The organism is Streptomyces sp. BRA346, assembly GCF_052851135.1.
This window is the reverse complement of record NZ_JAIWIH010000003.1, coordinates 114,174-170,452: the sequence shown is the minus strand read 5'-3', so window position 1 is coordinate 170,452 and position 56,279 is coordinate 114,174. Positions and strand designations below refer to the sequence as shown.

49 protein-coding genes (2 of these 49 cut by a window edge) are annotated in these 56,279 nt (G+C 73.0%); 31 read left to right on the top strand and 18 right to left on the bottom strand.

The genetic code is table 11. The annotated features are described in order from the left end of the window. Together LCH29_RS04710 and LCH29_RS04705 are read right to left on the bottom strand one after the other, a co-directional pair. Positions 1–838 carry the 5' portion of a cation:dicarboxylate symporter family transporter gene (locus LCH29_RS04710; protein WP_446460407.1) on the bottom strand. Its footprint begins 545 nt before the window's first position, so the window shows 838 of its 1,383 coding nt (coding positions 1–838); the start codon lies at positions 836–838; its stop codon lies off the left edge, out of view. A gap of 164 nt (positions 839–1,002) precedes the next feature. Next, the gene (locus LCH29_RS04705; RefSeq protein WP_446460406.1) at positions 1,003–1,740 is read right to left on the bottom strand and encodes a hypothetical protein; all 738 of its coding nucleotides are present in this window, start codon (positions 1,738–1,740) and stop codon (positions 1,003–1,005) included. Positions 1,741–1,895: 155 nt separating this feature from the next. Here LCH29_RS04705 and LCH29_RS04700 point away from each other — a divergent pair, with 155 nt between their 5' ends. Both LCH29_RS04700 and LCH29_RS04695 read left to right on the top strand, forming a co-directional pair. Next, positions 1,896–3,785 (top strand): ABC transporter transmembrane domain-containing protein, encoded by a 1,890-nt coding sequence (locus tag LCH29_RS04700; protein WP_446460405.1) that lies wholly within the window; start codon positions 1,896–1,898, stop codon positions 3,783–3,785. Then, the gene (locus tag LCH29_RS04695) at positions 3,782–5,563 is read left to right on the top strand and encodes an ABC transporter ATP-binding protein (RefSeq protein WP_446460404.1); all 1,782 of its coding nucleotides are present in this window, start codon (positions 3,782–3,784) and stop codon (positions 5,561–5,563) included. The genes LCH29_RS04700 and LCH29_RS04695 overlap by 4 nt, the downstream gene beginning before the upstream one ends. 74 nt (positions 5,564–5,637) lie before the next feature. On the opposite strand, the gene LCH29_RS04690 is transcribed toward LCH29_RS04695, so the two are convergent. After that, entirely contained in the window at positions 5,638–6,429 is a 792-nt protein-coding gene (locus tag LCH29_RS04690) for a metal-dependent hydrolase (protein ID WP_446460403.1), read from the bottom strand. A gap of 136 nt (positions 6,430–6,565) precedes the next feature. Between LCH29_RS04690 and LCH29_RS04685 the strand changes: the two genes are divergently transcribed. Together LCH29_RS04685 and LCH29_RS04680 are read left to right on the top strand one after the other, a co-directional pair. Further along, the gene (locus LCH29_RS04685) at positions 6,566–9,079 is read left to right on the top strand and encodes a DEAD/DEAH box helicase (protein ID WP_123106480.1); all 2,514 of its coding nucleotides are present in this window, start codon (positions 6,566–6,568) and stop codon (positions 9,077–9,079) included. Between the two features lie 52 nt (positions 9,080–9,131). Beyond that, positions 9,132–10,022: an acyl-CoA thioesterase gene (locus LCH29_RS04680; protein WP_446460402.1), complete on the top strand. Its 891-nt coding sequence runs from the start codon at positions 9,132–9,134 to the stop codon at positions 10,020–10,022. 34 nt (positions 10,023–10,056) lie between these two features. Here LCH29_RS04680 and LCH29_RS04675 read toward each other — a convergent pair whose 3' ends face one another. Together LCH29_RS04675 and LCH29_RS04670 are read right to left on the bottom strand one after the other, a co-directional pair. Continuing rightward, positions 10,057–11,013, bottom strand: coding sequence for a DUF6397 family protein (locus tag LCH29_RS04675; protein ID WP_446460401.1), 957 nt, complete (start codon positions 11,011–11,013; stop codon positions 10,057–10,059). A gap of 149 nt (positions 11,014–11,162) precedes the next feature. Beyond that, a complete protein-coding gene (locus tag LCH29_RS04670) occupies positions 11,163–11,567 on the bottom strand; it encodes a roadblock/LC7 domain-containing protein (protein WP_123105835.1) in 405 nt (134 codons plus the stop codon). Between the two features lie 118 nt (positions 11,568–11,685). Between LCH29_RS04670 and LCH29_RS04665 the strand changes: the two genes are divergently transcribed. After that, a complete protein-coding gene (locus LCH29_RS04665; protein WP_009720759.1) occupies positions 11,686–12,114 on the top strand; it encodes a PPOX class F420-dependent oxidoreductase in 429 nt (142 codons plus the stop codon). A 35-nt stretch (positions 12,115–12,149) separates the two neighbouring features. Here the strand turns inward: LCH29_RS04665 and LCH29_RS04660 are convergent, their stop codons facing one another. Both LCH29_RS04660 and LCH29_RS04655 read right to left on the bottom strand, forming a co-directional pair. Beyond that, a complete protein-coding gene (locus LCH29_RS04660) occupies positions 12,150–13,340 on the bottom strand; it encodes an alcohol dehydrogenase catalytic domain-containing protein (RefSeq protein ID WP_446460400.1) in 1,191 nt (396 codons plus the stop codon). Positions 13,341–13,435: 95 nt separating this feature from the next. Beyond that, entirely contained in the window at positions 13,436–13,876 is a 441-nt protein-coding gene (locus tag LCH29_RS04655; RefSeq protein WP_446460399.1) for a roadblock/LC7 domain-containing protein, read from the bottom strand. A gap of 206 nt (positions 13,877–14,082) precedes the next feature. Between LCH29_RS04655 and LCH29_RS04650 the strand changes: the two genes are divergently transcribed. Further along, positions 14,083–14,709 (top strand): class I SAM-dependent methyltransferase, encoded by a 627-nt coding sequence (locus tag LCH29_RS04650; protein ID WP_446460398.1) that lies wholly within the window; start codon positions 14,083–14,085, stop codon positions 14,707–14,709. Here the strand turns inward: LCH29_RS04650 and LCH29_RS04645 are convergent. After that, positions 14,700–15,506, bottom strand: coding sequence for an alpha/beta fold hydrolase (locus tag LCH29_RS04645; RefSeq protein ID WP_446460397.1), 807 nt, complete (start codon positions 15,504–15,506; stop codon positions 14,700–14,702). The genes LCH29_RS04650 and LCH29_RS04645 overlap by 10 nt on opposite strands. Positions 15,507–15,619: 113 nt before the next feature. Here LCH29_RS04645 and LCH29_RS04640 point away from each other — a divergent pair, with 113 nt between their 5' ends. Next, positions 15,620–16,156, top strand: coding sequence for a PadR family transcriptional regulator (locus LCH29_RS04640; protein WP_446460396.1), 537 nt, complete (start codon positions 15,620–15,622; stop codon positions 16,154–16,156). An 83-nt stretch (positions 16,157–16,239) separates the two neighbouring features. Continuing rightward, complete coding sequence (locus tag LCH29_RS04635) at positions 16,240–17,034, top strand: hypothetical protein (RefSeq protein ID WP_446460395.1); 795 nt, start codon at positions 16,240–16,242, stop codon at positions 17,032–17,034. Positions 17,035–17,270: 236 nt separating this feature from the next. On the opposite strand, the gene LCH29_RS04630 is transcribed toward LCH29_RS04635, so the two are convergent. Beyond that, the gene (locus LCH29_RS04630) at positions 17,271–17,453 is read right to left on the bottom strand and encodes a hypothetical protein (protein ID WP_446460394.1); all 183 of its coding nucleotides are present in this window, start codon (positions 17,451–17,453) and stop codon (positions 17,271–17,273) included. Positions 17,454–17,595: 142 nt separating this feature from the next. Here LCH29_RS04630 and LCH29_RS04625 point away from each other — a divergent pair, with 142 nt between their 5' ends. The 3 genes from LCH29_RS04625 to LCH29_RS04615 all read left to right on the top strand — a co-directional run bounded on the left by LCH29_RS04625 (position 17,596) and on the right by LCH29_RS04615 (position 23,012). Continuing rightward, positions 17,596–20,490, top strand: a complete 2,895-nt coding sequence (locus LCH29_RS04625) for an SNF2-related protein (protein ID WP_446460393.1) — start codon at positions 17,596–17,598, stop codon at positions 20,488–20,490. After that, the gene (locus tag LCH29_RS04620; protein ID WP_446460392.1) at positions 20,487–21,806 is read left to right on the top strand and encodes an SWIM zinc finger family protein; all 1,320 of its coding nucleotides are present in this window, start codon (positions 20,487–20,489) and stop codon (positions 21,804–21,806) included. Before LCH29_RS04625 ends, LCH29_RS04620 begins: the two co-directional genes overlap by 4 nt. Before the next feature lie 108 nt (positions 21,807–21,914). Beyond that, entirely contained in the window at positions 21,915–23,012 is a 1,098-nt protein-coding gene (locus LCH29_RS04615) for a pectinesterase family protein (RefSeq protein WP_446460391.1), read from the top strand. A gap of 96 nt (positions 23,013–23,108) precedes the next feature. On the opposite strand, the gene xylA is transcribed toward LCH29_RS04615, so the two are convergent. Next, entirely contained in the window at positions 23,109–24,281 is a 1,173-nt protein-coding gene (gene xylA / locus LCH29_RS04610) for a xylose isomerase (protein WP_446460390.1), read from the bottom strand. A gap of 155 nt (positions 24,282–24,436) precedes the next feature. On the opposite strand from xylA, the gene xylB reads away from it, so the two are divergent. Together xylB and LCH29_RS04600 are read left to right on the top strand one after the other, a co-directional pair. Beyond that, complete coding sequence (gene xylB / locus LCH29_RS04605; RefSeq protein WP_446460572.1) at positions 24,437–25,879, top strand: xylulokinase; 1,443 nt, start codon at positions 24,437–24,439, stop codon at positions 25,877–25,879. Between the two features lie 42 nt (positions 25,880–25,921). Then, positions 25,922–27,169, top strand: coding sequence for an ROK family protein (locus LCH29_RS04600; protein WP_446460389.1), 1,248 nt, complete (start codon positions 25,922–25,924; stop codon positions 27,167–27,169). On the opposite strand, the gene LCH29_RS04595 is transcribed toward LCH29_RS04600, so the two are convergent. After that, positions 27,150–27,638 (bottom strand): N-acetyltransferase family protein, encoded by a 489-nt coding sequence (locus LCH29_RS04595; protein ID WP_446460388.1) that lies wholly within the window; start codon positions 27,636–27,638, stop codon positions 27,150–27,152. The two genes, LCH29_RS04600 and LCH29_RS04595, sit on opposite strands and share 20 nt — an antisense overlap. 139 nt (positions 27,639–27,777) lie before the next feature. Then, positions 27,778–28,638 (bottom strand): phosphatidylinositol-specific phospholipase C/glycerophosphodiester phosphodiesterase family protein, encoded by an 861-nt coding sequence (locus tag LCH29_RS04590; protein WP_446460387.1) that lies wholly within the window; start codon positions 28,636–28,638, stop codon positions 27,778–27,780. A 210-nt stretch (positions 28,639–28,848) separates the two neighbouring features. Between LCH29_RS04590 and LCH29_RS04585 the strand changes: the two genes are divergently transcribed. The 3 genes from LCH29_RS04585 (at position 28,849) to LCH29_RS04575 (ending at position 33,102) form a co-directional block, all read left to right on the top strand. Further along, a complete protein-coding gene (locus LCH29_RS04585) occupies positions 28,849–30,096 on the top strand; it encodes a phosphodiester glycosidase family protein (RefSeq protein ID WP_446460386.1) in 1,248 nt (415 codons plus the stop codon). Between the two features lie 124 nt (positions 30,097–30,220). Continuing rightward, on the top strand, positions 30,221–31,633 hold the full coding sequence (locus tag LCH29_RS04580) for a family 2B encapsulin nanocompartment shell protein (RefSeq protein WP_446460385.1): 1,413 nt from the start codon (positions 30,221–30,223) through the stop codon (positions 31,631–31,633). Positions 31,634–31,713: 80 nt separating this feature from the next. Then, complete coding sequence (locus LCH29_RS04575; RefSeq protein ID WP_446460384.1) at positions 31,714–33,102, top strand: family 2B encapsulin nanocompartment shell protein; 1,389 nt, start codon at positions 31,714–31,716, stop codon at positions 33,100–33,102. Positions 33,103–33,127: 25 nt separating this feature from the next. Here LCH29_RS04575 and LCH29_RS04570 read toward each other — a convergent pair whose 3' ends face one another. The 4 genes from LCH29_RS04570 to LCH29_RS04555 all read right to left on the bottom strand — a co-directional run bounded on the left by LCH29_RS04570 (position 33,128) and on the right by LCH29_RS04555 (position 36,863). Further along, positions 33,128–33,322, bottom strand: coding sequence for a hypothetical protein (locus tag LCH29_RS04570; protein ID WP_009720740.1), 195 nt, complete (start codon positions 33,320–33,322; stop codon positions 33,128–33,130). Between the two features lie 192 nt (positions 33,323–33,514). Beyond that, positions 33,515–34,651 carry an acyl-CoA dehydrogenase family protein gene (locus tag LCH29_RS04565; RefSeq protein ID WP_446460383.1) on the bottom strand — a complete coding sequence of 379 codons (1,137 nt, stop codon included), beginning with the start codon at positions 34,649–34,651 and terminating at the stop codon, positions 33,515–33,517. Beyond that, on the bottom strand, positions 34,648–35,862 hold the full coding sequence (locus tag LCH29_RS04560; RefSeq protein WP_446460382.1) for an acyl-CoA dehydrogenase family protein: 1,215 nt from the start codon (positions 35,860–35,862) through the stop codon (positions 34,648–34,650). The genes LCH29_RS04565 and LCH29_RS04560 overlap by 4 nt, the downstream gene beginning before the upstream one ends. Beyond that, positions 35,859–36,863, bottom strand: a complete 1,005-nt coding sequence (locus LCH29_RS04555) for an NADPH:quinone oxidoreductase family protein (protein ID WP_446460381.1) — start codon at positions 36,861–36,863, stop codon at positions 35,859–35,861. Before LCH29_RS04555 ends, LCH29_RS04560 begins: the two co-directional genes overlap by 4 nt. 396 nt (positions 36,864–37,259) lie before the next feature. Here LCH29_RS04555 and egtA point away from each other — a divergent pair, with 396 nt between their 5' ends. The 6 genes from egtA to LCH29_RS04525 all read left to right on the top strand — a co-directional run bounded on the left by egtA (position 37,260) and on the right by LCH29_RS04525 (position 44,221). After that, a complete protein-coding gene (egtA, locus tag LCH29_RS04550; protein ID WP_446460380.1) occupies positions 37,260–38,525 on the top strand; it encodes an ergothioneine biosynthesis glutamate--cysteine ligase EgtA in 1,266 nt (421 codons plus the stop codon). Then, on the top strand, positions 38,522–39,856 hold the full coding sequence (egtB, locus tag LCH29_RS04545; protein WP_446460379.1) for an ergothioneine biosynthesis protein EgtB: 1,335 nt from the start codon (positions 38,522–38,524) through the stop codon (positions 39,854–39,856). Before egtA ends, egtB begins: the two co-directional genes overlap by 4 nt. Positions 39,857–39,913: 57 nt before the next feature. Next, positions 39,914–40,669 carry an ergothioneine biosynthesis protein EgtC gene (gene egtC, locus LCH29_RS04540; RefSeq protein ID WP_446460378.1) on the top strand — a complete coding sequence of 252 codons (756 nt, stop codon included), beginning with the start codon at positions 39,914–39,916 and terminating at the stop codon, positions 40,667–40,669. Next, the gene (gene egtD / locus LCH29_RS04535) at positions 40,666–41,631 is read left to right on the top strand and encodes an L-histidine N(alpha)-methyltransferase (RefSeq protein ID WP_446460377.1); all 966 of its coding nucleotides are present in this window, start codon (positions 40,666–40,668) and stop codon (positions 41,629–41,631) included. Before egtC ends, egtD begins: the two co-directional genes overlap by 4 nt. Positions 41,632–41,871: 240 nt before the next feature. Next, the gene (locus LCH29_RS04530; RefSeq protein ID WP_446460376.1) at positions 41,872–43,116 is read left to right on the top strand and encodes a transglycosylase family protein; all 1,245 of its coding nucleotides are present in this window, start codon (positions 41,872–41,874) and stop codon (positions 43,114–43,116) included. A 40-nt stretch (positions 43,117–43,156) separates the two neighbouring features. Continuing rightward, positions 43,157–44,221: a GDSL-type esterase/lipase family protein gene (locus tag LCH29_RS04525; protein WP_446460375.1), complete on the top strand. Its 1,065-nt coding sequence runs from the start codon at positions 43,157–43,159 to the stop codon at positions 44,219–44,221. 30 nt (positions 44,222–44,251) lie between these two features. Here the strand turns inward: LCH29_RS04525 and LCH29_RS04520 are convergent, their stop codons facing one another. Beyond that, positions 44,252–45,166, bottom strand: a complete 915-nt coding sequence (locus LCH29_RS04520) for an SDR family oxidoreductase (protein WP_446460374.1) — start codon at positions 45,164–45,166, stop codon at positions 44,252–44,254. Next, the gene (locus LCH29_RS04515) at positions 45,163–45,993 is read right to left on the bottom strand and encodes an SDR family oxidoreductase (protein ID WP_446460373.1); all 831 of its coding nucleotides are present in this window, start codon (positions 45,991–45,993) and stop codon (positions 45,163–45,165) included. The genes LCH29_RS04520 and LCH29_RS04515 overlap by 4 nt, the downstream gene beginning before the upstream one ends. A gap of 86 nt (positions 45,994–46,079) precedes the next feature. Between LCH29_RS04515 and LCH29_RS04510 the strand changes: the two genes are divergently transcribed. From LCH29_RS04510 to LCH29_RS04470, 9 genes are all read left to right on the top strand, one after another. Beyond that, the gene (locus LCH29_RS04510; protein WP_446460372.1) at positions 46,080–46,844 is read left to right on the top strand and encodes an enoyl-CoA hydratase family protein; all 765 of its coding nucleotides are present in this window, start codon (positions 46,080–46,082) and stop codon (positions 46,842–46,844) included. Next, the gene (locus tag LCH29_RS04505) at positions 46,841–47,707 is read left to right on the top strand and encodes a CoA transferase subunit A (protein WP_446460371.1); all 867 of its coding nucleotides are present in this window, start codon (positions 46,841–46,843) and stop codon (positions 47,705–47,707) included. The genes LCH29_RS04510 and LCH29_RS04505 overlap by 4 nt, the downstream gene beginning before the upstream one ends. Next, positions 47,704–48,438, top strand: coding sequence for a CoA-transferase subunit beta (locus LCH29_RS04500; protein WP_446460370.1), 735 nt, complete (start codon positions 47,704–47,706; stop codon positions 48,436–48,438). Before LCH29_RS04505 ends, LCH29_RS04500 begins: the two co-directional genes overlap by 4 nt. A 14-nt stretch (positions 48,439–48,452) precedes the next feature. Next, the gene (locus tag LCH29_RS04495) at positions 48,453–49,511 is read left to right on the top strand and encodes an NAD(P)H-dependent flavin oxidoreductase (protein WP_446460571.1); all 1,059 of its coding nucleotides are present in this window, start codon (positions 48,453–48,455) and stop codon (positions 49,509–49,511) included. 37 nt (positions 49,512–49,548) lie between these two features. Continuing rightward, positions 49,549–51,063 carry a glutamate synthase subunit beta gene (locus LCH29_RS04490; RefSeq protein ID WP_446460369.1) on the top strand — a complete coding sequence of 505 codons (1,515 nt, stop codon included), beginning with the start codon at positions 49,549–49,551 and terminating at the stop codon, positions 51,061–51,063. A 59-nt stretch (positions 51,064–51,122) separates the two neighbouring features. Beyond that, positions 51,123–52,103, top strand: a complete 981-nt coding sequence (locus LCH29_RS04485; protein ID WP_446460368.1) for an MBL fold metallo-hydrolase — start codon at positions 51,123–51,125, stop codon at positions 52,101–52,103. A gap of 165 nt (positions 52,104–52,268) precedes the next feature. Further along, positions 52,269–53,693 (top strand): DUF2201 family putative metallopeptidase, encoded by a 1,425-nt coding sequence (locus tag LCH29_RS04480; RefSeq protein ID WP_446460367.1) that lies wholly within the window; start codon positions 52,269–52,271, stop codon positions 53,691–53,693. A gap of 125 nt (positions 53,694–53,818) precedes the next feature. Next, positions 53,819–55,714, top strand: coding sequence for an ATP-binding protein (locus LCH29_RS04475; protein ID WP_446460570.1), 1,896 nt, complete (start codon positions 53,819–53,821; stop codon positions 55,712–55,714). Between the two features lie 72 nt (positions 55,715–55,786). Next, positions 55,787–56,279 carry the beginning of a hypothetical protein gene (locus LCH29_RS04470; protein ID WP_446460366.1) on the top strand. Its footprint extends 2,159 nt past the window's final position, so 493 of the gene's 2,652 nt are visible here — the first part of the coding sequence; its start codon is at positions 55,787–55,789; its stop codon lies off the right edge, out of view.

Sequence of the window (56,279 nt, the reverse complement as noted above, 5' to 3'; positions counted from 1 at the left end):
AGGCGGTGCCGAGCGCGAGCAGCATCTCCTCGCGGGTGTACCGGACGAACTTCCACAGGCTCAGCCCGGTGACCAGCTTGAGGGCCACGGCGAGCAGGACGAGGAAGAGCAGCGCGACGCCGTAGCACAGCGCGATCAGCTTGCCGTACGTCGACAGGGCGCCGAGTCCGTACTCCCCGACCAGATGGGCCATGGCACCGAAGACCGCGAGCGGCGCGAGCCTCATGAGGAAGCCGACGACGGCGAAGACGACCTGCTGCGCCTGGTCGACGGCCGAGAGGATCGCGGGCACCTTGGTCTTGCCGAGGTGCAGCACGGCCGCACCCACCAGGCAGGCCAGCACCAGGACTTGGAGCAGGGAGTTCTCGGCGAAGGCGCCGACCGCGCTGTCCGGCAGCGCGTCCAGCACGAACTGGGACGCCGACGGCAGATGGCCGCCCGCGGTCTGGTCGTCCACGGCCGAGCCGTCCAGGGAAGCGGGATTGACGTGCATACCGGTGCCGGGCCCGACGAGGTTGGCGGCGAGCAGACCGATGATCAGCGCCGCCGTGGTGGCCACCTCGAACCAGATCAGCGCCTTCAGTCCGATCCGCCCGAACGCCTTCAGATCCCCGGCCTTCGCGATGCCCGCGACGACCACGCAGAAGACGAGCGGCGCGATGACCGCCTTGATCAGGCGCACGAAGCCGTCACCGAGCGGCTGGACGGCCGTGCCGACGTCCGGCCACAGCTTCCCGACCGCGATGCCGAGGACGAGCGCGCAGGCGACCTGCGTGAACAGCGAGGTGCGCAGCATGCGGCCTGCGCGCCGGACGACGGATGGTGAGGGGTGCGGCACGAGAGACTCCTCGGCAGAACTTCTGAGATGCGGAAAACTAATTCCGCGCCACTATTGCCGAGTACACGTTTCCGCCGATGAGTTCCATGTAACAGCCGCGAAAACCCTGGTGTCGTTGTGTTACGCCTGTGCCTCGCAGGGCCCAGGCGGTGCCTCTCCGGGGCTCAGGCGGCCAGATGCGCCTTGTCCCCCATCACCACCACCGGGTGCCGCTCGGGATCGAGGTTCCGCAGCAGATACTTCATGCCGGACTTGGGCAGGCTCACGCAGGCCGACGTACCACTGCCGTGGTCCATGTGCAACCAGATGCTCCCGCCCTTGCGCTGCCCCTCGGGCCGGGTCGGGTCGAGGGGTGAGGTGCCCTTGACGCGGTTGTAGTCGATGGCGATGACGTAGTTGAAGTCCGTCCAGTGCGACTTGGGCCAGGAATGGGGAGCGGCGAAGGCGGCCGTTTCGGAGTACGGCATCCGGGCGCCGGGGTCCGGGAGCACTCCGCCCGCGTCGCTGAGCGTGTAGACACCGACCGGACTGCGCTTGTCGCCCTCGTGATGACGCGTCGTCCAGCCGCGCTTGCCGTTGTGCCCGGCCCAACTACGGCTGCGCTTCCAGTCCTTGCCTTCCTTGGTATACAGCACCACGGTCGCGTCGGCGGAGTTCACTCCTTTGCCGTAGACCGCGACAACCTGCCGTGCATTTCCGGGGATTTTGGCCTGGAGGGCGTTCCCCACCTCCGGGATGCGCGTGGGGTCCGACGCCGGGGCCTTGCTGCGCATCGCGTGTTTCCCCTGGCCACCGCCGTTGTCGCCACCACCGTTCCCGCCTCCGCCGCAGGCGGTGAGAAGGGCGAGGGCAGCGGCGGTGGTGACCGCCGTACGCATGGACATCGTCCCGGAAATTCGCATGTGCCCCATCGTCCCACTCCGGCGCGGGCCCGGCGCGCACGGGATTGGCGCGTTCCGTCCCACTGCGGGAAAACCAGTTGAAATTCGCACCCGTGAAGAGCCAACCTTTCACGTCTCTTTGCCTTCGCGGCCGCCGCCACTCACCCAGGAACGTCATGCGCATTCGCGATCTTCCGTACTCCGACCCCGGTCTACCCGACGTACGGTCAGGTACCCGATTCCTCGTCTGGCTGGGCCGGAACCAGCTGGGCGGCCAGATCAAGGCCGCCCTGTGGGGGCTGCTGCACATGGGTGCCCTGGTGTGCTTCCCCCTCGCGATCGGCATCGGCGTACAGGCGGTCGTCGACCGCTCCGGTGCGCGGCTCGCCCTGGCCGGGGCGCTCATGGTGGGACTCACCGTGCTCATCGCGCTCGGCGACGCCATGCTGCACCGGGCGGCGGTCACCAACTGGATCACGGCGGCTGCCCGGGTGCAGCAGCTGCTGGCCCGTAAGACGGTCGAGCTGGGTTCGGCGCTGACCCGGCGGGTGGCGGCGGGCGAGGTCGTCGCCGTGTCCACGGGCGACGTCGAGAAGATCGGCTGGTTCGTGGAGGCGCTGTCCCGCTTCACCGCGGCCGCGATCACGATCGTCGGGCTGTGCGTGGCGCTGGTGATCTACCAGCCCGCGCTCGGCGCGGTGGTGGCGCTCGGCGTACCCGCGCTGGCGCTGGCGGTGCTGCCCCTGCTGCCGCGAGCGGCTCGGCGGGCCGATGAGCAGCGGGAGAAGGCGGGCCGGGCGACCGAGCTGGCGTCGGACACCGTGGCCGGGCTGCGCGTGCTGCGCGGTATCGGCGGCGAGGACCTGTTCCTGAGCCGCTACCGGCGGGCCTCCCAGGAGGTGCGGACCGCGGCGGTGCGCAGCGCGCGCATGTGGTCGCTGATCGCGGCGGTGCAGGTCGTGCTGCCGGGGATGCTGCTGATCGCGGTCGTCTGGTACGGGGCGGTGCTGGCCGGGAGCGGGCGGATCGCGGTGGGCGAGCTGGTCACCGTGTACAGCGCGGTGACGTTTCTGCTGTTTCCTCTGCGCCACTTCGAGGAGATCGCGATGGCCTACTCCTTCTCCCGGCCCTCGGCGCGGCGCGCGGCCCGGGTGCTGGCGCTGCGGCGCCCCTCGGCCGCGATCGAGGACGTGCGGGCGGCCGGGTCGGGCTCCGGCATCAGTCTGGACGCCGGGATCGACACGAAGCCGCCGACCGGTGATCTGTACGACCCGGCCACCGGGATGCTGGCACCGAGCGGACAGCTGACCGCCGTGGTGTGCGGCGATCCCGACGCGGCGGGGCGGATGGCGGACCGGCTCGGTGGTCACCCCGCCGAGGACGACGCGGACTCCGGGGACGGCGGCGGGGCGCCCTCGGCGCTGCTGGGCGGGGTCGCGCTGGACGAGGTGCCGCTGGCCACCGCGCGCGCCGCGGTGCTCGTCCAGGACAAGGACCCGGTGCTGCTGTCGGGCACGCTCACCGAGCTGCTGGATGTGCCGCGGTCGGGCGCGGTGCCGCCGAAGGAGGCGCTGGACGCGGCGCAGTGCGGCGATGTGCTGGAGGCGCTGGGGCAGGCCTCGGTGGCCGACTCGGGCGACGGCGACCCGATGGGCGCCCGCATCACCGAACGCGGCCGCTCCCTGTCGGGCGGCCAGCGGCAGCGGCTCGCGCTGGCCCGCTCGCTGGTGACCGACCCGGAGGTGCTGGTGCTGGACGAACCGACGTCGGCCGTGGACTCGCACACCGAGGCACGCATCGGGGAGGGGCTGAAGCGGCTCCGGACGGACCGGACCACGGTCGTGTTCACCTCCAGTCCACTGCTGCTGGACCAGGCCGACCGGGTGGTGTTCGTGCACGACGGCGTGGCGGCGGGGGTGGGAAGCCACCGCGAGCTGCTGGGCACCGATCCCGCGTATCGCGCGGTGGTCACCCGGGAGCCGGACAGCGGCGGGGAGCGGGACGACGACCGCGGCGGGCTCACGGACCTGGAACGCATCGAGGAACAGATCGAGGAGTCGGCATGATCGGCGTGGCGCCACCCGTCTACGACCCGGCCGCACCGGAGTCGGCGACGACACTGCCGGTCGGCACGGCCGCCACCGTGCGGGACTATGTGCGCGAGCTGCTGCGGCGGCACCGGAAGGCCTTCAGCGTGCTGATGGCGGTGAACGCCACCGCCGTGCTCGCCTCGATGGTCGGCCCTCACCTGCTGGGCGGAGTGGTCGAGGACCTGTCACAGGGCCAGGACGACCTCCATATCGAGCGCACGGTCGCGCTGTTCGCGGTGGCGCTCGTGGTGCAGACCGTGTTCGTGCGGATGGTGCGGCTGCGCGGTGCGGTGCTGGGCGAACAGATGCTGGCCGATCTGCGCGAGGACTTCCTCGTACGGTCGGTGGGGCTGCCGCCGGGCGTGCTGGAGCGGGCCGGGACCGGTGATCTGCTGTCCCGGATCACCACCGACATCGACCGGCTGGCGAACGCGATGCGCGAGGCGGTGCCGCAGCTCTCCATCGGCGTGGTCTGGACGGGCCTGCTGCTGGGCGCGCTGACCGTGACGGCCCCGCCGCTGGGTCTCGCGGTGCTGGTGGCGCTCCCGGTGCTGGTGATCGGCTGCCGCTGGTACTTCAAGCGGGCGCCCAGCGCCTATCGCTCGGAAGCGGCCGGGTACGCGGCGGTGTCCGCGTCCCTGACCGAGAGCGTGGACGCCGGCCGGACCATCGAGGCCCACCGGCTCGGCGACCGGCGGATCACCCAGTCCGAGCTGCGGATCAAGCAGTGGACCGCGTGGGAGCGATACACGCTCTGGCTGCGCTCGGTGCTCTTCCCCGTGATCAACGTGAGCTACACGCTGATCACCGGCTCGGTGCTGATGATCGGCGGCGTCTGTGTGATGCAGGGCTGGATGTCGGTCGGCGAGCTGACGACGGGGGCGCTGCTGTCGCAGATGCTGGTCGAGCCGATCGGGCTGATCCTGCGCTGGTACGACGAGCTCCAGGTCGCGCAGGTGTCGCTGGCCCGGCTGGTGGGGGTGCGGGAGATCGAGCCGGGCCCGGCCGATGCCGGAGTGGCGCCCGTCGGCCGTGAGGTGCGGGCGGACGAGGTGCGGTTCGGCTACCGGGAGGGCAGCGATGTGCTGCACGAGGTGTCCATGACGGTGCCGCCGGGGACGCGGCTGGCGCTGGTGGGCCCGTCCGGCGCGGGCAAGTCCACGCTGGGCCGCCTGCTGGCCGGGATCTACGGTCCGCGGACCGGCCGGGTGACCCTGGGCGACGCGGAGCTGGCGCGGATGCCCGCCGAGCAGGTGCGCACCCATGTCGCCCTGGTCAACCAGGAGCACCATGTGTTCGTGGGCTCGCTGCGCGACAATCTGCTGCTGGCCCGGACCTCCGCGCAGGATGCCGAGCTGTGGGCCGCGCTCGCCGCGGTGGACGCGGACGGCTGGGCGCGGGCGCTGAAGGAGGGCCTGGACACGGAGGTCGGTTCGGGCGGACTGGCGCTGACCCCGGCGCAGGCGCAGCAGATCGCGCTGGCCCGGCTGGTGCTCGCCGATCCGCACACCCTGGTGCTGGACGAGGCCACCTCGCTGCTGGACCCGCGGGCGGCCCGCCACCTGGAACGGTCGCTGGCCCAGGTGCTGAACGGCCGGACCGTGGTCGCCATCGCGCACCGGCTGCACACCGCTCATGACGCGGATGTGATCGCCGTGGTCGAGGCGGGCCGGATCAGCGAGCTGGGCAGCCACGACGAGCTGGTGGCGGCCGACGGCGCCTACGCGGCGCTGTGGCGCTCCTGGCACCAGTGACACCCCGGGGCGCCTGCGCCACGGCGGTCCCGGTACCGGCATCATCCGGACCGGGACCGCCGTGGAGCGGTGGCTCAGATGAAGCCGAGGGCACTCAGCCCGCCGATTCCGCCGAGCACCATGAAGACGGGCATCAGCACCTTCAGCTCGACCCAGCTGCCCGCCCGGAAGCGCATGGCCTCCGGCGGGCCGATCGGGTACCAGCGCTTGCGGCCGATCGGTATGGGCCACAGGATCGGGCAGCCGGAGACGGTGAGCGCGTCCCCGATGTCGTGGACGAGGGCGCCGAGGATGATCGGCAGCCCCAGCCAGAGGTATTCCTGGCCCGGCGCGGTGAACAGCCAGTCCGCGCCGTTGCCCGGCTTGTTCAGGATGCCGGCGAGTATCCAGGCGCTGGTGGCGCCGAGCAGCCACACCAGGACGTCGCTGGAGACCCGCGCCGCCCGCCACAGCAGACCCTCGACGGCGAGCACCATGTGGACGAAGAGGATGCCGAGCACCGCCCAGCGGCCGCCGACCAGGGCGAGTGCCGAGGATCCGGCGCCGATGAGGACGGCCCAGACCCAGGTGTGGGTCAGGGTGCGGTGGCCACCCGAGCGACGGGGGTCGCCCGGTTTCCTGGTCGACTTGTAGACCGCGTACGACAGCTTGTCGATCACTTCGCACAGCACCCGGGAGATCGGCCCGAAGGCGCGGGAGATCGTCGCCGCCTTGTGGTCGAGGTCCGGGGCGAGCGCCGCTCCGGCGCAGATCAGCGCGCCGACGACGAGTACCGGCCAGGGCATCTCGTGGCCGGCCGCGGCGGCCGCCGCGCCCACTCCCAGCCAGGCTGCCGCTCCGGACAGCGAATGCGCCGGTCCCATCATGGTCGTACCCCGCCCCTGTTCTTGCCCGCTTCGGTGCGGGAGTTGGTTGCATCGGCTCACCACACCCTAGCCACGGACGATCTTCGTCCGCACAGCCGGTTCCCGCCCTGCCGGGGAAACCAGGCAGTATAGGTGCGTGACTCTTATCGATCAGCTGCCGAGCGAAGCCGACCCCGACACTCTCTTCGAGAGGTTCTCGACCTGGGTCGAGGAGCGGGGCATCTCGCTCTATCCCGCCCAGGAGGAAGCGCTGATCGAAGTGGTGTCCGGTGCGAACGTCATTCTGTCGACGCCCACCGGATCGGGAAAGAGCCTGGTGGCAGCGGGCGCCCACTTCGCCGCGCTGGCCCGGGACGAGGTCACCTTCTACACCGCGCCGATCAAGGCCCTGGTCTCGGAGAAGTTCTTCGAGTTGTGCAAGCTCTTCGGCACCGAGAACGTCGGTATGCTCACCGGGGACGCGTCGGTCAACGCGGACGCGCCCGTCATCTGCTGTACGGCCGAGGTGCTGGCGTCCATCGCCCTGCGGGACGGCAAGGACGCCGACATCGGCCAGGTGGTGATGGACGAGTTCCACTTCTATGCGGAGCCCGACCGGGGCTGGGCATGGCAGATCCCGCTGCTGGAGCTGCCGCAGGCGCAGTTCATCCTGATGTCGGCGACGCTCGGCGATGTGACGCGGTTCGAGGAGGACCTGAACCGGCGCACCGGGCGGTCCACCGCGGTGGTGCGGTCGGCGACCCGGCCGGTGCCGCTGAGCTACGAATACCGCACGACGCCGCTCACCGAGACGCTCACCGAGCTGCTGGAGACCCGGCAAGCGCCCGTCTACATCGTGCACTTCACCCAGGCCGCGGCGGTCGAACGGGCACAGGCGTTGATGAGCATCAACATGTGCACACGGGCGGAGAAGGACGAGATCGCCTCTCTGATCGGCAATTTCCGCTTCACCACCAAGTTCGGCCGGAACCTGTCCCGTTATGTCCGACACGGTATCGGGGTGCATCACGCGGGGATGCTGCCGAAGTACCGGCGGCTGGTGGAGAAGCTGGCCCAGGCCGGGCTGCTGAAGGTCATCTGCGGTACGGACACGCTCGGGGTGGGCGTCAACGTACCGATCCGGACCGTCCTGTTCACCGCGCTGACGAAGTACGACGGCCAGCGGGTGCGGACGCTGCGGGCGCGGGAGTTCCACCAGATCGCGGGCCGGGCCGGGCGCGCCGGGTTCGACACCGCCGGGTTCGTGGTGGCGCAGGCCCCCGAGCACGTCGTCGAGAACGAGAAGGCGCTCGCGAAGGCGGGGGACGACCCCAAGAAGCGCCGCAAGGTGGTCCGCAAGAAGGCCCCGGAGGGCTTCGTCAACTGGGGCCAGAACACCTTCGAAAAGCTCATCGCCTCCGACCCCGAGCCGCTCACCTCCCGGTTCCGGGTCACCCACACGATGCTGCTGTCGGTCATCGCCCGCCCCGGCAACGCGTTCCGCGCGATGCGCCTCCTCCTCGAGGACAACCACGAGCCGCGCAAGAACCAGCTGCGGCACATCCGCCGGGCGATCGCGATCTACCGCTCGCTGCTGGACGGCGGGATCGTCGAGCAGTTGGAGGCTCCCGACGCGGAGGGGCGGCACATCCGGCTGACGGTGGACCTCCAGCAGGACTTCGCGCTCAACCAGCCGCTGTCCACCTTCGCGCTCGCCGCCTTCGAGCTGCTGGACCCCGAATCGCCGTCCTACGCCCTGGACATGGTGTCGGTGGTGGAATCGACGCTGGACGACCCGCGGCAGATCCTGGCGGCCCAGCAGAACAAGGCGCGCGGCGAGGCGGTCGCCGCGATGAAGGCGGACGGGGTCGAGTACGAGGAGCGCATGGAGCGGCTCCAGGACGTCACCTACCCCAAGCCGCTGGAGGAGCTGCTCTTCCACGCCTACGGGCTCTACCGCAAGAGCCACCCCTGGGTCGGCGACCACCCGCTGTCGCCGAAGTCGGTGATCCGCGACATGTACGAGCGGGCCATGACCTTCACCGAGTTCACCGCGCTCTACGACCTGGCGCGGACCGAGGGCATCGTGCTGCGCTACCTGGCCAGCGCCTACAAGGCGCTGGACCACACCGTGCCGGACGACCTGAAGTCGGACGACTTCGAGGACATCATCGCCTGGCTCGGCGAGATGGTGCGGCAGGTCGACTCCAGCCTCCTGGACGAGTGGGAACAGCTCGCCAATCCGGAGGAGGAGTCCGCGGAGGAGGCGCAGGAGCGTGCCGACCAGGTGCGGCCGGTCACCGCGAACGCCCGCGCCTTCCGGGTACTGGTGCGCAACGCGATGTTCCGCCGGGTCGAGCTGGCCGCACTCGACAAGGCGGCGGAGCTGGGCGAGATGGACGCCGAGTCCGGCTGGGACGAGGACGCCTGGGGAGACGCGCTGGACGCGTACTGGGAGGAGTACGACGAGCTGGGCACCGGCCCGCAGGCCCGCGGTCCGAAGCTGCTCCAGATCGAGGAGCAGCCCGAGCACGGGCTGTGGCGGGTGCGGCAGACCTTCGACGACCCGAACGGCGACCACGACTGGGGCATCTCGGCCGAGGTCGACCTGGCCGCATCGGACGAGGAGGGCCGGGCCGTGGTCCGCGTCACCGACGTGGGCCAGCTGTAGCCTCCCGGCCGCCGCCCGGCCCCCGAACCCCCTCAGCGAAGGAGCACCTCCGATGACCAATCCCGCCGAACGTCTGGTCGATCTGCTCGACCTGGAACGGATCGAGGTGGACATCTTCCGTGGGCTCAGCCCCGATGAGTCGCTCCAGCGGGTGTTCGGCGGGCAGGTGGCGGGGCAGGCGCTGGTGGCCGCCGGGCGCACCACCGACGGGGACCGCCCGGTGCACTCGCTGCACGCGTACTTCCTGCGCCCGGGGCGGCCGGGCGTACCCATCGTGTACCAGGTGGAGCGGGTCCGGGACGGGCGCTCCTTCACCACCCGCCGGGTCGTCGCGGTCCAGCAGGGTCGGACGATCTTCAATTTGACGGCCTCCTTTCACCGTCCGGAGCCGGGCATCGAACAGCAGCTGCCGATGCCCGAGGTGCCTGAGCCGGAGAGCCTTCCGAAGCTCTCCGACGAGATCCGCGAGCACTTGGGGGCGCTCCCCGAGTCGCTCGCGCGGATGGAGCGCCGCCAGCCTTTCGACATCCGGTACGTCGAGCGGCTGCGCTGGACCGATGAGGAGCTGAGGGAGGCGGAACCGCGCAGCGCGGTGTGGATGCGCGCGGTCGGACCGCTCGGGGACGACCCGCTCGTCCACACCTGCGCGCTCACATACGCGAGCGACATGATGCTGCTGGACGCGGTGCGGGTGCCCGTCGAGCCGCTGTGGGGCCCGCGGGGATTCGACATGGCCTCGCTGGACCACGCCATGTGGTTCCACCGGCCCTTCCGTACCGATGAGTGGTTCCTCTACGACCAGGAGTCGCCCGTGGCGACCGGCGGCCGGGGCCTGGCGCGCGGCCGGATCTACGACCGCGCCGGCCGCCTCCTGGTGTCCGTGGTGCAGGAGGGCCTGTTCCGCCCACTGGCTCCGGCGCCGAAGCCCACGGAGAGCGGCTGAGCCTCAGCCCCGGCGCGGCGCGCCCCACTGTGGTTCAGCGCTTGCCCACCAGCCTGCGCCACAGGCCGCGCGGGCGACCCGCGGACCGACCCGGGGGCCGGGTGCGGCAGGTGGGAAGCGGTGCCACCGCGGCGTCCGGCCGCGGTGCGGGGCGGACCCGGCGCGCCTCCCGCACGGCGTCGGCGAGCGCGACGCGATACCGCAGGACCTCCTGGGGACCCTCCGCCGTCTGCACCTGGTCGATCACCTTGCGCGCCGCGGCCGCGACGGGCCGCACCGGGACGAGCGCGGGGCGAAGCTCCCGCACATGAGCCCGGTCGTGCGGATCGCCGACGGCGGCCGCCAGCTCATCGGGGCCCAGCACCGCGGCCAGCACCCCGGCGCGCGCCCAGGGGTCCCGGGTCCGGGAGAGCATCTGGTCGATCCGCCGCGCCCGCCAGCCCTCGGCCCGCGCGTCCTCCCCGGCGGCCAGCGAAGCGCTCAGCCCCGGTGGCGTACGGCCGGTCAGCAGATCCGGCTCCCGGGCGGCGAACTCCTCCAGATCGGTCGCCAGATAGAGCCACACCACGCGCCGGTACCGGTTGACATAGAACCGGGCCGGGGCGAAGAAGCCGCCGCGCGCCAGGCGGGTGAGCCTGCCCGGGGTGATCCCGAGCAGCTGGGCCCCCTCCGCCGTGCCGACCACCCGCAGCCGGGCGCGCAGCGCCTCCGGGAATCCCTCGGCGCCGGTCAGCCGCGCCAGCTCCTCCCGCGCCACCCGCCGCCCCGCGGGGGTGGTGATGGTGCGCACCTCTCCCAGCTGCTCGGCCAGCTCGAACTCGCGCTGCATGAGGCCCAGCATCCGGGCCGCGGTGCGGAACGCGACGCCCGTCGGCTGCCCCGGCCCGGCGGGGGCCGATGGCTTGCGGCGCTCCGGCGCCTCCCGCGCCTGCCGTGTCTCCCCCGCCTCCCCCGTCTCCCGAGCCTGCTGCTCCACGCGTACCACTGCCATGACGAAGCCTCCCCCGCGATCCATCAATCACTGACAGTGACGACGATAGCGTCGCGGCACGACGGTCCGTCAGGCCTGTGGAAAACCGCCTGTGGATAACCTCCCGAGGTCCCCGGCTCTCCCCCGCTCCCGGTCCCGGCCCCCGGCCGTCAGCTCGGGGCGCCGCTCTCCTGCCGGGCCTCGACTCCCAGGTGCTCCCCCACCCTGTTCACCAGCAGCGTCATCTCGTAGGCGACCTGCCCGACATCGGCGTCCGGGCCGCTGAGGACGCAGAGACAGCTGCCGTCACCCGCCGCCATCACGAAGAGGACCCCCTCCTCGAACTCGACCATGGTCTGCCGCACCCGGCCCGTCCGGAAGTGGTTGCCGGACCCCTTGGCGAGGCTGTGCAGCCCGGACGCGACCGCCGCCAGGTGCTCGGCGTCCTGACGTTCCAGCGTCGCGCTCGCCCCCGTCACCAGGCCGTCGTTCGACAGCACCAGCACATGCCGCACCTGCGCGATCCGGTTGGTCAGGTCGTCCAGTAACCAGTCGAGCCCCTTGCTGAGTGCCATTGGCGTTCCTCCCCGATTCCCCTTCAGCTGCGTGCCAGCCTTTCTCACCGCCGCCGTCTGGGCAACCGCCCTGCCTGTCCCTCCGGCCGTTCTGCGCTCATTGACGCAAGATGGGGGCATGGCACAGAAAATGTCGAGGGATCAGTGGCAGAAGTTCCTCTCCGAGGGCACCCGCACCGGCAAACTGGCGACCGTACGGGCCGACGGAAGCCCGCATCTCGCGCCCATCTGGTTCCTGCTCGACGGGGACGACCTGGTCTTCAACACCGGGCAGGACACGGTCAAGGGGCGCAACCTGGCCCGGGATCCCCGGGTCAGCCTCTGCGTGGACGACGACCGGCCCCCGTTCTCCTTCGTCACGGTGCAGGGCCGGGCCGAACTCAGCGATGAGCTGGGGGAAGTACGGGAGTGGGCCACCCGAATTGCCGCCCGCTATGTGGGCGATGACCTCGCCGAACAGTTCGGGGCCCGCAACGGTGTTCCTGGCGAGCTACTCGTACGGGTCCGCATCGAGAAGGTCATCGGCCTCGCCGATATCGCCGACTAGTCGAACGGTGAAGTAATTCGGCCGAAATCAATCGTTCACGGTCGCATCACGACCTTTATCGCACCGTCCTGCTTCTGCTGGAACATCTCGTAGGCACGGGATGCCTCCGACAGCGGCAGGCGGTGGGTGGCGAAGCCGTCGACACCCAGCGGATCCTCGTCCGTCAGCAGCGGCAGGATGTCGTCGGCCCAGCGGCGCACGTTCGCCTGCCCCATCCGCAGCTGGATCTGCTTGTCGAACATGGTCATCAGCGGCAGCGGGTCGGTCATGCCGCCGTAGATACCGCTCAGAGAGACCGTGCCACCGCGCCGCACCAGCGCGATGGCCAGCCGGAGTGCCGCCAGCCGGTCGACACCGGCCCTGGCCGTGAGCTTCGCGCCCCAGTCCCGCGGCAGGATCCCGGCGGCCCGCTGTGCGGTCCGGCCGAGCGGGCTGCCGTGGGCCTCCGTACCCACCGCGTCGATGACCGAGTCCGGGCCACGGCCCCGGCCCGCCGAGAGCACGGCGCCGACCAAGTCGTCCTGGCCGTCGAAGTCGTTCAGGTCGAACGTCTCGACGCCGTCGGCATGGGACCGCCGCAACCGCTCGGGCACCAGGTCCACACCGATCACCCGCCCGGCTCCCCGATGCCTGGCGACCCGGCAGGCCATGGCGCCGATGGGGCCGAGACCCAGCACGCACACCGTGCCGTCCCGCGGGATGGCCGCGTATTCGACCGCCTGCCAGGCCGTGGGCAGGACATCGGAGAGATAGACGAAGCGGTCGTCCGGCGGCCCCTCGGGCACCTTGATGGGACCGTAATGGGCCTGCGGCACCCTCAGATACTCCGCCTGGCCGCCCGGCACCGCGCCGTACAGCTTGCTGTAGCCGAAGATCTCCGCCCCCATCCCGTACTCGATCACCTGCGTGGTCTCGCACTGGGTCGGCAGGCCGGAGCCGCACATCCAGCAGGCCCCGCAGGCGATCTGGAACGGGACGACCACCCGGTCGCCTGGCCGGAGACCGGTCGCCTCCGGACCGGTCTCCTCGACGATCCCCATCGGCTCGTGGCCGATGATGTCGCCGGGGGTCATGAAGGGCGTGAGCACCTCGTACAGATGGAGATCGGACCCGCACAGTCCGGTGGTGGTGATCCGTACGATCGCGTCCGTCGGTTCCTTGAGGATGGGGTCGGGCACCGTCTCCACGCGCACATCGCGTCTGCCCTGCCAGGTCACCGCTCGCATCGCCGTGTCCTTTCGCGTGGTCGTCGGCAGTCGAGGTGCCCCGGGTACCCGGGGAGGAACGGCCGAAGCGGCGAACGGATTCTCGCATTCCGAGGTCATCCGCGGGCGCGGCGCAGCTGCTCGCCGACCCGCTCCACGAGCCGGGCCGTCTCGGCGGCGGCGACAGCCTGGTCGGTGCCCGCGGCGCTCAGCACGACCAGGCAGGTTCCGGCGCCCGCCGCCGCGACGAAGAGGGTGCCGCTCTCCAGCTCGATCATCGTCCGGCGCGCCTGGGCGGGGCGCGCACGGCGGCGCCCCGTGCTCCTGGCCAGGCCGTGGAACCCGGAGGCGATCTCGGCCAGGTGTTCCGCGTCCCGGCGGGAGAGCCCGCGGGACGCCACCAGAACGGTCCCGTCCTGCGAGAGCAGTACGGCATGGCGGACACCCCCGGCACGGGCCATTCCGTCGTCCAGGACCTGGTCGAGCAGGCCCGGGTCGAGCAGGCTCCGATCGAGACCGGCGGACGAGCGGGCGGCGGTTGCGCGGCGCTTGAGCATGACGGTCTCCCTCGGTCGGCACGCGCCGCGAGCGGGCGACGCGCTCGGGGTCCCCCCATGGGCCAGCGACGCTAGCCCGCAAGGGGGCGCATTGAGGGGCGCATTACGAACCTGTTGGAATTTGACAGAGTCAGATTCTCGAATGACCGCTCGATGCCCGAACCTGTTCTCAGGACGGAATCGTTCCCCGGACGAAGGAGCCCCGCATGCCCCAGGACCGCGCCCAGGGAAGCCACCGGGACAGCGCGGCCGACGTGAGGGACTTCTTCACGCCCCGGGCGGCCGACTGGGACAGCCGCTTCCCTGACGACGGCCCGGCCTACGCCGCCGCCGTCGCCGATCTGGGCCTGCGCCCCGGGGACGCGGTGCTCGACGCGGGCTGTGGCACGGCCCGCGCCGTGCCCGCGCTGCGCGCCGCGGTCGGTCCCCGCGGGACCGTGCTGGGCTTCGACCTCACGCCCGCCATGCTGGCGGCGGCCCGACAAGCCGGTCGGGACCGGGACGGGGCGCTCGCCCTCGCCGATGTCGCCCGGCTGCCGCTGCGCGACGGCTGTCTCGACGCGGTCTTCGCCGCCGGGCTGATCTCGCATCTCACCGATCCCCGGGCCGGGCTGTGCGAGCTGGCCCGGGTGGTGCGCCCCGGCGGGTCGTTCGCACTGTTCCACCCGGTGGGACGCGCCGCCCTCGCCGCTCGCCACGGCCGCGCGCTCACCCCCGATGATCTGCGGGCCGAACCCAACCTGCGGCCGCTGCTGGCCCGTTGCGGCTGGCGGCTCGACGCATACACGGACGAGGACACCCGCTTCCTGGCCCTCGCGGTCCGTCAGGGCTGACGGTCGGCGGAGCCGCGCCGATCGCCCGGCGCCGCGTTCGTCGCGATCGCCGCAGCGAACGCCGACGGGTCGTCGAACATCATGTTGTGCCCCGAGTCGGGAACGGTCGTCACCACCACTCCCGCGGCCACCAGTTCATCGCGCCCGGTGAGGGCATCGCCGTGCCCGCCGACGAGGTAGGTGCGCGGGATGTCCAGCCCGATCAGCATCCGGCGCATGGTCGGCTCCGTACCGCGCACCAGCCCGCATGCGCTGCGGTGCAGGGCCCTCGGGTCCGCGAGCCGCATCGTGGCCCGCCACACCGGCCCCACCCGCTCGAGGGTTTCCGCGAAGCCACCGCCGTTCACGAACGCGTCCTCCGTATACGCGCTGATCCCACTGCTGCCCGCGGTGCGCGGCGGTGCGGGATCGAGGTTGGCCTCGGTGAGCACCAGCCGGGAGACCAGGTCGGGGCGGCGTACCGCGAGCACGATGGCGACCGCCCCGCCCATGCTGTGCCCGACGATCTCGGCGCTCCGCGCACCGGCCGCATCGAGGGCGGACGCCAGCGCGTCGGCATGGTCCTCCAAGGTGTACGCGAAGTCGGCGGGGCGATCGCTGATGCCGTGACCGGGCAGGTCGACGAAGAGCGAACGCCGCCCGGCGAGGGCCGGATCGGCGGCGATGTGCGCGTGGTAGACGGCCGAGACCGCGCCGAGGCCGTGAACGTAGACCCGGGGCGCGCCGCCCTCACCGTCACCACCTGCCTCGGTCCAGCGGATCCGGGCCCCCTCCGGGCCGAATGGGGCTTCGTGCATGGCCTTCCCTCCCGTCGCTCGATGCTTCTGAAGCTTCTGAGTGCTCTCGGACAATACATCGATAACGATGTATTGCGCCTTCGAAGTACAGCGAAGTGCGTCACAATGCGGGCATGCTCGAACTCGCCATCCTCGGCTTCCTCCATGACGCGCCGCTGCACGGCTACGAGCTGCGCAAGCGCATCACCGCGCTGACCGGGCACGTCAAACCGGTGGCCGAGAGCACGCTCTACCCGGCCATCAAGCGGCTGGAAAGGGCGGGGTTGCTGGCCCGCGAGACCCGGCCCGGCGCGGGGGCGGCACCCCGGCACGTCCTGACCCTGACCGCCGACGGGCGCGCCGAGCTGCGCCGCCGTCTCGCGGATCCGGCCGAAGGCGACATCACGGACGAGAATCGCTGGTTCACCCTGCTGTCGTTCCTGCGGCATCTGGACGACCCGGCGCGGCAGGCGGCCGTACTCGAACGCCGCCTGGCCTTCCTGCGACGCCCCTCCAGCTTCTTCTACGAGGGCGACCGGCCGCTGCGGGCGGAGGAGGTGGAGGATCCCTTCCGACGGGGCGTCCTCACCATCGCGCGCGCCACCAGCCAGGCCGAACTGTCCTGGCTGCGGCGCACCCTGGACGCGCTGCGCGCCGGGGACGAGAGCTGACGACGGCCGCGTCCGGAGTCTCGACGCCGCGCCTACCGGCTGGTTAGGGTGCGCCGGACGAAGAACAGCAAGAGGAGGCCGCCGTGTCCGCCACGGAGGAGTCGGGCGAGGAAGCCCTGTTTGTGCTGACCGCCGTGCTGCTGACGCCCGCACAGTTCCCGAGCGTGCTCGGCGACGACTACCCCGAGGCCTGCGCCGCGCTCGGGCTGGAGCCGTACGAGCCGGGCTACGGACTGGTGCTGGGGCAGGACGGCAAGGGCGCCCGCTGGACGGTGGTCACCGACGACGTATCGCTCGTGGCGTGCGCCATCGCGACGTGGGACTGCGGCATGGAGTACGCGCTGTCGCTCGACGACCGGACCGTGGTCGCCTCCCTGCCCGGCTGGCCGCTCGCGGTGGCGGTGGCCGCCCCGGGCGTACCGGCGCCGCACGACCCCGCCCCCGACACCCGGCCCGGTGGCGCGGCCCGGCAGCCGCTCGCACCCCCGGACTCCGCGCGGTGGGGTCCGGCGCAGCGGCGGCTCGGCGCGGACGAGATCGCGCTCCAGTGGGCGATCTGGCGCGAACAGGTCGACAGCGACGTGACGTTCGTATCCCCGGGCGAGAAGCCGCACGGGGGTGTGCGGCGCGTGCTGGAAGAGGCGCGCGGCTACCTGGACACGCCGCCGCCGCTGGGCCGGATCCGGTCCGCGTTCGCCGCGGGTGACGCGCGGACGCTGCGGGCGGACGGGCCGGGGTGGAGCATGGTGGCGCGGACCGATGACATCGCGTTCGTGCTGCTGGACGAGGAGCCGGGCGAGGTGCTGCCGGTCGGCCGCGGTCCGGAGCTGCCGGGGTTGCTGACGGCGCTGGACGAGCTGGCCGTACGACCGCACTGAGCGCGGGTCGGCGCGACGGCATCCCGGCGGACGGCCCCGGACGACGTCGCCTGCCCACGCCCCGTAGACGCGCCTCCGCACACCCGTCGACCGGGCACCGGGCGTCCGTGACCGGCCGGGGTGGGGAGCCGGGACGATCCGCGATCGGTATTGCGCGGTCACTCCCAGGCGCGCGCCGCCCCCGCTCCCGAACCCGGCCGGTGGCCCGATGCCTCACCGAGGCCCGGGCGCCTGGGTCAGCGCCCCAACTGCTTGCGGGAAACCCCGCGCAGCCTGCGCCGCTGCGACGGGTCCAGCAGCAGGTAGGCGCCCACCGGCACGCCGACCATCACCAGCAGCGCGGCCCAGAAGGGCAGCACCCACAGCAGGATCACCCCAGCCACCACACCTCCGGCGGCGACCTTCGCGCGCGTGGACATCGCACCCGCCTCCTTAACCCGGCCCATAGCCGTATCCACTCTCACAACGGACACCGGCGGCCGCCGGTTCCACATCCGGCCCGCCGTCCTGTACCCTCGGCCGCCCACTCCGGTAGTCAAATTTGAGGAATGCGTCAGAGCTGTGACCCCACCCTCCGCGACCACCCCCTCCGAGATCGCCGAACTCTGCCGCTCCACCGCCGTCTTCCTGCCGGGCGACCCCTCGCGCGCCGGGCGCGTCGCCTTCTGGCGGCCGGACGGCCCGCCGCCCGGCGGGCCGTCCGGCTCCACCGAGGAACTGACCGGTGCCGTCCCGGACGACTCCGGTGTCCGCACCCGCACCGTACGCGCGCTGACGCTGCCCCTGTCCGAGGCGCTGCCCGTGCTCACCCGGGCCCGGGCGCGGGCCGCCGCCCAGTCGGGCGGTGAGCCGTCGGGCCGGGGAGGGGCCGATCCCGCGACGGCCTTCTGGGGTGCCGCCGCCGTCCTCGCCCTGCAACTCGCGGCCCGTGGCCGCCTGCTGCCCGGTCTCACCGCCACCGATCACGACGCCTGGCGCGTCGGCCCGCTCGACGGGGATGACCTGGAGCGGGTACGGGAGCTGGCCGCCGCCATGCCCGCCGCCGCCCACGCGGTGGTGCTGCCCGGCACCGACCCCCTGCTGCTGCCGGACCCCGAACGGCACCTGCGCGCCTTCCTCGACGCGGTCGCGGACGGTTTGCCGCGCTCGCCCGCCGCGTCCGTGGCCGCGGGCGGCCCCGCCTTCGCCGCCACCGCCCCGCGGCGGCTGCCCGAACAGCGCGCCTGGGCGGCCGACGTCGCCGCCGGGCACGACGCGGGCGTACGGCTGTCGCTCCGTATCGAACTGCTCCACGCCGGCGGCACCCGGCCCGGCTTCCGCGCCGTCCTCCAACTGCACAGCCTCACCGACCCGTCCCTCGTCGCGGACGCCGCCGACGTGTGGGCGGGCACCGCGCCCGCCGGTGCGGCACTCGGCCCCCGGGCCCGGATGGACGCCCTGCTCACGCTGCGGCGCGCGGCCCGCGCCTGGGCGCCGCTCACCCCGCTGCTGTCCGCCGCCGTCCCCGGGGCGGTCGACCTCGCCGACGAGGAGGTCACCGAGCTGCTGGGCCCGGCGACCGGAGCGCTGGACGCGGCCGGGGTGAAGGTGCACTGGCCCAAGGAGCTCGTGCGCGGGCTCACCGCGCGCGCCGTCGTCGGTCCGGACGGGGAGGACGGCCCCGGCAACGACCAGGGGTCCGGGATGCCCTCCTTCCTCTCCGCCGACGCGCTGCTCCGCTTCAGCTGGCGGTTCGCCGTCGGCGACCAGGAGCTGACCAGGGAGGAGCTGGACCGGCTCGCCGAGGCGGGCCGCCCGCTGGTGCGGCTGCGCGACCAGTGGGTGGTCCTGGACCCCGAGGCGGCGCGGCGCGCCCGCGACCGCCAGGACCGCAAGCTCGCCCCCGTCGACGCGCTCGGCGCCGTGCTCACCGGCCGCGCGGAGGCCGACGGCGCCGAGGTGGAGGTGCGGGCCACCGGCTGGCTGGCCGCGCTGCGGGACCGCCTCGCCCGGCCCGGGGAGGACGGGGGCGGGCCGCCCGTCGCCCAGCCCGCGGCCCTCGCCGCCACCCTGCGCGACTACCAGCTGCGCGGTCTGGACTGGCTGGTCCGGATGACGTCGCTCGGCCTCGGCGGCTGTCTCGCCGACGACATGGGGCTCGGCAAGACCATCACCCTGATCGCGCTGCATCTGCACCGGCAGGACGTGCCCGAGGCCGCCGGACCCACCCTGGTGGTCTGCCCCACCTCGCTGATGGGCAACTGGCGGCGCGAGATCGAGCGGTTCGCGCCGGGCACGCCGGTGCGCCGCTACCACGGCACGGCGCGCAGCCTGGACGGCCTCGCGGACGGGGAGTTCGTCCTGACCACGTACGGCACGATGCGGCTCGACGCCCAACGGCTGGCCGAGGCGGGCCCCTGGGGCATGGTCGTCGCCGACGAGGCGCAGCACGTCAAGAACCCGTTCTCGGCGACCGCCAAGCGCTTGCGCACCATCGGGGCCAAGGCGCGCGTCGCGCTCTCCGGCACCCCCATCGAGAACAACCTCTCCGAGCTGTGGGCGATCCTCGACTGGACCACGCCCGGGATGCTGGGCACCCATGACGCGTTCCGCAGGCGCTACGCCCAGGCGGTGGAGAGCGGCAGCGACCCGGCCGCCGCGGAGCGGCTGTCGAAGCTGGTCCGCCCCTTCCTGCTGCGGCGCCGCAAGTCCGACCCGGGCATCGCGCCCGAGCTTCCCCCCAAGACCGAGACGGACCGGGCCGTCGCGCTCACCAAGGAGCAGGCCGGGCTGTACGAGGCGGTGGTGCGGGAGATCCTCGCGGAGATCGCGGGCGCCGACGGGCTCGCGCGGCGCGGACTCATCGTCAAGCTGCTGACCGGGCTGAAGCAGATCTGCAACCATCCGGCGCAGTACCTGAAGGAGGACCGGCCCGTGGTCCCCGGCCGGTCCGGGAAGCTGGAGCTGCTCGACGAGCTGCTGGACACCATCCTCGCCGAGGGCGCGAGCGTCCTCGTCTTCACCCAGTACGTGCAGATGGCCCGGATCCTCGAGGCCCACCTGAGCGCGCGTGGCGCACCGGTCCAGCTGCTCCACGGCGGTACGCCGGTGGCGCGCCGCGAGGAGATGGTGCGGCGCTTCCAGGACGGCGAGGCACCGGTGTTCCTGCTGTCGCTGAAGGCGGCGGGCACCGGGCTGAACCTCACCCGCGCGGGCCATGTCGTGCACTACGACCGGTGGTGGAACCCGGCCGTCGAGGCACAGGCCACCGATCGTGCGTACCGCATCGGCCAGACCCAGCCGGTGCAGGTCCACCGCCTCATCACCGAGGGCACGGTGGAGGATCGGATCGCCGCGATGCTGGAACGCAAACGGGAGCTGGCCGACGCGGTGCTGGGCTCCGGCGAGGCCGCGCTGACCGAACTGACCGACACCGAACTCGCGGAGCTGGTGGAGCTGAGGGGGACCGAGCGATGAGCCGTACCGGGAACACCGACGAGCACGGGTACGCCGAGGAGCGCGGGTACGCGCCCGACGGGCGGCCCGAGCGCACCCTCGCCGCCCTGCCGCCCGCCCACGGCCGCGGCTTCGCCCGCACCTGGTGGGGCCAGGCGTGGCTGAAGGCCCTGGAGGACACCGCGCTGGACAACGGGCAGCTGAAGCGCGGCCGCAAGCACGCGCGCGAGGGCGCGGTCGGCGCGGTGTGCGTACGGCCCGGGCGGATCACCGCCGTGGTACTGGGCCGGGACCGCACTCCGTACCGCTCCGACGTGCTGCTCCAGGAGCTGGACGACGCCGAGTGGGACCGGCTGCTGGAGGTGGTCGCGGAGCGCTCGGGGCACATCGCCGCGCTGCTCGACCGCGACATGCCGCCACAGCTCGTCGAGGACGCGGCCGCCGTGGGCGTCGACCTGCTGCCGGGGATAGGCGACCTGGAGCCGGAGTGCGCGTGCGAGGCGTGGGACCACTGCCCGCACACCGCCGCGCTGTGCTACCAGGTCGCCCGGCTGCTGGACGAGGACCCGTATCTGCTGCTGCTCATGCGCGGGCGCGGGGAGCGGGAGCTGCTGGACGAGCTTCAGGTGCGCAGCGTGGGGCACGCCGCCCGACACGCCGTACCGGCGGGGGACGACGCGGCCACGGAGGGCGTACGGGCCCGGGAGGCGTTCGCCGCGCCCGGCCCGGCCGCGCTGCCCGCTCCCCCACCGGCCGTCGCCGCGCCCGGCCGTCCCCCGGCGCTCGCCGGGGGTACGGACCCGGCGCCCGGGCTGGACGTCGCCGCGCTGGAGTTCCTCGCGGCCGACGCCGCCATACGCGCCCAGCGGCTGCTGGCCGAGGCGCTGGCTCCCGGGCATGCCGCGTCCCCCGTTCCGGCCGTGCTGACGGAGTGGCAGGACACGGTGCGGCTGACCGCCGCCGGTCCCGCGGCCGAGGTCGCCGCCCGGCTCGCGGCGGGGTGCGGCCGCGACCGCACGGATCTGGCCCGCGCCGTACGGGCCTGGGAGCACGGCGGGGCCGCCGCGCTCACCGTGCTGGAGGAGGAGTGGATTCCGGACGCGGAGGCGCTGGCGCGGGCCCGCGCCCAGCTCGCCGCCGCCTGGGAGGAGGGCGAGCGGGCGCCCCGGCTGCGCGCGGCGGGCAACCGCTGGACGGCGATGGGCACCGACGCCCAGGTGCGCTACGGACGCGACGGGCGCTGGTGGCCGTACCGCAAGGACCGGGGCCGCTGGTGGCCCGCCGGTCCACCGGCCCAGGATCCGGAGGCGGCCCTGGCGATGCTCGGCTCGGACTGAGTTCAGGCGGCGGCGCCGGGCTGCGGAAGGGGCGGCAACCTTTCGCGGGGGCATGGCAACCGTAGGGCGTCAGAACCCCCCACGCCTCCACGAGACGGAGACATCCCCATGCCCCCATCGCGTCCGCGCTCCCGGCGCCGCCGCCCCGGTCCGCTCGTCGGCCCCCTGGCCTTCGCCGCCGGCGCCACGCTGATCGCCGTTCCGGCCACCGGCTGGCTCGGCGACGGCGGCCGGGCCCACGCGGCCGGTTCCGCCGCCGCGGCGACCCTCGTCGTCGCCAAGGACGGCAGCGGTCAGTACACGACCGTCCAGGCGGCGGTCAACGCGGTCCCGGCGAACAACTCCTCCGCGGTCACCATCTCCGTCAAGCCCGGGACGTACCGGGAAACCGTCAAGATCCCCTCCAACAAGCCGCACATCCGGCTGGTGGGCAGCACCGGCAACAAGAGTGACGTGACGATCGTCTACAACAACGCCTCCGGCACCCCCAAGCCGGGCGGCGGGACCTACGGCACCAGCGGCAGCGCGACCGTCGCCGTCGAGGCGGACGACTTCCAGGCGCGCCATCTCCAGTTCGTGAACGACTTCAACGAGGCGAACACGAGCATCACCGACAAGCAGGCGGTCGCGCTGCGCACCGCGGCGGACAAGATCGTGCTGGACAACATCGGTGCGGTCGGCGACCAGGACACCCTGTTACTCGACTCCGCGAGCAAGTCCACGGTCGGCCGGGTGTACGTCAACAACTCGGTGATCCAGGGCAATGTCGACTTCGTCTTCGGCCGTGCCTCCGCCGTCATCAACAAGTCGACGATCCGGCTCGTCAAGCGGTACGACGGCAGCTCCGGCGGCTATGTGGCGGCGCCCTCGACCGCGGCCGGGAAGAAGGGCTTCCTGTTCATCGGCAGCACCATCAGCGGTGACGTCACCAACCGGTCGTTCTACCTCGGCCGCCCCTGGCACGCGGGCGGGGACGCGAGCCTCGATCCGCAGACGGTCGTCCGCAATACGAACCTGTCGGCAGCGGTCAAACCCACGCCGTGGACGGACATGAGCGGCTTCTCCTGGAAGGACGACCGCTTCGCGGAGTACAAGAACACGGGCGCCGGTTCCGGTGCGGCGAGCGGCGACCGGCCGCAGCTGACCGACGCGCAGGCCGCCGACTACGAGATCGCGGACTGGCTCGCCGGCTGGCAGCCGTCCTGATCCGGCGGGTCCGGCCGGTTCGACAGGTCCGGTGAACTCCGGCCACCGGTCCCGTCGGGGGGCGGGACCGGCGGCCGGTCGCGGTCGCTGCCGCGGTCAGCCGCGCGCGGCCAGCAGATGGTCCATGGCGAGCTGGTCCAGGCGCTCGAAGGCCATACCGCGCTCGGCAGCGACCTCGACGTCGAACGCCTCGAAGGCGGTGCGGTCGGCGAGCAGCGCCGCCGGGGTCTCGCCCTCGTCCAGGGTGGGCCGGGCCAGTTCGTCCAGGCGCGAGGCGCGCAGCGCCTCCTGGATCTCCGGGTCGGCGCGGAAGGCGGCCGCCCGCTCCTTGAGGATGAGGTAGTTGCGCATGCACCCGGCGGCCGACGCCCAGACGCCCGCGATGTCCTCGGTGCGCGGCGGCTTGAAGTCGAAGTGGCGCGGCCCCTCGTAACCGGCCGTCTCCAGCAGGTCGACGAGCCAGAAGGCGGCCCGCAGATCGCCCGCCCCGAAGCGCAGGTCCTGGTCGTACTTGATGCCGGACTGGCCGTTGAGGTCGATGTGGAAGAGCTTGCCCGCCCACAGCGCCTGGGCGATGCCGTGCGGGAAGTTCAGCCCGGCCATCTGCTCGTGGCCGACCTCGGGGTTCACCCCGTACAGCTCGGGCCGCTCCAGCCGCTCGATGAACGCGAGGGCGTGGCCGACGGTGGGCAGCAGGATGTCGCCGCGCGGCTCGTTGGGCTTGGGCTCGATCGCGAAGCGCAGGTCGTAGCCCTGCTCGGTGACGTACGCGCCGAGCAGGTCGAAGGCCTCCTTCATCCGGTCGAGGGCGGCCCGCACGTCCTTGGCGCCGCCGGACTCCGCGCCCTCGCGGCCGCCCCAGGCCACATACGTCTTCGCGCCCAGCTCGACCGCGAGGTCGATGTTGCGCAGGGTCTTGCGGAGTGCGTAGCGGCGGACGTCCCGGTCGTTGGCGGTGAAGGCGCCGTCCTTGAAGACCGGATGGGTGAACAGGTTGGTGGTGGCCATGGGCACGGTCATGCCGGTGGCGTCCAGGGCCTGCCGGAAGCGCTTGATGTGCGACTCGCGCTCGGTCTCCGAGGCGCCGAACGGGATCAGGTCGTCGTCGTGGAAGGTGACGCCGTACGCGCCGAGCTCGGCGAGCCGGGTGACGGACTCGACGGGGTCGAGCGCCGGGCGGGTGGCATCCCCGAACGGGTCCCGGCCCTGCCAGCCGACCGTCCACAGGCCGAAGGTGAACCGGTCCTCGGGGGTGGGGCTGTAGCTCATCGCGACTCCCTCGCCTCTCTCGCCTATTTCGTCAGGGCGCTTTACAAATTAGTATGCGCGAGCATTCCGGGGAAGCCCCGCTCAGGCCGGATAAGACTCGTCGCAGCACACAAGGACAGGGACGCAAGGGAGAGCGCGAGATGGCAGCAGCAGCCGTGCCCGTGCCGGAAGGACCGCTCGTCGTCGGCGTGGACAGCTCCACACAGTCGACCAAGGTGCTGGTCGTCGACGCCGCGACCGGCCGGGTCGTCGCACGCGGCCAGGGCCCGCACACCGTCGGCGGCGGCGCCGACGGCGAGGGCAAGGAGAGCGATCCCGAGCAGTGGTGGGAGGCGCTGGCGGAGGCGCTGCGCCAGTGCGGTCCGCACGCCCGGCAGGCGGCCGCGGTCGCCATCGGCGGCCAGCAGCACGGGCTGGTGACGCTGGGCTCCTCCGGCCGTCCCGTGCGCCCCGCGCTGCTGTGGAACGACGTGCGCTCGGCGCCGCAGCGCGACCGGCTGGTCGAGGAGCTGGGCGGGCCCAAGGCGTGGGCGGAGCGGATCGGCAGCGTGCCCGCGGCGTCGTTCACCGTCACCAAATGGGCCTGGCTCATGGAGAACGAGCCGGAGGCGGCCCGCGCCACCGCGGCCGTCCGGCTCCCCCACGACTACCTCACCGAACGGCTCACCGGCTACGGCACGACCGACCGCGGCGACGCCTCGGGCACCGGCTGGTGGGCGTCCGGCACCGAGGCGTACGACGAGGAGATCCTCGGCCGGATCGGGCTCTCCTCCGCCCTGCTGCCGCGCGTGCTGCGGCACGGCGAGGCGGCCGGGACGGTACGGGACCTGCCGGACCTGCCGCTGCCGACCGGCGCCCTGGTGGCCACCGGAACCGGCGACAACATGGCCGCGGCCCTCGGGCTCGGGCTGCGCCCGGGCCAGCCCGTGCTCAGCCTCGGCACCTCCGGCACCGTGTACGCGGTCTCGGAACACCGGCCCGCGGACCCCACGGGGGTGGTCGCCGGGTTCGCCGACACCCGTGACGCCTGGCTTCCGCTGGCCTGCACCCTCAACTGCACGCTCGCCGTCGACAAGGTCGCCGCGCTGCTGGGCCGGGACCGGGAGGCGGTGGAGCCTGGCGGCTCGGCCGTACTGCTGCCGTTCCTGGACGGCGAGCGCACCCCGAACCTGCCCCACGCCTCCGGGCTGCTGCACGGGCTGCGCCACGACACCACGCCGGGCGGGCTCCTCCAGGCCGCGTACGACGGCGCCGTCTTCACCCTGCTGACCGCGCTCGACCAGGTGCTGGACGCGGACGCGGCACCCGACACGCCGCTGCTGCTCATCGGCGGCGGCGCCAAGGGCACGGCCTGGCGCGAGACGGTGCGGCGGCTGAGCGGCCGCCCCGTCCAGGTGCCGCGGGCGCAGGAGCTGGTCGCCCTCGGCGCCGCCGCCCAGGCGGCGGGGCTGGCGCTGGGCGAGGACCCGGCGGCGGTGGCGCGCCGCTGGGCAACGGCGGAGGGGCCGTCCTACGAGGCGGTGGAGCGCGACGAGGAGGCGCGAGAGCGCATCGCGCGGGTGCTGTCCGACGCGGACGGGCTGCTGCGCCGGGCCTGACCCACGACGGACGAGACAACCGTACGAGAGGAGACCACGACGGTGGCAGCGCCACTGCCCAACACCCAGCAGGCGATGCGGCGCCGCAATCTCTCCCTCGTGCTGCACGCCGTGGCCGCGCACGGACCACTCTCCCGCGCGTCCGTCGCGGCCCGGGTCGGGCTGACCCGGGCCGCCGTCTCCACGCTGGTGGACGAGCTGATCCGGGACGGGCTGCTGGTCGAGCTGGGACCCTCCCGGCCCGGCACGGTCGGCCGCCCCGGCAGCGCGCTCCAGCTCAACGAGCGCGGTCCGGCCGGGATCGGCGCGGAGATAGGCGTGGACCATCTGGCCGTCTGCGCGGTGGACCTGGGCGGCCGGGTGCGGGCCCGTACGGAGGTGGCGTCGGCCAACCGGGACCGCGCCGTGGGCCCTGCGCTCGCCCGGCTCGCCGAGCTGGTCCGGCAGGTGGCGGCGGAGGCGGTACGCGAGGGGCTGCGGCCCGCCGGGCTCGCGGTGGCGGTGCCCGGCCTGGTGGCGCGCGAGTCGTCACTGGTGGTGCGCGCCCCCAACCTCGGCTGGGAGGGCGCCGACATCGGCCCCGCGCTGCGTGGCGCGCTGCCCGGGCTGCCGCTGACCGTCGACAACGAGGCCAATCTCGGGGCGCTCGCCGAGCTGTGGCGGGGCGGCCATGACCCGGCGCCGCGCGACTTCGTCCATGTCTCGGCCGAAATCGGCATCGGCGCCGCGGTCGTGCTCGACGGGCGGCTGCTGCGCGGCACCCACGGCTTCGCGGGCGAGCTGGGCCATGTACCGGTGCGGCCCGAGGGGCCCGCGTGTGCGTGCGGCGGGCGCGGCTGTCTGGAGCAGTACGCGGGCGAGGAGGCGGTCCTGCGGGCGAGCGGGCTGTCCCCCGAACAGGCCGCCGCCCAGTACCCCGGGCCCGGCGGCCGGATCGCCCTGCTGGCCGAGCGGGCGGCGGACGGCGACCGCCGGGTGCGGGACGCGCTGGGCGGCGCGGGCGAGGCACTCGGCATCGCGCTGGCCGGTGCCGTGAACCTCCTCGACCCGCGCACGGTGGTGCTCGGGGGCGCGCTCACTCCGCTGGCGCCCTGGCTGCTGCCCGCCCTGGAGCGGGAGCTGGCGCTGCGGGTCGCGGACCCGGCGCGCTCCGGTCAGGGCACGGTGACGGTCTCCCGGCTGGGCTCCGACGGTCCGCTGCTCGGCGCGGCGCACTCCGTGGTGCAGGCCGTCCTCGACGATCCGGCGGGGCTCAGGGAGACGGCCGCGGTCACAGGAAGCGGTGCATGATGTGCAGCCCGACGTAGCCCTCCGCCGGATGGTGGAACGCCTTGGGTACGGTGCCCACGATCTCGAAGCCGAGTGAGCGCCACAGCGCGATCGCCCGGGTGTTGGCCTCCACCACGGCGTTGAACTGCATCGCCTGGTAGCCCTCGGCGCGCGCCCACTGCAAGACGTGTTCGCCGAGCGCGCGGCCGACGCCCCGCCCGCCGCTCCCGGGCGCCACCATGAAGCTGGCACCGGCGACGTGCGCGCCGGGCCCCATCTGATTCGGGTTCATCTTGGCCGAACCGAGCACCGTGCCGTCGACGTCGGTGGCGACGACGGTCCGGCCCGGGGGCTTCAGCATCCAGAGGTCACGGGCCCGGCCCTCGTCCAGGTCGCGGGGGTAGGTGTACGTCTCGCCCGCGGCGACGATGCGGTGCAGGAAGGGCCAGATCGCGGGCCAGTCCTCGGGGGTGGCGGTCCTGATGAGCATGACGGCCAGCATGGCGGAACGGACCGGCGTCCCGCGAACCGATTTCCGCGAGTCCGCCGGGCCCGCCCGCCGGGAATCCCCGTACCGCGTCGGCGAGCGTGCGGCGTCAGTGAGACGCCGCTTCAGCGAGCGTGCCGCGTCAGCGAGTGCCGCGCAGGAAGTCCTCCAGCCCCGCCAGGTCATCGGTGTTGAGGTAGCCGACGCGCGCGGCCAGCAGTTCGCGCCACACGGCCTCGCGCGCCGGGCCCGCGAGGTCGGGCGTGGCCCAGAAGCGCACCTTCTGCCGGGCCGAGCGGGCGGCGACGGTGATCTGGTACAGCTTCTCCCGCTCCTCCTGCGGCATCGGGCCGACGCCCTGCCAGGTGAAGGTCTTCGTCCAGTCGGCGCTGATGAGCGGGATGAAGGAGGCGGGCACACCGGTGCCCATGTCCTCCAGCCGTCCGTCGTAGAAGGCGTGGCGCACCTTCTCGGCCTCCATGGGGGCCCGGGCTCCGCGGTCGCCCGATATGACGGCGGTCACCGCGCCGCGCCGCACCTGGCCGCCGACCCCGCCGTAGGCGGTGCTGAACATCCGGCTGTAGCGGCGCAGCCGCTTGGCGAGTTCGAGGTAGGTGGCCTCACCGGGGGTCTTGATGTCGATCAGCAGTTGCAGCGACAGGTCGTAGCCGCGGTAGACCCGGCCGTGGTTCGCCGTGACGCGCTGGAACAGCGGATCGAGGTAGAGGGACTCCAGGGTGCGGGTGGGGTCGAGCTCGGTCGCGTCGTGGGCGACCAGCAACTGGTCGCCCACCAGCCAGATGTCGGCCTCGACGCTGCCGAAGCCGTGGGACAGCGCGTCGATGAGCGGGCGCGGGTGCTCGTAGTCGTTGTGCGCGTGGGCTCTGGCCAGCGGCGGCTTGGGCCTGGGGCCGGTTGAGTCAGCGAACGCCGGGGCGGCGGTGCCGCCCGCGAGTGCGGCTCCGAGGGTGACGACAAAGGCGCGGCGTGTACGGCGGACCATGGGGGCCTCCCGGCTCTCGTCCCGGCGTGGTGCCGGATGTACGCGTCGGTCGCCAGTGAGTATCGGGGGGTCGCGGTCCCCGTGGGCAGGGGCGTGCGAAGAGTTCCGCAGGTGGTCCCCGGCCATTTCCACGCCGTTCCCGCGGCCCCGGCGCCGGGCGGCGAAGTCCGGTCACGACGGGATCGGCTGACGGAAAGGCGGCAAACAGCCATGACGGGACGTGGACACGGAACGCGGGTGCGGGTGGCGGCGGTGGTCCTGGCCTGGGCCGCGCTGGTCGGCACGGACGCGGCCGGGGCGGCACCGGCGCACGCCGACGCCCGCGCGCCGCGGTTTGGCTCAAGCGCCGTCATCGCGCCGGGCGTCGAATACCGGACGTTCACCGTCGCCGCCTCGCACGGCACGGCATACGGCCATCTGCTCTCGGTGGATCTGCGCGAACCGGGCATCTCGCTCGATCTGTTGACCGCGGGCGCGGTCGCCGCCCGAAAGCCGGTCTCCGCCATGGCCGACGAGCGCGGCGCGGTCGCCGCCGTGAACGGCGACTTCTTCAACATCTCCGAGACCCAGCACCCCGGAGTGCCGGCCACGGGCGCCTCGGTCGGCCCCGCGGTGGCGGGCGGGGCGGCGCTCAAGTCGGCGGTGCCGAACGGCCAGCGCTTCGGCCCGGTGCTGCCGCCCGGCACCACCACGGAGGACGTGGTCGGCCTGGGCGCGGACCATGTGGCCCGGCTCGGCCGGCTGACGCTGCGGGGCACCGTGGGGGCCCGGCAGGGCACGCTGCCGCTGCGCGGGGTCAACCAGTACGCGGTGGCGGAGGGCGGCGTCGGCGCGTACACCTCCGACTGGGGGACGGCCTCCCGCGTCCGCGCCGTCTGCGGGACGGACACCGACCGGGCGGCGCCCTGCGGACAGGACACCTACGAGGTGACGGTGCGCCGGGGCGTGGTCACCCGGGTGGCGGCCGCCCCGGGCGAGGGCGCGATCGCACCGGACACCGTCGTCCTGGTGGGGCGCGAGGTGGGCGCGCGGGACCTGCGCGCGCTACGGGTCGGCGACCCGGTGCGCGTCGGATACCGGCTGGAGGGCGCGCAGCGGGCGCCGTTCACCTTCGCGGTCGGCGGCTTTCCGATCGTCCGGGACGACCGCCCGCTCGCCGGGCTGGACACGGTCGACGCGGCCGTACGCACCTCGGCGGGCATCGCCGACGGCGGGCACCGGCTCTATCTGCTGGCCCTGGACGGCGGCCCGGACTACCGCAAGGGACTGACCATCGGTGAACTCGCGGACCTCATGCTCGACACCGGCGCCGAGGACGCAGTTGATCTGGACGGCGGCGGCTCGTCGACGCTCGTCGCGCGCGAGCCGGACGGCGCACGGACGACGGTGCGCAACCACCCCTCGGGCGGCGCCGAGCGGCCGGTCCCGAATGGGATCGGAGTATTCACCCGGCACTAATTCCGCAAACCCCTGGCGAGGCACTCTTTTGAGTGAATGCACGGCCCAAAATCCGCTGATAGCTTGGCAGTTGCTTGAGCGGAATATCTCTTCAAGGCCGTACAGGGATGGGTGAGCATTCACGATGACGACGTCCGTTGAGTCAGGTTCCGGTATCGGCAATCCGCAGCCGCCCACGAGTCTGGGCACGGAGGCGGCACGGAATCTGGCGACGACGACAAAGTCCGTGCCGCAGATGCAGGGCATCACCTCGCGGTGGCTGCTGCGCATGCTGCCGTGGGTGCAGGTTCCGGGCGGTTCGTACCGGGTGAACCGCCGGGCGTCGCACACGCTCGGCGACGGGCGGGTGGAGTTCACCACCACCGGGTCGACGGTGCGGGTCATCCCCGTCGAGCTGCGCGAGCTGCCGCTGTTGCGCGCCTTCGAGGACACCGAGGTGCTGGAAGCGCTGGCGGACCGCTTCACCCAGCGCGAGTTCGCCCCCGGGGAGCTGCTGGTGGAGGCCGGGCACCCGGCGGACGAGCTGGTCCTGCTCGCCCACGGCAAGGTCGACAAGCTGACCGAGGGGGCCTTCGACGAGCCCTCGGTGGTCGGCTCGGCCGCCGGCGGTGACCACTTCGGCGAGCGGGAGCTGGCCGCCGCCGAGCCCGGCACCTGGGGCATCACGGCCAAGGCGGTCACCTCCTGCACGGCGCTCACCCTCTCCCGGCAGGACTTCGAAGAGCAGCTGGACCGGTCCCGGGAGCTGCGGGCGCATGTGGAGGCGGTGCGCTCGGCGCCGGTGGCCCCGCAGAACGAGCACGGTGAGGCGTCCATCGACCTGGCCTCGGGGCACACGGGCGAGCCGGTCCTGCCCGGGGTGTTCGCGGAGTACGAGCTGAAGCCGCGTGAGTACGAGCTGAGCGTCGCCCAGACGATCCTGCGCGTCCACACCCGCGTCGCCGACCTCTACAACGAGCCGATGAACCAGGTCGAGCAGCAGCTCCGGCTGACCATCGAGGCACTGCGCGAGCGCCAGGAACACGAGCTGGTCAACAACCCGGACATCGGCCTGCTGCACAACGCCGACCTCTCCCAGCGCATCCACACCCGCAGCGGCCCGCCCACCCCCGACGACCTCGACGCGCTGCTGGCCACCGTCTGGAAGGACCCGGGGCTGATCCTGGCCCACCCGCGGGCCATCGCGGCGATCGGCCGGGAGTTCAACAGCCGGGGCATCGTCCCGCAGCACGCGGAGGTGAACGGGCACGCGGTGCCCGCCTGGCGCGGGGTGCCCATCTTCCCGTGCAACAAGATTCCGGTGAGCCGCAGTGGCGTCAGCTCGATCCTCGCGCTGCGCACCGGCGAGGAGAACCGGGGCGTGATCGGCCTCCACCGGACCGGAATTCCGGACGAATACCAGCCGAGCCTTTCCGTTCGTTTCATGGGAATCAACGACCAGGCCGTCATGTCGTACCTCGTCAGCGCCTACTATTCCGCGGCCGTCCTCGTCCCGGACGCGCTCGGAATCCTGGAGAACGTGGAAATCGGACTCTGATGGTCCGGGTGGCCGCGCCCTCGGCCGTCCGGATGACCTTCCCGCAACGCCCCCTCTACCGAAATGGGTGATGAACACAGATGACCACCTCCGTGGAGTCCGGTGAGCAGCCGCTGAGTCTGGGTACCGCCGCCGCCCGGAACCTGGCGACCACGACCAAGTCCGTGCCGCAGATGCAGGCCGTCTCCTCCCGGTGGCTGCTGCGCGTGCTGCCCTGGGTCCAGGTGTCGGCCGGTACGTACCGGGTGAACCGGCGGCTCACCTACACGGTCGGGGACGGACGGATCGAGTTCACCAGCACCGGATCCGAGGTGCGGGTGATTCCGCCGGAGCTGGGTGAGCTGCCGACGCTGCGCGGCTTCGGCGACACCGCGGTGCTGGAAGCGCTGGCGGACGGCTGCGTACAGCGGGAGTACGCGCCGGGCGATGTGCTGGTCGAGGCGGGGCGCCCGGCCGATCAGGTGTACCTCATCGCCCACGGCAAGGTCCGGCAGGTCGCGCCCGGGGCGTACGACGAGGGCACGGCGCTGGGGCTGCTGGCCGACGGGGAGTACTTCGGGGACGCGGCGCTGACCGGGCCGGAGCGCACCTGGGAGTTCACCGCGCGGGCCGTCACCCGGACCACGGTGCTTACCCTCCCCCGCCGGGTCTTCCAGGAGGCCGCCGACCGGTCCGAGGCGCTGCGCAACCATCTCCAGGAGGCGTCCGGGCAGACCGCGCCCGCGCAGAACCGGAAGGGGGAGGCCGATATCGCGGTCACCTCCGGCCATACGGGGGAGCCGACGCTGCCGGGCACGTTCGCGGAGTACGAGCTGAAGCCGCGTGAGTACGAGCTGAGCGTGGCCCAGACGATCCTGCGCGTCCACACCCGCGTCGCCGACCTCTACAACGAGCCGATGAACCAGGTCGAGGAGCAGCTCAAGCTGACCATCCAGGCGCTGCGCGAGCGCCAGGAGCACGAGCTGGTCAACAACCGGGAGTTCGGTCTGCTGCACAACGCCGACCTCTCCCAGCGCATTCACACCCGCAGCGGCCCGCCCACCCCGGACGATCTGGACGAGCTGCTGGCCCGCCGCCGCAAGACGCAGTATCTGCTGGCGCATCCGCGCACCATCGCCGCCTTCGGCCGCGAGTGCAGCAGCCGGGGGCTGTATCCGCAGGGCGCCGAGGTCGCAGGGGTCGCGGTGCGCGCTTGGCGCGGGGTGCCGCTGCTGCCCTGCAACAAGATCCCGGTGAGCGACTCCGGTACCAGCTCGATCCTCGCGCTGCGCACCGGGGAGGAGAGCCAGGGCGTGATCGGCCTGCATCAGACGGGCATCCCGGATGAGTACGAGCCCAGCCTGAACGTGCGGTTCATGGGCATCAACGAGCAGGCGATCACGTCGTACCTGGTGAGCGCCTACTACTCGGCGGCGGTGCTGGTGCCCGACGCCCTGGGTGTGCTGGAGGACGTCGAAATCGGCCGCTGAGCGAGGCCGCGCTCGCGGGCGCCGGTCAGGGGCGGACGCTGCTGACCACGTCCGCGGTCGCGGACAGGCCCTCGGAGATGGTCGGCGCGATGCTGCTGCTCGCCAGGTAGAAGCCCAGCGTGACGCAGACCAGGGCATGCGAGACGCGCAGCCCGCCGCTGCGCAGGAAGACCACCGCGAGGATCAGCAGGAGCAGGACCACGGAAATCGAAATGGCCATGGGGAGCCTCCTGGGCCGCTTCAGGGGATCGGGATCCGGCCGTCAGTGTGGCCCAGAATCGCCCTGAATCCCCTAAAAGCGGGTACTCCACACGAGTGCCGATCTCCCGTTCGACCTCCGGGTGCCGACATCGCCCGGTGAATCAGCCCGGCAGCGGGGCGGATTCACCGGGCGTCAGCCGGTGGGACCGGGTCAGCCCGTGGGGGTGGGGAGGTCCACCAGGTCGGCGAGCGCCTGGCGGTGGCGGCCCGGGGTGCCGAGCAGGGTCTCGGCGCTCTTGGCCCGCTTGAGGTAGAGGTGCGCCGGGTGCTCCCAGGTCATGCCGATGCCGCCGTGCAGCTGCACGCACTCCTCGGCCGCGTGCACCGCCGCCTGCCCGCAGTACGCCTGCGCCACGGCCACCGCGACCGGTACGTCCGGGCTGTCGGTGGCCAGCGCGTCGGCGGCGTGCCGGGCGGTGGCGCGGGCCGAGACCAACTCCAGGTAGAGCGCCGCCATCCGGTGCTTGAGCGCCTGGAACGACCCGACGGGGCGCCCGAACTGATGGCGCTCCTTGGTGTGGCGGACGGTCTCGGTCAGACACCATTCGGCCACGCCCAGCTGCTCGGAGGCGAGCAGTCCGGCGCCGGTGAGCAGCGCCCGTACGACGGCGTCCTGCGCACGGTCGGCGTCGGCCAGCCGACGGGCGGGGGCGCCGGTGAGGGTCACCGCGGCGAGGGGCCGGGTGAGGTCGAGCGAGGTGAGGGGCTCCACGGAGACGCTGGCTTCCGTGGTCTCCACGGCGTACAGGCCGTATCCGTCCGGCCCGTCGGCAGGGACGAGCAGCACATCGGCGCCCGCCGCGCCCGCGACATGGGTGATCCGGCCGCTGAGCGTCCCGTCGCCGTCGACCCGTACGGTCGCGGCCGGGGCGGTGGCGCCGGGCGCGGTGGCCGCCGGAACCGCCAGCGCGCCGATGGTGCGGCCTTCGGCGAGGGCGCCGAGCAGCCGCACCACGGCGGCCTCGCCGGTGTCGCAGCCCAGCACGGCGCCGACCGCGACGACGGCGCTGGTGAGGTACGGCACGGGGGCGACGGCCCGGCCCAGTTCCTCCATCACGACCGCCGCCTCGCGCGCGGTGGCGCCCTGTCCGCCGAGCTTGTCGGGCACGAGCAGCCCCGCCGTGCCCATCTCGGTGCCCAGCGAGCGCCACAGTGCGGGGTCGTGCGCCCGGCCGCTCTCGGCCTCGGAGAGCACGGCGGCGGGCGGGCAGCGGTCGGTGAGCAGCGACCGCACGGCGGCGCGCAGATCGTCCTCGGCCTCGGTGTAGAGCAGGTCCGGGGTGCTCATCGGGGCAGATCCTTCCACGGGACGTCCTTGTCGGTCCGCGGCTCGGGCGGCAGGCCCAGGACGCGTTCGGCGATGATGTTGAGCAGGACCTCGGAGGTGCCGCCCTCGATGGAGTTGCCCTTGGCGCGCAGATAGCGGTATCCGGCCTCGCGTCCGGTGAAGTCGACCAGTTCGGGGCGGCGCAGCGTCCAGTCGTCGTAGAGCAGGCCCTCCTCCCCCAGCAGTTCGACCTCCAGAGCGCTGATCTCCTGGTTGAGCCGGGCGAAGGCGAGCTTCATGGCCGAGCCCTCGGGGCCGGGCTGTCCGACGGCGAGCTGCTGCCCCAGCCGCTCGCCCGCGAGCCGGGCGGCCTCGGCGTCCACCCACAGCCGCAGCAGCCGCTGGTGCAGATCGTGGGTGCGCAGTTCGGGGCGGTCGCGCCAGGTCTCGGAGACCAGGCCGATCATGCCGCCCTCGCGGGGGACGCGGCCGCCGCCGATGGCGACGCGCTCGTTCATCAGGGTCGTCTGGGCGACCCGCCAACCCTCGCCGATCTCGCCGAGGCGGCGGCTGTCGGGGATGCGTACGCCGGTCAGGAAGACCTCGTTGAACTCGGCCTCGCCGGTGATCTGGCGCAGCGGCCGGACCTCGACGCCGGGGTCGGTCATGTCGCAGACGAAGTACGTGATGCCGCGGTGCTTGGGCAGGTCGGGGTCGGTGCGGGCGATGAGGATGGCCCAGCGGGCGAGGTGGGCGCTGGACGTCCAGACCTTCTGTCCGTCGACGATCCAGTCGTCGCCGTCGCGTACCGCCCGGGTGGCGAGTGCGGCGAGGTCGGATCCCGCGCCGGGCTCGCTGAACAGCTGGCACCACACCTCCTCACCGGTCCACAGCGGGCGCAGCAGCCGCTGCCGCTGCTCCTCGGAGCCGAAGCCGAGGATGGTGGGCGCGGCCATGCCGAGGCCGATGCCGATGCGGCGGGGGTCGTTGTCGGGTGCGCCGGCGGCCTCGAGTTCGGCGTCCACGACAGCCTGGAGCGAGCGGGGGGCGTCCAGGCCGCCCAGCCCCACCGGGTAGTGCACCCAGGCGAGTCCGGCGTCGAAGCGGGCGCGCAGGAAGTCCAGGCGGTCGGTGGTGGCCGGGGGGTGCGTTTCGAGGAGCGCGCGGGTGCGGCGCCGCAGTCCGTCGGCGTCCACGGCGGTGGTGTCCCGGTCGGTCTCGGACGTGCTCATCGGGCGCCTCCCTCGGGCTGCCCGGGGACGACCACGACGCGGCCGGTGGTCACGCCGTCGGCGACGCGCTGGACGGCGTCCGCGGCCCCGCTCATCGGCACCCGCTCGCTGACCAGCGGTTTGACGGTGCCCTGGGCGGCGAGCTTGGTCAGCTCGTCGTGGCAGGCGCGGATCGCGGCGGGGTCGTAGGTGTTGTACAGGCCCCAGTGGAGGCCGAGGATGGCGTAGTTCTTGACCAGGGCGTGGTTGAGGGCGGCCTGCGGGACGACACCGCTGGCGAAGCCGACCACCACGATCCGGCCCTCGAAGGCGATGCACTTGACGGACTGGGCGAAGGCGTCGCCGCCGACCGGGTCGTAGACGACGTCGGCGCCGCGTCCGCCGGTGGTCTCCTTGACCGCGGCCACGATGTCGTCGGCGCGCCGGTCGAGCACCACGTCGCAGCCCAGTTCGCGGGCGACCCGGGCCTTGTCCTCGCCGCCGACGACGCCGATCACCCGCGCCCCGGCCGCCTTGCCGAGCTGGACGGCGGCGCTGCCGACGCCGCCCGCGGCGGCGTGCACCAGCAGCGTGTCCCCGGCCCGCAGCCCGGCCCGGCGGTGCAGGCCGAACCAGCCCGTCTGATAACCGATGTGCAGGGCCGCGGCCTGGGCGTCGTCCAGCGCGTCGGGCGCCGGCAGCACGGTGGCCGCGTCGACGGTCACGTACTCGGCGAAGCCGCCCGCGGGGAGCGTGGGGGTGGCCAGGACGCGCGCGCCCACCTCGCCCTGCGCCCCTTCGCCGAGGGCGACGATCTCGCCGCACAGCTCGACGCCCGGGGTGAACGGCATGGGCGGCCGCACCTGGTAGTGGCCGCGGCACAGCAGGGCGTCCGGGAAGTTGACGTTGACGGCCCGGACCCGCAGGAGCAGTTCCCCGGGCCCGGCCACCGGATCGGGCACGTCGTCGAGGCGCATCACCTCACGCGGCTCGCCATTGTCGTGCACTCGCCATGCCTGCATCCGATGGCCTCCAGAAGCTTTCGGTAGGGGCGGCGGGGGGTGTCTTGCCGATCATGCCGGGCTCGCGACGCCTGGCACGGCACCTCGCGGCCCCGCGCTCGTCGCGCTCCGCGCCCCCCAGCTACCGCTGGGAGGTGCCCCCTGACGCCGCTCGCTGATCCGGCCTGACCGACAAGACACTCCCACACCCTTCGGGGCGCACATACTAACCAGTCGGTACGAGCAGGGGAACCGGCTCGTGCGGGGGCTTCAGCCATCCTGCCTTCCCGCCCGGCGCGCGGTGAACTCTTGTGCAACTCTGGAGGCACCCTTGAGCCCGGAACCTCGACGGACAAGAGTGGACGGCGACATATCGGTTCCTATTGCAGCGATCCGACGGCCGGAACGGGACGGGAGATGACGACTGTGCCCGACAGCAAGGCGATCGACGAGGCCGAGATGGAGGCCAGACTCCACGGCATCTGTTTCAAGACCGGTCCTCCGCGACGCATCGGCGTCGAGCTCGAATGGCTCATGTACGACCCGCACGACCTCGCACAACCCGTCGAGGCGGCCCGGCTGGAAGCCGCGGTCACCGCCCTGCGCGAACTGCCCCTCGCGTCCGCGCTCACCTTCGAACCCGGCGGCCAGCTGGAGCTCAGCTCCCTCCCGGCCGACTCCCTCACCGCATGCGTGGAGTCCGCCGCCGCCGATCTGGTCCTCGTCCGTGCGCTCCTCGCCGAGCTGGGCCTCGGCATCGCCGGTCATGGACACGACCCCTGGCGCCCACCGCGCAGGATCCTCACCACACCCCGCTACGACTCCATGGAGACCTATTTCGACCGCCGGGGACCGGCGGGGCGCTCCATGATGTGCAACACCGCCTCCGTACAGGTCTGCGTGGACGCCGGGCAGGAGGAGCCCGGTCCGCTGGGCCTCGGGCGGCGCTGGCGGCTGGCCCATCTGCTGGGCGCCGTACTGACCGCCGCGTTCGCCAACTCCCCGCTGCGCGAGGGCCGCCCGACCGGCTTCCGCTCCACCCGGCAGACACTGTGGGCGGCGATGGACCCCGGGCGCACGCTGGCCCCGCCCGACGACAGGGATCCGCGCACCGCCTGGACCGGGTACGTGCTGGACGCGCCCGTGATGGCCATCCGGGACGACGGCACGCGCTGGGCGGTGCCGGACGGGCTCACCTTCCGGCAGTGGGCCCGCACCGGACAGCCGAGGCCGCCCACCCAGGACGACCTCGACTTCCACGTCTCGACCCTCTTTCCGCCCATCCGCCCGCGCGGCCACCTCGAACTGCGCATGATCGACGCACAGAGCGGCGACGACGGGTGGATCGTGCCCCTCGCCGTGACCGTGGCGCTCTTCGACGACCCCGAGGCCGCGGAAACCGTCTACCGCGTGGTGAAACCGCTCGCCGAGACGGCGGGCGCCCGGCCCGCGCCCTGCAACCCGCTGTGGATGGCGGCGGCCCGGGACGCCCTGACCGACCCCGAGCTGCGCAACGCCGCCGTGGCCTGCTTCGCCACGGCGCTGGAGGCGCTGCCCCGGATCGGGGCCTCCTCCGCCGTCGTGTCCGCCGTCGCCGACTTCTCGGACCGCTATGTCGCCCGCGGCCGCTGTCCGGCCGACGATCTGCTCGCCCCCCTTCCCGGGAAGGAGGAACGGTCATGACCGCTCCCGGCCCCGCACTCGACCCCGAGGCGCTGCGCCAGCGCGCCGAAACGGTTCTGTGCACCGCGCGCGACCGTACTCACACCCTCACCACCTGCGTGGACGAGAACGACCTCACCGCCCAGCACTCCCCCCTGATGTCGCCGCTGGTCTGGGACCTGGCACACATCGGCAACCAGGAGGAGCAGTGGCTGCTGCGCGCCGTCGGCGGGCAGGACGCCCTGCGCCCCGAGATCGACTCGGTGTACGACGCGTTCGAGCATCCGCGCGCGAAGCGCCCCACGTTGCCGCTGCTGGCGCCCGCCGAGGCCCGCGGCTATGTCGCGGACGTGCGCAACCGGGTGCTCGACGTCCTGGAGCGGACCGAGCTGCGCGGCGCCCCGCTGGTCGACGCGGCCTTCGCGTTCGGCATGATCGCGCAGCATGAGCAGCAGCACGACGAGACGATGCTCATCACCCATCAGCTGCGCCGCGGCCCCGCCGCCCTCACCGCCCCGCCGCCGCCCGACACCTCCGGCGGCGCCCTGCCGGAGGAGGTGCTGGTCCCGGGCGGCCCGTTCACCATGGGCACCTCGTCCGAGCCCTGGGCGCTGGACAACGAGCGCCCCGCGCACCATCGGCTGGTGCCGCCCTTCTTCATCGACACCACCCCGGTGACCAACGGCGCGTACGCGCACTTCATCGCCGACGGCGGCTACACCGAGCGGCGCTGGTGGTCCGCCGAGGGCTGGGCGCACATCCAGGAGCACGGCCTGAGCGCCCCGCTGTTCTGGCGGCGCGAGGGCGGCCAGTGGCTGCGCCGGCGCTTCGGGGTGACCGAGCCGGTGCCGCCCGAGGAGCCGGTGATCCATGTGAGCTGGTACGAGGCGGATGCCTACGCCCGCTGGGCCGGGCGGCGACTGCCCACCGAGGAGGAGTGGGAGAAGGCCGCCCGCCACGACCCGGAGAGCGGCCGGTCCCGGCGCTATCCGTGGGGCGACGCGGACCCCACCCCCGACCACGCCAACCTCGGCCAGCGCCATCTGCGGCCCGCACCGGCCGGCAGCTATCCGCAGGGCGCCTCGCCGCTGGGTGTACGGCAGCTGATCGGGGACGTGTGGGAGTGGACGTCGAGCGACTTCCTGCCGTACCCGGGGTTCAGCGTCTTCCCGTACCCCGAGTACTCGCAGGTCTTCTTCGGGCCCGCGTACAAGGTGCTGCGCGGCGGCTCCTTCGCCGTGGACGCGGTCGCCTGCCGCGGCACGTTCCGCAACTGGGACCTGCCGATCCGCCGCCAGATCTTCTCGGGCTTCCGCACCGCCCGCGACGCGTCCCCGGCGGAGCTCTCATGAGCGCGCGGCAGCGAGCATCGGGTACGGCGGGCACGCCGGGGCTCACCGGGGGCGCCGGTGTGTAGGCATCTGGCGTACCTGGGGCCCGAGCGGCCCATCGGCGAGGTCGTCATCGCACCGGAGCACAGCCTGTTCACGCAGTCGTGGGCGCCGCGGCGGCAGGCGCACGGCACCGTCAACGCCGACGGGTTCGGCGTCGGCTGGTACGCGCCGGACGACCCGGTGCCCGCGCGCTACCGGCGCGCCGGGCCCATCTGGGGCGACCTGTCGTTCGCCGATCTCGCCCGGGTGGTACGGACCGGGGCGCTGATGGGCGCGGTGCGGGACGCCACCGTGGCGAGCGCCGACGGCGAGGCGGGCGCCTCGCCCTTCGCCTCCGGCGCCTGGCTGTTCAGCCACAACGGGGCCATCAGCGGCTGGCCGCACACGCTCGCCGGGCTCGCCACGTCCCTGCCCCCCGCCGATCTGCTCGGTCTCGAGGCGCGCTGCGACTCGGCGCTCGTCTGGGCGCTGACGCTGCACGCGCTGCGGCTGGGCCACGCCCCGGCCGAGGCGCTGGCCCGGACCACGGAGGAGGTGGCGGCCGCCGCGCCCGGTTCGCGGCTCAACCTGCTGCTCATGGACGGGGAGACGATCGCCGCCACCGCCTGGGGCGACACGCTCTGGTACCTGAGCGGGCCGGATCGCGCGGTCGTGGTCGCCTCCGAGCCGTACGACGACGATCCGCGGTGGACCGAGGTCCCCGACCGCACGCTGCTCACCGCCACCCGCTCCGATGTATTCCTCACCGCACTCAAGGAGGGTTCCGCGTGAGCCCCTTCACCGTCACCCGCACCCTGCCCGCCGACGCCACGGCCGCGGCCCTGCGCGCCGATGTCGCCGAGGGGCTGACCCGCACCCCCAAACAGCTGCCGCCGAAGTGGTTCTACGACGCGCGGGGCAGCGAACTCTTCGAGGAGATCACCCGGCTGCCCGAGTACTACCCGACGCGCGCGGAGCGGGAGATCCTGATCGCGCGCGCGGCGGAGATCGCGGACGCCACCGGTGCCCGCACGCTGATCGAGCTGGGCTCCGGGTCCTCCGAGAAGACCCGCCACTTGATCGAGGCCCTGCCGGATCTGCACGCCTACGTTCCGGTGGATGTCAGCGAGAGCGCCCTGGAGCTGGCCGGGCACGCCCTGCTCGCCGACCATCCGGGGCTGACGGTGCACGCGCTGGTCGCCGACTTCCTCGGCGGGCTCACGCTGCCCGACGACCTTCCGGGGCCGCGCCTGCTGGCGTTCCTCGGCGGCACGATCGGCAATCTGCTGCCGCCGGAGCGGGCGGAGTTCCTGGCCTCGGTGAGCGCCCTGCTGTCGCCGGGTGACGCGCTGCTGCTCGGCACCGACCTGGTCAAGGACGAGGCCACGCTCGTCGCCGCGTACGACGACGCGCAGGGCGTCACCGCGGAGTTCAACAAGAACGTGCTCCGGGTCCTCGACCGGGAACTGGGCGCCGACATCGACCCCACGGACTTCGACCACGTGGCGGTGTGGGACGCCGAGCGGGAGTGGATCGAGATGCGGCTGCGCGCCCGCAAGGACCTCACCGCGAAGATCCCCGCGCTGGATCTCGCGGTGTCCTTCGCGGTCGGGGAGGAGGTCCGTACCGAGGTGTCCGCGAAGTTCCGGGAGGAGAAGGTGCGGGCCGAACTGGCGGCCGCGGGGCTGGAGTCGCGGCGCTGGTGGACCGACGCCGCGGGCCGCTTCGCCCTGTCACTGGCGGTACGGATGTGACGCATGGGGAGGGTGGGACACGGGCACGCATGATCGTCACCCTGCGTCCCGCGTGAACCACCGATCGAAATAATGTGATGCACATCACATCACCGAAAGAGGGCCGCAGCACAGCGCGTTGTGGCCCTTTTTCGGTGTGAACTCCCTCTTGTTGTGGCCAAATCGGGCCCCTTATGTTTAGCCCGCTTTGGCAGCCCGCCTCGGGCAGCACCTCACAGGCAGCAGGAGAAGGAGCCGTCCATGCCCTTACGGGGACGCCACCGCCGTTACAAGCCCAACCGCATCTCCCGTGCCTCGCTGAGCGTCACGGCGGGCGGCGCCGGCATCGCACTCCCTCTCGTCGCCGCCGCGGGCGCGAACGCCGCCTCCAGCGAGACCTGGGACAAGGTGGCCCAGTGCGAGTCCACCAACAACTGGGACATCAACAGCGGGAACGGCTTCTACGGCGGGCTCCAGTTCACCCAGAGCACCTGGGAGGCGTACGGGGGCACCGCCTACGCGGCGCGGGCCGATCTGGCCACCAAGGCCCAGCAGATCGCCATTGCCGAGAAGGTGCTCGACGGGCAGGGACCGGGGGCATGGCCGGTGTGCTCGGGGAAGGCAGGGCTGGCGCAGGACACCGGCGCGCCGCAGACCGCGCCGAAGGTCGTCAAGGCCGTCGCCAAGGAGCGTGCGCACACCGCCGAGCAGGTGCGGCAGAGCAAGCCGACACCCACCAGTCTGCCGGGCAACGCGTCCACGAAATCCGGCCCCTATGTGGTCGTCAGCGGCGACACCCTGTCCCGGATCGCCGACGCGCAGGAGGTGCGCGGCGGCTGGCACGCGCTCTACGAGACCAACCGCGCGACGGTGGGCTCCGACCCCGACCTCATCTACCCCGGCCAGAAGCTCTCGCTGAGCGGGGGCAAGGCCACGCCGGAAGCCAAGCCCGAAGCGAAGGCCAAGGCCAGGCCCGCGGCGAAGCCCCAGGCCAAGCACAGAGCCCAGCCCAAGGCGAAGGCGAAGGCCGAGGCGAAGGCCAAGCCGCAGCAGACCGAGCGGCGGGCGAGCAAGCCCGCCGCCAAGCCCGCCGCCACCACCGGCTTCACCGCGCCCGTGAGCGGCGTCAGCCCGACCACCGCCTACCGCGCGTCCGGGTCCAGCTGGTCGAGCGGCCATCACACCGGCATCGACTTCCCGGTGGGGGTCGGCACCTCGGTGAAGGCCGTCGCGGGGGGCCAGGTGGTCTCGGCGGGCTGGGCGGACGCGTACGGCTACGAGGTGGTCATCCGGCACGCGGACGGCAAGTACAGCCAGTACGCGCACCTGTCCCAGCTGTCGGTGCGCGCCGGGCAGGGCGTCAACGTCGGCCAGCAGATCGGCCGTTCGGGCTCGACCGGCAACACCACCGGTCCGCATCTGCACTTCGAGGTGCGCACCGGGCCCGCCTACGGCTCGGACATCAACCCGCTGAGCTATCTGCGCGCCCGCGGTATCAGCATCTGAGCCGCGTTCGCTGTCGGTGGGGCGTGCCAGACTCCCTGTCATGCACGATCGGCCCGCCCCGCTCGACATCGGTGACGACGATCCGCGCCTGACCTACCGGGGCGCGGTGTCCCTTCAGCGCGGCCCCGGATGGACCGCTCCCTGGCGGCTGCCGTACGAGGACGCCGCGCTGTACCTCCCCGAGGGCGGGCTGGGGCGGGCCGCGATGCCGTCCGGGGTGCGGGTCACCCTGCGCACCGACAGCCCCTCGCTCGTCTGCCGCTACCAGGCCGATCCCCCGCCGGAGCTGAACGGCCCCGAGGAGCGGGCCCGGCTCGACGTGGTGTGCGACGGGCGGCGGACGGCCACCGCGGACCTGGAGACGCACGGCGGGGACGCGGAGGTCCGGGTCGATGGGCTGCCGGGGCGCATGACGGCGGTCGAGCTGTGGCTGCCGTACTACCACCAGTTCCGGCTGCGGGGCCTGACGCTGGACGCGGGCTCCGCCGTCGAGCGCGACAGCGCCGAACGGCGGCCGCGCTGGGTCCACTTCGGCAGCTCCATCTCGCAGGGGCGCGGGGCCGCGTCGCCCAGCCGGACCTGGGCCGCACTGGTGGCGCGCCGCGCCGGGTGGGACCTGACCTCGCTGGCCCTCGGGGCGGCCTGCTGCCTCCAGCCGATGACGGCGCGGCTGATGCGGGACCTCCCGGCCGAGCTGCTCACCGTCTGCGTCGGCATCAACATCCAGGCGCTCGGGAGCCACAACCGCGACGCGCTCGCCTCGGCGCTCGTCGGCTTCGTGCGCACCGTGCGGGAGGGGCATCCGGACACCCCGTTCGCCGTGATGTCGACCATCACCGCGCCCGAGCGGGAGGAGGTGCCCGGGCCCTCGGGGATGACGATGCGCGAGTGCCGGGCGCACATACGGCGCGCCGTGGCGCTGCTGCGCGACCATGGCGACAAGAACCTTCACTACGTCCACGGTCCGGAGGTGTTCGGGCCCGGCTGTTCGCGACTGCTGCTGGAGCCGGAGGGCCTGGACCGGCTGCACCCCTCGGCCGACGGCCACCCCGTCTTCGCCTCCCGGTTCATGACGGTGCTGCGGCGCGCCGGATGCGTGCCGTGAGGGCGTGCCCGGGTGCTTCGAAGTGGTGCGTCAGGACGCCCCGTACACCGGTCCCGGCGGCTGGGCGGCCGCGAGCAGCTTCGCCGCGGCCTCACCGGCCTCGGCCGGGGTCCAGCGGGCGCCCTTGTCGGCGGCCGGCCCGGGCCGCCAGCCCTCCATGACGGTGATGCGGCCGGCCTCGGCCTCGAAGACCCGTCCGGTGACCCCGGCGCAGGCGGCGGAGCCCAGCCAGACGACGAGCGGTGAGACATTGCCGGGCGCCATCGCGTCGAACGCGCCGGGCTCGTCGGGCGCCGCCATGGTGTCGGCGAACGTCGCCTCCGTCATGCGAGTGCGGGCCGCCGGGGCGATCGCGTTGACCTGGATCCCGTAGCGGCCCAGCTCGGCCGCGGCCACCAGGGTGAGGCCGACGATCCCGGCCTTGGCGGCCGCGTAGTTGCCCTGCCCGACGCTGCCCAGCAGCCCGGCCCCGGAGCCGGTGTTGACCACGCGTGCGGTGGGCGTCCGGCCCGCCTTCGCCTCGGCGCGCCAGTGGGCGGCGGCGTGCTTGAGGGGCAGGAAGTGCCCCTTGAGGTGGACGCGGATCACGGCGTCCCAGTCGTCCTCACCGAGGTTGACGAGCATGCGGTCGCGCAGGAATCCGGCGTTGTTGACGAGGGTGTCGAGCCGGCCGTAGGCGTCGAGGGCGGTGGCGACGAGAGAGGCCGCGCCGTCGGCGGTGGCGATGTCACCGGCGTGCGCCACGCCCTCGCCGCCGTGGGCGCGTATCTCCTCCACCACCTCCTGCGCGGGGCCCGGGGACTCCCCGGCGCCGTCCGGCCCCACGCCGAGGTCGTTCACGACGACCCGTGCGCCCTCGGCGGCGAAGGCGAGCGCATGCGCCCGGCCGAGGCCGCGTCCGGCGCCGGTGACGACGGCGACGCGTCCGGTGCAGATGCCTGTCATCCTGCTCCTCCTGATCCTGGGCCTGCTCCTGGGCCTGTTGAGGGCGTTGCGTCCGCCGGGGACCGCGCCGCCGCCAGGAACGCCGGGCGCTCTCCGCCGCCGTGGACGGCCAGGCTCGCGCCGGTGATGTACGCAGCCATCGGGGAGGCGAGGAAGACGCAGGCGTCGCCCGCCTCCGCCGGGTCGGCGAGGCGGCCCAGCGGCACGGTGCGGGACACGGCGGCCACGCCGGTGGCGTCGCCGTAGTGCAGATGCGCGAGTTCGGTGTGGACCATGCCGAGGACCAGGGTGTTGACCCGGATCGCGGGGGCCCATTCCACGGCGAGGGTGCGGGCGAGGTTGTCCAGGCCCGCCTTGGCGGCTCCGTAGGCGGCCGTGCCCGGCGAGGGGCGGGTGCCGCTGACACTGCCGATCATCACCATCGATCCGCCGCCCTCCTGATCGCGCATCACCTCGTAGGCGCCGAGGGCGACGGTCATCGGGGCGATCAGGTTCAGTTCGACGACCCGCGCGGCGCGGCGCGGGCCGGACTCGGCGAGCAGCCCGTACGGGCTGCCTCCGGCGTTGTTGACCAGGATGTCCAGTCGGCCGTGGGCATCGCGCACCCGGGCGAAGAAGTCCGCGACGGCGGCCGCGTCCCGCACGTCGAGCGCCCGGAAGCGGGCGGTGCGACCGGCGGCCGCGACCGGGTGGTCCGGCGGGCGGCGGGCGCAGACCACGACGTCGGCACCGGCCGCGAGCAGGGCCCGGGCGATGCCCGCGCCGACGCCGCGGGTGCCGCCGGTGACGACGGCGACGCGTCCGGACAGGTCGATGGAGACGGCCATGGCCCCTTCTCACCCTCCCGTTGTGCGCCGGGCGCTGCTACCTTCACGCCTAACAAACGTTTGGTGGAAAGGTAGCGGATCTGCTCATGGGTGTCTCCACCTCCGCCCCCGAAGCGGGCGTCGCCGTCGTCACCGTGGACTTCCCACCCGTCAACGCCCTTCCCGTGCACGGCTGGTACGAGCTGGCCGACGCGCTGCGCGCCGCGGGCGCCGATCCCGCGGTGCGCTGCGTGGTCCTGGCCGCCGAGGGCCGGGGGTTCAACGCGGGGGTGGACATCAAGGAGATGCAGCGCACCGAGGGGCACCGGGCGCTCATCGGCGCCAACCACGGCTGCCACGCGGCGTTCGCGGCCGTCTACGACTGCCCGGTCCCGGTCGTCGCCGCGGTGCACGGCTTCTGCCTCGGCGGCGGCATCGGCCTGGCGGGCAACGCGGACGCGATCGTGGCGGCCGAGGACGCGACGTTCGGGCTGCCGGAGCTGGACCGGGGAGCGCTGGGCGCGGCCACCCATCTGGCCCGGCTCGTCCCCCAGCACCTGATGCGCGCGCTGTACTACACCTCGCGCACCGCGACCGCCGAGGAGCTGCACCGGCACGGCTCGGTGTGGCGGGTGGTGCCCCGTGCCGCGTTACGGGGCGCCGCGCTGGAGCTGTCCCGGGAGATCGCCGCCAAGGACGGTGCGCTGCTGCGGCTCGCCAAGGCGGCGATCAACGGCATCGACCCGGTCGACGTCCACCGCAGCTACCGCTTCGAGCAGGGCTTCACCTTCGAGGCGAATCTCGCGGGGATCTCCGACAAGCACCGGGACGCCTTCGTATCCGACAGGTCCGGGGGCGGTGAGGGGCGATGAGCGACAAACGGATGAGCGCGGAGGAGGCCGTCGGCCGGATCGAGAGCGGCATGACGGTCGGCATCGGCGGCTGGGGCTCCCGGCGCAAGCCGATGGCGCTGGTGCGCGCACTGCTGCGCACGGACGTCCGCGATCTGACCGTGGTCGCGTACGGCGGCCCGGACGTCGGGCTGCTGGCCGCCGCCGGGAGGGTCCGCAAACTGGTCACCGCCTTCGCCACGCTCGATTCGATCCCGCTGGAGCCGCATTTCCGGGCGGCGCGGGAGCGCGCGGACTTCGAGCTGGTGGAGCTGGACGAGGCGATGTTCCTGTGGGGGCTGACCGCGGCCGTGCACCGGCTTCCCTTCCTGCCGATCCGGGCGGGACTCGGGTCGGACGTGATGACGGTCAATCCGGGACTGCGGACGGTGGTCTCGCCGTACGAGGACGGCGAGGAGCTGGTGGCTGTGCCCGCGCTGCGGCTGGACGTGTCGCTCGTCCACCTCAACCGGGCCGACGCCCAGGGCAACGGCCAGTACCTGGGCCCCGATCCGTACTTCGACGACCTGTTCTGCGAAGCGGCGGAGCAGGCGTATCTCTCCTGCGAACGCGTCGTCCCCGCCGCGGAGTTCCTGGCGGCGGCCGGTCCGCAGTCCCTGCTGGTGGGGCGCCACGCGGTGAGCGGCGTGATCGAGACCCCCAACGGCGCGCACTTCACGTCCTGCGCCCCCGACTACGGACGGGACGAGACGTTCCAGCGCGCGTACGCGAAGGCCGCCGCCGACCCGGCCGCCTGGCAGGCGTTCGCCCGGCGGTTCCTGGCGGGGGACGAGGACACGTATCAGGCCGCGGTCGCGGCGTACGCGAAGGAGGGCGCGGAATGACCGTCACCCGGGCCGAGTACTGCGTGCTGGCCTGTGCCGAGGCATGGCGGGGCGACGGGGAGGTGCTGGCCGCCCCGATGGGCCTCATACCGCGGCTCGGCGCCCGGCTGGCGCGGCTCACCTTCGCGCCCGATCTGCTGCTCACCGACGGCGAGGCGCTGCTGGTCGGCGCCGATGACGCGACGGTGGAGGGCTGGCTGCCGTACCGCCGCCACCTCGCGCTGGTCATGGGCGGCAAGCGCCATGTGATGATGGGCGCGAGCCAGCTCGACGCCCACGGCAACCAGAACATCTCCTGCATCGGCGACTGGAAGCAGCCCCGGCGGCAGCTGCTGGGCGTGCGCGGAGCGCCCGTCAACACCCTCAACAATCCGACGAGTTACTGGGTGCCCCGGCACTCCCCGCGCGTCTTCGTCGAGCGTGTCGACATGGTGTGCGGCGTCGGCCACGACCGGGCCGCTGCCGCCGGTCCCTCCGCGACCCGCTTCCACCGCATCCCCCGCGTGGTGACCGACCTCGCGGTGCTCGACTTCGACACCCCGGACCGCACCCTGCGGGTGCGCTCCCTGCACCCGGGCGTATCGGCCGAGCGGGTGCGGGAGGCGACCGGTTTCCCGCTCGCCGTTCCCGACGGCGTTCCCGCCACCCGGGAGCCGACCGCCGAGGAGCTGCGGCTGATCCGGGAGGTCATCGATCCGGCGGGGCTGCGCGAACGGGAGGTACGGCCCTGATGGACACCGCGCCGATGGGCACCGCGCTGACCCGGCTCGTCGGTGTGCGGCATCCGATCGTCCAGACGGGCATGGGGTGGGTGGCGGGCCCCCGGCTGGTCTCGGCGACCGCCAACGCGGGGGCGCTGGGCATCCTCGCCTCGGCCACCATGTCCCCGGAACGGCTGCGGTCGGCCGTGCGGGAGGTCGCGTCCCGCACCGAGGCACCCTTCGGCGTCAATCTGCGGGCCGACGCGGGGGACGCCGCGGAACGGGTGCGGATCATCATCGAGGAGGGCGTGCGGGTGGCGTCCTTCGCGCTGGCCCCGAAGCGTGAGCTGATCTCCCGGCTGAAGGACGCGGGCGTGGTGGTCATCCCGTCCGTGGGCGCCCGGCGGCACGCCGAGAAGGTGGCGGGCTGGGGCGCGGACGCGGTGGTGGTGCAGGGCGGCGAGGGCGGCGGCCACACCGGCGAGGTGGCGACCACGGTACTGCTCCCCCAGGTCGTGGACGCGGTGGACATCCCGGTGGTGGCTGCGGGCGGCTTCCACGACGGGCGCGGCCTGGTGGCGGCGCTCGCGTACGGGGCGGCCGGGATCGCCATGGGCACCCGCTTCCTGCTGACCTCCGACAGCACCGTCCCGGCCGCGGTGAAGGCCCGCTATCTGGCGGCGGCGGCCTCGGACGTCACGGTCACCACCGCGGTGGACGGGCTCCCCCACCGGATGCTCCGCAGCGAGCTGGTCGCCTCCCTGGAGCGCTCCGGGCGCGCCGCCGCCCTCGTCCGCGCCGTGCGCCACGCCGCGGCCTTCCGGCGGCTGTCCGGGCTGAGCTGGGCGCGCATGGTGCGCGACGGCCGGGCGATGCGGCGCGGCAAGGGGCTCTCCTGGAGCCAGGTGCTGCTGGCCGCGAACACCCCGATGCTGCTGAAGGCGTCGATGGTGGACGGCCGCACGGACACCGGTGTGATGGCCTCCGGGCAGGTGGCAGGGGTGATCGACGATCTGCCGTCGTGCGCGGAGCTGGTGGAGCGGATCATGGCCGAGGCGGCCGAGGCCCTGGACCGGATGCCCGGCGGCCGTACAGTGGGGTGAAAGCGGCCAGACCAGGACATCGGTACTGGAGGAGGTCATGGCCGACCCCAAGGGCTTTCTCACCACACCACGCCGCCTTCCGCCGCGCCGCCCGGTGGAGGAGCGGGTGCGCGACTGGGACGAGGTGTACGTCCCCGGCGGACTGCTGCCGATCGTCTCCGCGCAGGCGGATCGCTGCATGGACTGCGGGATCCCGTTCTGCCATGACGGCTGCCCGCTGGGGAATCTCATCCCTGACTGGAACGACCTGGTGTCCCGCGACGACTGGCGGCGGGCGAGCGAGCGGCTGCACGCGACCAACAACTTTCCGGAGTTCACCGGGCGGCTGTGCCCGGCGCCCTGCGAGAGCGCGTGCGTGCTGGCGATCAACCAGCCCGCGGTGACCATCAAGAACGTCGAGGTCGCCATCGCCGACCGGGCCTGGGAGAGCGGGTATGCGGTCCCGAAGCCACCGGAGCGGCTGTCGGGGCGGACCGTGGCCGTGATCGGTTCGGGCCCCGCGGGGCTGGCCGCCGCCCAGCAGCTCACCCGCGCGGGGCACACGGTGGCGGTGTACGAGCGGGACGACCGGGTGGGCGGGCTGCTGCGGTACGGCATCCCCTCGTTCAAGATGGAGAAGCACCACCTGGACCGGCGGCTGTGGCAGATGCGCGCCGAGGGGACCAAGTTCCGTACCGGCGTGGGCGTGGGCACCGATGTGGACGCCGCCGAGCTGCGGACGCGCTATGACGCGCTGGTGATAGCGGTGGGCGCGCGGGCCTGGCGCGAACTGCCGGTGCCGGGCCGGGAGCTGGCCGGGATCCACCAGGCGATGGAGTACCTGCCGCTGGCCAACCGGGTCCAGGAGGGCGACTACGACCGGCCGCCGATCACCGCCGAGGGCAAGCACGTGGTCATCGTCGGCGGCGGCGACACCGGAGCGGACTGCCTGGGCACGGTGCTGCGGCAGGGTGCCGCCTCCGTGACCCAGCTGGACATCCACCCCCTGCCCGGGGACGAGCGGGCGGAGGGCGAGCCGTGGCCCACGTACCCCAAGATCTACCGGATGTCCGCCGCGCACGAGGAGGCGCAGGAACTGGCGGCCTCCCCGGAGGCGGACGTGGACGCCCGGGTGTTCTCGGCCACCACCGTGCGCTTCGAGGGGGACGCGCCGGGCCCGGGGCGGCCGCACGGCAGGGTCCGGGCGCTGCGCCTGGTCGGGACGGGGCCGGAGGGCCGGGACGCGGAGCCCGGGGACGGGCGCGGCGAGCGGGTGCTGCGGGCCGATCTGGTGCTGCTCGCGCTCGGCTTCCGCGGTCCGGAGCGGGACGGCGGACTGTTCGGCCAGCTCGGTCTGGAGCTGGACGCACGCGGCAACATCGCCCGCGACACCGACTTCGGAACCGGCCGGGAGGGCGTCTTCGTGGCCGGTGACGCGGGCCGCGGGCAGTCGCTGATCGTGTGGGCGATCGCCGAGGGCCGCTCGGCGGCGGCCGCGGTGGACCGCTATCTGTCCGGGGACACCGCCCTCCCGGCCCCGGTCGGACCGGCGGACCGGCCCATGACGGCCTGAGGCCGGAGCCACGGGCGGGTTCGTGTGAACGTCCGGCCGCCGCTGAGTACTGTGCGACCATGAACTCGCCATCACCACTCCCCCGCCTCGCCGACGGTGTGTATCTGTGGAGTCCCACGCCCAGCGCCGGATGGGGCCTCGCCAACTGTGGGCTGATCGTGTCCCCCGATGGTGCCGCAGCCTGGATCGACTCCCCTTACGACCGGCGCATGGCCCAGGACTTCCTGGACCGCAGCCGGGCGCTGCTGCCCGAGGGAGGCCGGATCGGGCGGGTGATCGTCACCCATGCGAACGGTGACCATCTGTGGGGCGCGGAGGTCGTGCGCGGTGCCGACATCGTGGCCACCCGCGAGGCGCTCGGCCACATCGAGTACGAACCCGCTCCGCAGCAGCTGCACGCCATGGTGCGCGGCAGCGACCCGGAGACGCCGCTCGGGTGGTACCTCCAGAGCCACTTCGGACGGTTCGACTGGGCCGACACCGAGGTCGTCGAGCCCACGACGACCTTCACGGGCGAGCTGGACCTGCGGATCGGGCAGGTGCCGGTGCAGCTGACCGCGCTGCCCGCCGCGCACACCACCGGCGACCTCATCGCGTATCTGCCCCAGCAGAAGGTGGCGTTCACCGGCGATGTCATCTTCGCCTCCAGCCCCGATGACCCCGGCGACCACGCGGTGCACTGGGCCGGTCCGCTGGACAGCGTGATCGCCGCGTGTGAGCGGGTGCTGGACACCGGGGCGCAGACCGTCGTCCCCGGTCATGGGCCGGTGCTGGACCGGGAGGGCGTCCGCGGCCACATCGGCTATCTGGAGCACATCCGGGACCGGGCTCGGGAGTTGCACACGGCCGGGGTGCCCGCCCTGGAGGCGGCCCGCAAGCTCATCGCCGAGAACGCGTTCCCGCTGCCGGGGCTGCCCGAGCGCATGGTGATCACGGTGGGTACCGAGTACCGGCATCTGAACGGCGGCGAGGACCGGCCGGACATCGTCGCCATGATCGCCGACGTGGCCCAGGTGGCCTGGGACCTGCGCCAGGGCTGACCGCGCCCGCTCGCCCGCCGCGTTGTCATACCCGGCGGATAACGTTCTCGGTGTGGGCGGCAAAAGGCCGCCCACGGCGAGGGGTTACGCTCCCGTGCAGGTCGGAGCGGAGGGAAGGCAGTGGCACAGGTAGCGGGGGAAAGCCGGCACGCGCCCGGTCGGGGGGTGATCGACCTGGCCGACCGCCACGCGTTGCTGGCCCGGCAGCCGGACGATCCGGCGGTGGCCGAGGAGGGCCGCAGGCTCAAGGAGGCGGCGCTGCTGGACTTCGGGGTCAAGGACAGCGTGGTGTCCTCGTGGCTGTATGCCAAGTGCCACTACCAGATCCCCACCACGGCGGTGGACACGGCGGCGGTGGTGGCCACGGGGGACGGCACCTGTCTGCTGCTGTACAACCCGGAGTTCTTCGTCGCGATCGGGCCGAGCGGGGTGCGCTTCGTCCTGTTCCACGAGGCGCGGCATCTGATCCACCGCCATCTGTACGTGGACGAGGATCTGCGCGCCGACCCGGTCTTCGACCTGGCGGCCGAAGTCGCCATCAACCACGTGGCGTTGCTCCGGCTGGCGCAGGGCGGCCTGCCGACGCGTGAGGTGCCGGACGGCGCGGGCGGCACCCGCCGGGAGCCGGTGGGCGTCGATCCGCACGAGGTGCACCGGCGGTATGTGGCCGATCTGCGCGAGCAGGGCTTCGAGCCGCTGTCCTACGGTGAGTTCACCGAGACCGACCTGAGGATCTACGGGGAGCTGAAGCGGATGCGCACTCCTCCCGTGCCGCCGGTCCTGTGCATCCATATGGGCCCCGGCGGGGACGGCGAAGGGGCCGGGGCGAAGCAGCGGCTGCCGATGGACGCGGAGGCGGTGACCTCGGCGGTCGAGGAGACGCTTGCCGAGGTGATGCGCGGCGCGCTGCGCGGCGAAGGGCTCGCCCGGGACGAGTTGCTGGCCCTCGCGGACCGCACCACCGGCGGCGGCAAGCGGCTGGAGAAGATGTGGGGGCGGATGGGGCTGGGCGCGCTGCGGGGAGAGACGCAGCGGACCCGGCGGGTGGAGTGGTGGCGGCGGTGGCTGTCCGACACCCTCGCCTCCAAGCTCCGCGAGGGTGAGCGGCTGATCTACCCGAAGAAGCAGGGGGCGGTGCTGCTGGCGCTCGGGCACGACCCGATGCTGGCGCGGCGGGGTGCGGAGCGCACCAAGGTCGTGGTCATCGCGCTGGACACCTCGGGGTCGATGCCCCAGCCGGTGATCGACTGGATCACCACGCTGGTGGGCCGCACCGAGGGAGTCGAGAGCCACTGGCTGAGCCTCGACGGCGCGCTGATGCCGTTCGTCCCCGGAGAGCGGGTGCACGGCGGCGGGGGCACCGACTTCCAGCAGGTCGTGGACTACGTGGAGGGGCGGCGGGCGGTGGACGGGCGGCGGTTCGAGGAGCGCGCCGACGCGGTGATCATGGTCACCGACGGCCACGCCCGGAAGGTGACCCCGGCCCAGCCCGACCGGTGGATCTGGCTGATCACGGACGGCGGTGACGACTGGCCGGAGCGGCACGACCCGCCGATGGCCTGCCACCGGGTGGTCACCGGCGACAGCTGAGCCGAGGCACCGGGAAACCGGGGAATCGAGACACCGTCCCCGCCCGCCGGGCGGGGTGCGGACACGCATGGACGAACGACACGGAACAACGGGGGATTGCAGTCACCGTGAGCAGTGTGGACACCATGGCGCCGACCGCGAGGGACACGGCCGCCGGGCGGCAGGAGCGGGCGGCCGAGGGCAGCGGCCGGCGGGCCACCGCCACCTCCCCCGAGCCGCCGGGGCGGACCGGGGCCCGGCTGGAACAGTTCATCAGCGCCATGATCGCGATGCGGCAGACCGGCCAGGTCTTCGGCGAGCACGGGATCGGCAAGACGTCGACGTTTCTGTCCTACATCCCGCATGCCCATCCGGGCACCGAGGTGATCCTGGTCCCGGCGGCCAACCTCACCCCCGACGACCTGCTGGTGAACGCGCCGGTGCGGGACGACCGCACCGGGGAGCTGGTGCTCACTCAACTGATCATGCGTCAGCTCTCCCCGGGTGTGCCGTTCGTGCTGCTCATCGACGACTCGCTCCAGGCCGGGGACACCATCCAGTCCCAGCTGATGCAGATCGCGTGCAACTGGACGCTGGGCGAACACGATCTGCGCGCGCTCGGCTGTGTCGGGGTCTTCCTCGCGGACAACGAGTCGCTGGCCGAGACCAGCGCCCGGCGCAGCGATCTGGCCGTCCTGGACCGGATGGTCACCCTGCGGATCACGGCCAATGACACCGCTTGGCGGTCCACGCTGGCCGAGCGGTACGAGGACTGGGATCTGACCGGGGTGTTCCAGATCTGGGCCGGGCTCACCCCGTACCTGCGCTCGCTGCTCTCCCCGCGCACCCTCCAGCACGTCCTGGACTGTGCCCGCGCCGGGTTTCCGCTGTCCTGGGGGCTGCCGCTGGTGGGCGGGGTGCGGCTGCGGCTGCACGACCGCACGGCCGACGGCACGCCGGGACCGGACCGCACCGCCGAGCTTCTCGACGCCATCGCCGGGGCCCTGGGCCTCCCCAACCCCGCCACCATCCCCGATCCGGTGCGGAGCATTCTGCGCGCCGCGGTCCGCGAGAACTGGGCGGTGCTGCTCCAGGGCCCGCCCGGCTGCGGCAAGACGGAGATCACCAAGGCGGTGGTCCGCGAGGAGAGCGGAAGCGATCCGGTGTACTTCTCGCTGCCGGTGACCAACGTGGAAGACCTGTGCGTGCCGATCCCCACTCCGGACGGCACGCTGGACACCCTGTTCAGCCGCGCGCTGGTGGGCCCCGACCCCAAGGTGATCGTCTGGGACGAGTACAACCGCCCCAAGGACAAGGCCACCTTCGCCAAGCTGATGGAGATCACCCAGGAGTGGTCGCTGGCCGGTCGGCCCATCCCGGGGCTGCGCGCCCAGGTCGCGCTTCAGAACCCGCCGTACCACCTCGGCCGCAAGCTGCTGGTCAGCAGCAACAACGTGGCCCAGGCCAGCCGTTTCACGGTGAGCTACGAGGTGAGCCCCCAGGACATCCCGGCCAACGAGTGGCTGATCGCCACCTATGGCGAGGTGGCCGAGACGGTTCTGGAGTGGTGGAAGAACGACATCGACGACGAGGGCCGGGACTGGATCACCAAGCGCACCCTGGAGCGGCTGATCAAGCTGCACCAGGCCGGGCAGCCGCTGGAGACGGGGCTGATCTACCTGGGTGAGGGCGAGTACGCCCCGGTGCCGCTGTCCAAGCTGGAGGCACGGCTCGCCGAGCGGGCCGAGCAGCGGGTGATCGGGCTGCGGGAGATAGCGCGCGACATCGACCGCTGGGAGGCCCGGCTGGCGGCCGCGTCCGAGACGTCGGACGAGGGGACCAACGACACCGATCTGGTGCACCAGGTGCTCGCCAACGCCGAGGTGTCCCAGCTCAAGCGGAACGCCGAGGTGGTCGCCCGGCTGCTGCGCCACTTGCCGCCCAAGCTGCGCGCCGCCCACATGGTGGGCCAGTCGCCGGAGCGGCAGCGGTTCTGGATCGGCGCGCTGGCCCGGATGGCCGAGCTGTCCGGCGCCGGATGACGTCTCCTCACCTTCCTCGCCCTCCCCGCTTTCACAGCGGTACCGAACGATGAACGGAGCGCACCCCGCGCGGTGACCTACGAACGGGACACCCTGGTGTCCACCGCCTTCCAGCTCGCCGGGCCCTCCCTCACCCCGGCGCTGATGCCCCGGCTCCGCCAGGAGACCCTGACCCTGCTCCGGTCCCGGCTGCGGTTGCCCGCACATCTGGTGGACGAGGTGTTCGCTTCCGGCGACCGGGAGCTGCTGGAGGCCCTGGCCGGGGCGCGGGTCGGCGCCGAGCGGCAGGCCGTCATGCTCCGGCTCGCCGAGCTGGCCGACCCCGGCCTCGCCCGGATGCTCTACGAGGGGCCGCTGCCCGGCTCCTGGCGGCAGGACCTCCGGGGCGCGGTGCTCGGCGCGGCGGCCACGCGTCCGGCCGACCCCGGCTGGCGCGCCCCGGGCGGCCTGGTGGACTTCCTGTTGTCCGCCACCGCGTCGGACGACCTGCTCCCGGCGCTGGACGCGCCGTTCCCGGAGGTGGTGCGGCATGTGATCGAAAAGATCGGCACCACACTGGACATCC

Excerpts from the sequence above, each read along its gene's own strand:
- LCH29_RS04530 (WP_446460376.1), top strand. The coding sequence starts at position 41,872 with ATGCCCTTACGGGGACGCCACCGCCGTTACAAGCCCAACCGCATCTCC.
- LCH29_RS04645 (WP_446460397.1), bottom strand. The coding sequence starts at position 15,506 with ATGCACGAAGCCCCATTCGGCCCGGAGGGGGCCCGGATCCGCTGGACC.
- LCH29_RS04490 (WP_446460369.1), top strand. The coding sequence starts at position 49,549 with ATGGCCGACCCCAAGGGCTTTCTCACCACACCACGCCGCCTTCCGCCG.
- LCH29_RS04675 (WP_446460401.1), bottom strand. The coding sequence starts at position 11,013 with ATGGCAGTGGTACGCGTGGAGCAGCAGGCTCGGGAGACGGGGGAGGCG.
- LCH29_RS04575 (WP_446460384.1), top strand. The coding sequence starts at position 31,714 with ATGACCACCTCCGTGGAGTCCGGTGAGCAGCCGCTGAGTCTGGGTACC.
- LCH29_RS04505 (WP_446460371.1), top strand. The coding sequence starts at position 46,841 with ATGAGCGACAAACGGATGAGCGCGGAGGAGGCCGTCGGCCGGATCGAG.
- LCH29_RS04520 (WP_446460374.1), bottom strand. The coding sequence starts at position 45,166 with ATGACAGGCATCTGCACCGGACGCGTCGCCGTCGTCACCGGCGCCGGA.
- LCH29_RS04565 (WP_446460383.1), bottom strand. The coding sequence starts at position 34,651 with ATGAGCACCCCGGACCTGCTCTACACCGAGGCCGAGGACGATCTGCGC.
- LCH29_RS04665 (WP_009720759.1), top strand. The coding sequence starts at position 11,686 with ATGGCACAGAAAATGTCGAGGGATCAGTGGCAGAAGTTCCTCTCCGAG.
- LCH29_RS04655 (WP_446460399.1), bottom strand. The coding sequence starts at position 13,876 with ATGCTCAAGCGCCGCGCAACCGCCGCCCGCTCGTCCGCCGGTCTCGAT.
- LCH29_RS04700 (WP_446460405.1), top strand. The coding sequence starts at position 1,896 with ATGCGCATTCGCGATCTTCCGTACTCCGACCCCGGTCTACCCGACGTA.
- LCH29_RS04485 (WP_446460368.1), top strand. The coding sequence starts at position 51,123 with ATGAACTCGCCATCACCACTCCCCCGCCTCGCCGACGGTGTGTATCTG.
- LCH29_RS04680 (WP_446460402.1), top strand. The coding sequence starts at position 9,132 with ATGACCAATCCCGCCGAACGTCTGGTCGATCTGCTCGACCTGGAACGG.
- LCH29_RS04590 (WP_446460387.1), bottom strand. The coding sequence starts at position 28,638 with ATGGTCCGCCGTACACGCCGCGCCTTTGTCGTCACCCTCGGAGCCGCA.
- LCH29_RS04615 (WP_446460391.1), top strand. The coding sequence starts at position 21,915 with ATGCCCCCATCGCGTCCGCGCTCCCGGCGCCGCCGCCCCGGTCCGCTC.
- LCH29_RS04525 (WP_446460375.1), top strand. The coding sequence starts at position 43,157 with ATGCACGATCGGCCCGCCCCGCTCGACATCGGTGACGACGATCCGCGC.
- LCH29_RS04515 (WP_446460373.1), bottom strand. The coding sequence starts at position 45,993 with ATGGCCGTCTCCATCGACCTGTCCGGACGCGTCGCCGTCGTCACCGGC.
- LCH29_RS04670 (WP_123105835.1), bottom strand. The coding sequence starts at position 11,567 with ATGGCACTCAGCAAGGGGCTCGACTGGTTACTGGACGACCTGACCAAC.
- LCH29_RS04660 (WP_446460400.1), bottom strand. The coding sequence starts at position 13,340 with ATGCGAGCGGTGACCTGGCAGGGCAGACGCGATGTGCGCGTGGAGACG.
- LCH29_RS04630 (WP_446460394.1), bottom strand. The coding sequence starts at position 17,453 with ATGTCCACGCGCGCGAAGGTCGCCGCCGGAGGTGTGGTGGCTGGGGTG.
- LCH29_RS04650 (WP_446460398.1), top strand. The coding sequence starts at position 14,083 with ATGCCCCAGGACCGCGCCCAGGGAAGCCACCGGGACAGCGCGGCCGAC.
- LCH29_RS04500 (WP_446460370.1), top strand. The coding sequence starts at position 47,704 with ATGACCGTCACCCGGGCCGAGTACTGCGTGCTGGCCTGTGCCGAGGCA.
- LCH29_RS04640 (WP_446460396.1), top strand. The coding sequence starts at position 15,620 with ATGCTCGAACTCGCCATCCTCGGCTTCCTCCATGACGCGCCGCTGCAC.
- LCH29_RS04620 (WP_446460392.1), top strand. The coding sequence starts at position 20,487 with ATGAGCCGTACCGGGAACACCGACGAGCACGGGTACGCCGAGGAGCGC.
- xylA (WP_446460390.1), bottom strand. The coding sequence starts at position 24,281 with ATGAGCTACAGCCCCACCCCCGAGGACCGGTTCACCTTCGGCCTGTGG.
- LCH29_RS04705 (WP_446460406.1), bottom strand. The coding sequence starts at position 1,740 with ATGCGAATTTCCGGGACGATGTCCATGCGTACGGCGGTCACCACCGCC.
- LCH29_RS04510 (WP_446460372.1), top strand. The coding sequence starts at position 46,080 with ATGGGTGTCTCCACCTCCGCCCCCGAAGCGGGCGTCGCCGTCGTCACC.
- LCH29_RS04690 (WP_446460403.1), bottom strand. The coding sequence starts at position 6,429 with ATGATGGGACCGGCGCATTCGCTGTCCGGAGCGGCAGCCTGGCTGGGA.
- LCH29_RS04475 (WP_446460570.1), top strand. The coding sequence starts at position 53,819 with ATGGCGCCGACCGCGAGGGACACGGCCGCCGGGCGGCAGGAGCGGGCG.
- LCH29_RS04495 (WP_446460571.1), top strand. The coding sequence starts at position 48,453 with ATGGGCACCGCGCTGACCCGGCTCGTCGGTGTGCGGCATCCGATCGTC.
- LCH29_RS04595 (WP_446460388.1), bottom strand. The coding sequence starts at position 27,638 with ATGCTCATCAGGACCGCCACCCCCGAGGACTGGCCCGCGATCTGGCCC.
- egtA (WP_446460380.1), top strand. The coding sequence starts at position 37,260 with ATGACGACTGTGCCCGACAGCAAGGCGATCGACGAGGCCGAGATGGAG.
- LCH29_RS04695 (WP_446460404.1), top strand. The coding sequence starts at position 3,782 with ATGATCGGCGTGGCGCCACCCGTCTACGACCCGGCCGCACCGGAGTCG.
- LCH29_RS04570 (WP_009720740.1), bottom strand. The coding sequence starts at position 33,322 with ATGGCCATTTCGATTTCCGTGGTCCTGCTCCTGCTGATCCTCGCGGTG.
- LCH29_RS04560 (WP_446460382.1), bottom strand. The coding sequence starts at position 35,862 with ATGAGCACGTCCGAGACCGACCGGGACACCACCGCCGTGGACGCCGAC.
- egtB (WP_446460379.1), top strand. The coding sequence starts at position 38,522 with ATGACCGCTCCCGGCCCCGCACTCGACCCCGAGGCGCTGCGCCAGCGC.
- LCH29_RS04555 (WP_446460381.1), bottom strand. The coding sequence starts at position 36,863 with ATGCAGGCATGGCGAGTGCACGACAATGGCGAGCCGCGTGAGGTGATG.
- LCH29_RS04580 (WP_446460385.1), top strand. The coding sequence starts at position 30,221 with ATGACGACGTCCGTTGAGTCAGGTTCCGGTATCGGCAATCCGCAGCCG.
- LCH29_RS04585 (WP_446460386.1), top strand. The coding sequence starts at position 28,849 with ATGACGGGACGTGGACACGGAACGCGGGTGCGGGTGGCGGCGGTGGTC.